The sequence below is a fragment of the Paracoccus sp. R86501 genome (assembly GCF_042466435.1).
Classification (GTDB): Bacteria; Pseudomonadota; Alphaproteobacteria; order Rhodobacterales; family Rhodobacteraceae; genus Paracoccus.
This window is the reverse complement of the sequence record NZ_JAXHPZ010000001.1, coordinates 2,814,484-2,870,767: the sequence shown is the minus strand read 5'-3', so window position 1 is coordinate 2,870,767 and position 56,284 is coordinate 2,814,484. Positions and strand designations below refer to the sequence as shown.

The following is a 56,284-nucleotide window of genomic DNA, read 5'->3' as shown; positions in this document are numbered from 1 at the left end:
CCATTTCGCCAATGAATTCGTGCGCGGCCTGCTGGACCGCATGTCGGGCCAACCGCCCGAGGCGCTGGCCCGCGTCACCATTCTGGTCAACGCGTCGCAGACCATGGGCGAGATCCGCCGCGCCTTCGACCGCGCAGGGCCGCTGTTGCTGCCCAAATTGCGGACCATCACCTCGGTCGATCCGGGGCCGCTGGTCATGCCGAACCCGCCCGAAGCCCCCTTGGCCCGCCGCCTGCAACTGGCGCAACTGATCGACCGGATGGTCAAGCTGCGTCCCGATCTGGGCGCAGGGCATGCCATCCCGGTTCTGGCGCAATCACTGTCGCAGCTGATGATCGAGATGCAGACCGAGGGTCGCGATATGGCCACCCTTGAAAACATCGACACCGGCGATCACGCGCGCCACTGGCAGAACGCACTGGCCTTCCTGCGCATCGCCGCCGAATTCCATCTGGACGAGGACTGGCGCGACCGCCCAGCCCGCCAGCGTGCCGCAGCCGAAGCCGCTCTGGCGGAATGGTCGCAGGGGGTGAACCTGCCCGAGGGGCCGGTGATCGTGGCAGGCTCGACCGGGTCGCATGGGGCGACGCGGCTCTACATGCAGGCAGTGGCCGCGCTGCCGCAAGGCGCCGTGGTCCTGCCGGGGTTCGATTTCGACCAGCCGCAATCTGTCTGGGACAATCTGGGCGATGCCGCCGACGACCACCCGCAATCGCGCTTTGCCCCGCTGATCCGCGACGCCGGCTATCCCGCGCGCTGGACCGACGCGGAGCCGACATCACCGGCCCGCAACCGCTTGCTGTCGCTGGCCCTGCGCCCAGCGCCGGTCACCGACCAATGGATCGCGGAAGGCCCCGAGCTGCCCGACCTGATCCCCGCCACCGCCGATCTGACCCTGATCGAGGCCGACCAGCCGGGACAAGAGGCCGAGGCCATCGCCCTGGTCATGCGCGACGCCGCCGAACGCGACGAATGCGTCACGCTGATCGCCGCCGACAGCGGGCTGATCCGCCGCGTCACGGCTGCGCTGGACCGCTGGCACATTCTGCCCGACGACAGCGCGGGCCGCCCCCTGCCCCTGACCGCGCCGGGCCTGTTCCTGCGTCAGGTCGCGGCGCTCTTCGGCGAGGCGCTGACCGTGGACCGCCTGCTGATCCTGCTGAAGCATCCGATGACGGCGACCGGATCGCAGGTGGTGGGTCGCAACGACATCCTGCGCCACACCCGCGATCTGGAACTGAAGCTGCGCAAATACGGTCCGGCCTTCCCCGACAGTGATACGCTGACCGATTTCGGCACCAAGGGCGACGACAGCCGCAAGATCTGGGCGGAATGGCTGGCGGGCATGCTGGACCGCATCACGCCGCTGGCCCGCGACCGCGCGCCGCGTCCCCTGCCCGACCGCCTGCGCGACGTGATCGCCCTGGCCGAGGCGCTGGCTGCAGGTCCGGGTGGCACGGCGGATGCCTCCCGCCTGTGGCAGGACAAGGCCGGCACCATGTCGCGTGCGGTGCTGGACCATCTGCTGGAACATGCCCATCACGGGCCGGACGTGGGTCCGAACGATCTTTGCGCCCTGCTGATCACCGAATTGCAGGCCAAGGCCGTGCGCGAAGACGTCGCCGCTTGGCACAGCCTGCGCATCCATGGCCCGCGCGAGGCGCGCCTTTACGCCAATGGCACCGTCATCCTGTCGGGGTTGAACGAGGGCGGCTGGCCGCAGCCCCTGTCCCCCGACCCCTGGCTCTCGCGCCAGATGCGGCTGGCGGCAGGGCTGCCGGTGCCCGAACGCCAGATCGGGCTGGCGGCTCATGACTTCCAGCAGGGCATCGCCGCCGAACGCGTCATCCTGACCCGCGCGCGCCGCGATGCCGAGGCCGAGACCATCCCCTCGCGCTGGCTGAACCGGATGATGAACCTGATGGGCGGACTGCCCGACCGCAACGGCCCGCAGGCGCTGGCTGACATGCGCGACCGCGGCAACCGCTGGCTGGACATGGCCGAAGCCGTAGCGCGACCCTTGGAAACCGTCCCGCCCGCGCGGCGTCCTTCACCCATTCCGCCGGGGCCGCCGTTCAAGGAACTGCCGGTCACGGATATCTCGCTGCTGATCCGCGACCCCTATGCGGTCTATGCCAAACGGGTGCTGAACCTGCGCCCGCTGCCGCCCCTGCGCCCCGAACCCGACGCATCGCTGCGCGGCCAGACCCTGCATGCCATCGTCGAGGCGCTGCTGAAGACACGCCCCGCCCCGGACACCCCACCCGAGGTGCTGAAGGCGCAATTCCTGGCCATCACCCGCGAGACGCTGGACCGCGAGGTTCCCTGGCCCACCGCCCGCGCCTTCTGGGCCGCGCGGATCGAGGGCATTGCCGACCGCATCGTCGCCGACGAACTGGCCCGTCTGGCCGAAGGCACGCCCACTGTCATCGAAAACCGTGGCCGCGTGTCGGTGCCGGGGATGGATTTCACCCTGACCGCCAAGCCTGACCGCATCGACCTGCTGCACGAGGGCCAAGTCGTCGTCTATGACTACAAATCCGGCTCGCCCCCCACCGACGCCCAGATCCGTCATTTCGACAAGCAGTTGATGCTGGAGGCCGCGATGGCCCGCCGCGGCGGCTTTTCCGATCTGGGGCCGGTGGATGTCGGCGCCATCCGCTATATCCAGCTGGGCGGCGAGGGGAAGACCTTCGAACGCGACCACAGCGATGATATCGAAGGCGAAACATGGGACGGCTTCGTTGACCTGATCCAGGCCTATCTGACCGGAGAGGCAGGCTTTACCGCCATGCGCGCGCCAGAACGCACATCCTATGCCGGGGATTACGACCATCTGGCGCGATACGGCGAATGGGCGCTGACCGATACCGCAGAACCGCGAAAGGTGGGCGATGATGGATGAAGCCACGCTGAACCAGATCGCCGCCGCCGATCCGGCCCGCACGACATGGCTGACCGCGAATGCGGGGTCCGGCAAGACCCGCGTGCTGACCGACCGCGTGGCACGCCTGTTGCTGGCGGGGACCGCGCCCGAACGCATCCTGTGTCTGACCTATACCAAGGCCGCCGCGACCGAGATGCAGAACCGCCTGCTGTCGCGGCTTGGCAAATGGGCCATGCTGCCCGAGGACAAGCTGCGTGCCGAACTGACGCAACTGGGTGAAACCGGCGATCCCGACCTGCCGCAGGCGCGGCGTCTGTTCGCCCGCGCCATCGAGACGCCGGGCGGTCTGAAGGTCCAGACCATCCACAGCTTCTGCGCGGCCCTTTTGCGGCGCTTCCCGCTGGAGGCCGGCGTGCCGATGGGCTTTGCCGAACTGGACGACCGCAGCGCCCGCGCCCTGCGCGCCCAGATCCTGGACGACATGGCCGAGGCGGGTGATCCTGCCGTCCGCGACCTGACCCGCCTGCAATCGGGCGACAATCTGGACGGGTTTCTGGCGGGCCTGTCGCAGGTCGATTACCAAGCGCCCCCCGACCCCGCCGTCATCTGGCGCGCCTTGGACCTGCCCGTCGGCCTTGACGCCGACAGCATGCTGGCAACCGTCTTCACCGGCATCGAGGGCGATCTGTTCGACGCGCTGATCCCCATTCTGCGGACAGGGAAAACCACCGACGCCAAGCTGGCTGCCACCCTGTCGCAGGGACGCTGGCGCGATCCGGGAATGGCCGATCTGTGGCGCCTGTGCGGTTGTCTGCTGACCGGCGGTGGCGCCAAGGTCCCTTTCAGCGCCAAGACTGGCAGCATTCCCACCAAGGATCTACGCCTTGGGGCCTGCGCGCCCTTCATGGACGATCTGGAAGACCTGATGGTCCGCGTCGAGCTGGCCCGCCCTCAGGCGCTGGCACTGGCGACGGCCGAAAAGACGCTGGCGCTGCACCGCTTTGGCCATGCCTTCACCAGCCGCATGACGGATGAAAAGGCTGCGCATGGCTGGCTGGACTTCGACGACCTGATCCACCGCACCGCGCAATTGCTGGAAGAATCCAGCATGGCGCAATGGGTGCTATGGCGGCTGGACGGCGGCATCGACCATATTCTGGTCGATGAAGCGCAGGACACCAGCCCCGACCAATGGCGCGTCATCCGCCGCCTGACGGATGAATTCACCGGTGGCGATGGCGCGCACGACCGGCCCCGCACGTTGTTCGTGGTCGGCGATCCGAAACAGTCGATCTATTCCTTCCAAGGCGCCGACATTGCCGTGTTCGAGGACATGCGCGACCGTTTTGGCACCGATTTCGCCGCCGTGCAGCAGCCGATGCAGCAGCGGGGGCTGGCGCACAGCTTCCGGTCCTCGCCCGCCGTTCTGTCGCTGGTCGATGCGGTGTTTCAGGGCGATGCCGCGCAGGGTCTGGGCGATCCGCCGCGCCATGTCGCCTTCCGCAGCACCCTGCCCGGCCGTGTTGACATCTGGCCCGCCCTGCCCGAGCCGGAAACCGCCGAGCGTCCCGACTGGACCCAGCCGGTCGATGCACCCGCCGAAAACGACGCCAATACCGAACTGGCCCGCACCACCGCCCGTCAGATCCGCGACATGCTGGGCACGCCCATCTTGGATGCGAAATCGGGCGATCTGCGTCCCATCGGGCCGGGCGACATCCAGATTCTGGTGCAACGGCGCAGCGATCTGTTCGGGTCGTTGATCGCGGAGCTGAAATCAGCAGGGCTGCCCGTGGCCGGTGCCGACCGTCTGAAGCTGGCCGCTGAACTGGCCGTGCGCGACATCACCGCCACCCTGTCTGTGCTGGCCACCCCTGAAGACGATCTGTCGCTGGCGGCCGCACTGCGGTCGCCTTTATTCGCCATGTCGGAAGACGATCTGTTCCATCTCTCGCAACGCAAGAAGGGCGAATTCTTGTGGGCCAAACTGCGTGAGTCACAACATCTTGTTTCACTGGATATCCTGAATGATCTGGCGGCGCGGGCCGACTATGTTCGCCCCTATGACATCATCGCCCGTCTGCTGACCCGCCACGGCGGTCGCGCCGCTCTGCTGGCCCGCCTCGGCCCCGAGGCCGAGGATGGCATCGACGAACTGCTGTCGCAGGCCTTGGCCTATGAACAGGTCGAGACGCCCTCGCTGACCGGTTTCCTGGTCTGGCTGCAAAGCGACGACGTGCAGGTCAAGCGCCAGCTGCCCAGTGGCGAGGGCGGGTTGATCCGGGTGATGACGGTCCATGGGTCGAAGGGTCTGGAAAGCCCCGTGGTGATCCTGCCCGAAACCCAGAAACGCCGCGCCGACAGTCGCCAGCGCATCGTGCGCGTTGATGACATGCCCGTCTGGAAGGGTGCCGCCACCGACCGCTGCGATGCCGTGGCGCTGGCCGTGGCCGAATGGGACCAGAGGCAGGACGAGGAACGCCGCAGGTTGCTTTATGTGGCGATGACGCGGGCGGAAAGCTGGCTGATCGTGGCGGCAGCGGGCGATACGGGCGACGGTCTGGACAGCTGGTACAGCATGATCGCGGATGGCGCGACCCGCGCCGATCTGACCCGCAGCAAGCTGCCCGTGACGGGTCTGGGCGATGGGCTGCGGCTGTCCTTTGGCGACTGGCCCGAACAGGCGGTGGCTGGTCATGCAGCCTCGGCGATACCGGAAGCCGCCCCCGATTGGGCGCTACGCATGCCGCCGCACCCTGCCGACTACGTCAGCGTTCTGACTGCAACGGGTCTGGGGGGCGCCAAGGTGATCGCAGCGCAGACCCAGGGCGATCGCGACGCGGCGATGCTGCGTGGCACGCGGCTGCATCTGCTGCTGGAACATCTGCCCGGCTATCCGGCGGATGACTGGCCCCGCCTTGCCCGAACGCTGATGGCGGGCGCCGAGGGCGGCTTACCGGACGCCACCGAGCTGGACGACCTGCTCTCCGAAGCCCGCGACCTGATCGCAGCGCCCGCGTTGGATGCCATCCTCCGCCCTGCCCCGGGAACGCAGGTCCTGCCCGAGGTTGCCCTGACTACGCCCATGCCCGACGGCCGCACGCTGAACGGAATTGTCAACCGTCTGGTCATCGCGCCCGATCACGTCATGGCGGTCAACTACAAGACGAACAGCACCGTCCCCGCCACCCCCGAGGCCACCCCCGAGGGGATCCTGCGCCAGATGGCGGCCTATCGTCTGGCGCTGCGGGGCATCTGGCCCGACCGTCCCGTGCGCGTAGCAGTCCTGTGGACGCAGACCGCACAGCTGATGGAACTGCCCGATGACGTGCTGGACCGGGCGCTGGATCAGGTGCTGCGCGCCCCTTGACCAAAGGGGTCGCCGGTCATAGCTGTTGGAGTGAACTGATGCCGGTCCCGTCCGGCCCGAGAGATACAGGAGCTGAACATGGCAACCGTGCATGTGAACGACGCAGAATTCGACGCCGAAGTGCGTCAGGCCGAAACCGCAGTCATCGTCGATTTCTGGGCGGAATGGTGCGGTCCCTGCAAGCAGATTGGCCCCGCACTGGAAGAGCTGTCGGATGAATATGCCGGCAAGATCAAGATCGTGAAGGTCAACGTCAACGAAAACCCCGAACAGGCAGCCCAGCTGGGCGTGCGCGGCATCCCCGCGCTGTTCATGTTCAAGGGCGGCGAGGTCGTTTCGAACCGCATGGGCGCGGCCCCCAAGGCGGCGCTTAAAAGCTGGATCGACGAATCCATCTGATCTGCTGAACAGTTGACAGGAAAGGCGGCGGCCCCTCAGACGGGCCAGCCGCCTTTTTTCATGGCCGCCAGCAGGCGGTCGTCGGCATCAGGGGCCATCATGTCCAGACTGGTCCGGCGCAGGAACCAATCCAGATATTTCGCGAAGGGCGGCTTGTGGTCGGGAGCGCGCTCCAGCGCCTTATCCACACCCATCTGCGCCACGTTCAGCGCGATATGGTGGAAATCGGATTGCGCATAAAGCACCACCGGCTTTTCCAGGATCAGGCCGTCGAAACCCACGCCGCTGTTCTGTGTCACGACGAAGGCGCAATCGCGCAACAGGGCATTGGTGTCGCCTCCGATGGTCAGATTGGGGTGGCGGCTGGCGATATCCTGCAGGGCCTCGCGGTCGTGGTCGTCATAGACCTCTTTCGGGTGCAGGGTGGCGGTGCAGGGGCGGCCGGTTTCGGCCATGTCGCGCACCATCCGCAGCGGGCTTGCGGCCTGAAAGCTGCGCTGGCGGCGGATGTGGCCCTGCAGCGGGATCAGCACGTGATCGCCCGCGACGGGGGCCGGGCCGGGCAACACGCGGTCACGCAGGGCGCGCGCGAATTCACGGGCGGCGGCGTGGTCGATCTGCGCCCCGTCGAAGGGCGCCAGCGCCACGGGCCAGCGCCAACGCTCGGCCAGCGGTTCTAGCCGCCAGAACGGATAATGATAGGCCAGCCGGAAGGTCAGCGCGCGGTCATGCGTGGGCTTTTCCATGTTGAACAGCGCAAAGCCCGGACGGGCAGGGGCCGCGTCCCGCGCCGCCTTGCCGGACCGCCGGATCTCGACCCGCCAGCCGCGCGCGGTCAGCAGCCGCGTCATCCGGTTCAGGAAGCCCAGCTTGCCCGCCTGCGCCATCTGCAGGATCGGCGGATGCAGATAGACGGTCAGCAGCTTTTCGCGGTCCATATCGGCGACGCTAGGGCTCGAAGGCGTGATTATCAACGGGTTGCAAGCTGCGCGGCGGCTTCATATCTGCTGCCCAACGCAAATTTTTTGAAGGTGTCCACATGGCAGATGACAAATTCCCCGGCTGGCACGGCACAACCATCCTGGCGGTCCGGCGCGGCGGCAAGGTCGTCGTGGCAGGTGACGGTCAGGTCAGTGTCGGACCGACGGTGATGAAGGGCACGGCCCGCAAGGTCCGTCGCCTGTCGCCCGGTGGCCGCGATGTGATCGTGGGCTTTGCAGGCTCGACCGCGGATGCCTTTACCCTGCTGGAACGGCTGGAAAAGAAGCTGGAGGCCGTCCCCGGCCAGTTGCAGCGTGCCTGCGTGGATCTGGCCAAGGATTGGCGTACCGATAAATACCTGCGCAATCTGGAAGCCATGCTGATCGTTACCGATGGTGTGGACCTGCTGGTCGTCACCGGTGCGGGCGATGTTCTGGAACCCGAACATGACGTGGCTGCCATCGGCTCGGGCGGGAACTTTGCCTTGGCCGCGGCGCGCGGACTGCTGGAAACCGATCTGGACGCCGAAACCGTCGCCCGCAAGGCCATGGCGATCGCATCCGACATCTGCGTCTATACCAATGGCCGCCTGACCGTCGAAACCGTGGATAGCTAAGGCCCGCTTTCGCCCCAAGGCAACATAAGGATTCCCACCATGAGTGATCTGACCCCGCGCGAGATCGTGTCCGAACTGGACCGCTTCATCATCGGACAACAAGAGGCCAAGCGTGCCGTGGCCGTGGCCATGCGCAACCGCTGGCGTCGCAAGCAACTGGGCGACGACCTGCGCGACGAGGTTTATCCCAAGAACATCCTGATGATCGGACCGACCGGCGTCGGCAAGACCGAAATCAGCCGCCGTCTGGCCAAGCTGGCCAATGCCCCCTTCATCAAGGTCGAGGCCACCAAGTTCACCGAGGTCGGCTATGTCGGGCGCGATGTCGAACAGATCATCCGCGATCTGGTCGATGCTGCCGTCATCGACACTCGCGAACGCATGCGCGACGAGGTCAAGGCAGGCGCCCATCAGGCAGCCGAGGAACGCGTCATCGAAGCACTGGCCGGCAAGGATGCCCGCGACGGCACCCGCCAGATGTTCCGCGACAAGCTGAAGAACGGCCAGCTGGACGACACCGTGATCGAGCTGGAACTGCAGGACAACTCGAACCCGCTTGGCGGGATAGAGATGCCCGGCCAGCCCGGCCAGCAGATGGGCGGCATGATGGACCTGTCGGGCCTGATGAAGGCCTTTGGCGGGCGTCGCGTGCGCCGCAAGGTCACCGTGGCCGAAAGCTATGAGCTGTTGATTGCCGAAGAGGCCGACAAGCTGCTGGACGACGAGGCGATCAAGACCGCCGCGCTGGAAAGCGTGCAGGAAAGCGGCATCGTCTTCATCGACGAGATCGACAAGGTCTGCGCCAAGACCGAGGCCCGTGGCGGCGATGTCAGCCGCGAAGGCGTCCAGCGCGATCTGCTGCCGCTGATCGAGGGCACGACCGTCAGCACCAAGCATGGCGCGGTCCGTACCGACCACATCCTGTTCATCGCCTCGGGCGCGTTCCACGTCGCCAAGCCATCGGACCTGCTGCCCGAACTGCAGGGCCGTCTGCCGATCCGCGTCGAGCTGCGTGCGCTGACCGAAGGCGACTTCGTCCGCATCCTGACCGAAACCGACAATGCCCTGACGCGCCAGTACACCGCGCTGATGGCGACCGAACAGGTGACGGTCACCTTCACCGACGATGGCATCGCGGCCTTGGCCCGCATCGCCGCCGAGGTGAACGGCTCGGTCGAGAACATCGGTGCGCGGCGTCTTTATACCGTGATCGAACGCGTGTTCGAGGAACTGTCCTTCAACGCGCCCGACCGCGGAGGCGAGACGATCAGCGTCGATGATGCCTTCGTCGAAAAGCATCTGGGCGATCTGTCACGCTCGACCGATCTTTCGCGTTACGTTTTGTAAAACCTGAGGAACCAAACCCATGTGACCGTGTTTGATATGCGACTGCAGACAAGGGACGGATCACATGGGTTGGCTATTTAGTGTTATCATCTTCGTTCTAGATGTTTGGGCGATCGCACAGATCATCAACACGAACACCAGCACCAAGGCGAAATTGTTGTGGATCCTGCTGATCATCGTTCTGCCGGTCCTCGGTTTCATCATCTGGTATTTCGCGGGTCCGAAATCGAGCCACAGCTTGTGATTTGAACGGACCATCGCGACGTTAAGAAAAACGCGCCCGCAAGGGCGCGTTTTTTTATGTCCGGATGTGGGGCAGAAAACGTGTCAGCCCATGCGGCGCAAATAGACGTAATAGGCACCCTCGCCACCATGGCGGTAATGGGCGGCGCTGACCTGCTGGACCACCATCGACAGGGGCGGGCTGTGCAGCCAATAGGGCACCTGATGGCGCAATGCGCCCGGCCGCGTGGGCAAAGGCCCGTAATCGCCGCGCCCCTTGCCGGTGATCACCAACACCAGACGCAGCCCCGCCGAATGGCAGGACATGATGAAATGCATCAGCTCGGGTTGGGCGGCGGCAAGGGTCATGCCGTGCAGGTCCAGCCGCGCTTCGGGGCGCAGCTTGCCCTGGCTCATCTTGCGGTGGGTCTTGGCGTCCATGCGCAGTTCGGCACCTGCCAGCCGTTCGGCGGGCGAACTGGACTTGGGCAGGCGCGGCGACGGCGGCATGGCTGCCTGTCCGACGCGAAACCGGGGCAGGGGTTGAACCTTGGGTGGCGTGACCGAGGTCTGGGGTTTGGCCGAGGGGTCCACGTCCGATATCAGCGGCCGCGTGGGCCGCAGGTGCATCGGTGTCGCCGAACGGGCGACAAGCGACCAGACTTCCTTATCCTCGGGCGTCAGCCCCTTGCGACGCCGCATCAGCCTGTCGCGACAAGCTGCCAGTTGGGATCGGATTCACCCATATGTCGGGCGAAAGTCCACAGATCCTTCTGCTTGCGGGCCACTTTGGGATCACCCTCGACGACATTGCCTTCGGCGTCACGGGTCGCGGCGATCAATTCGCCCACGAAACGCACGGTGATTTCCGCCATGCCGGTCGCCTGATCGAATTCGGCCGAGGCAAGCGCCGTATCACGCGTGCCAAGGAACTGGGCCTCGACGGTCTGACCCTGTGCAGTGCGCTGGTCGATGACCGACTGGAAGGCATCGGCGACGGGATCGGACAGGAACGCCCGGACCGACGACAGATCGCCGCGTTCGAAGGCCATCAGGATCATCTCATAGGCCTGACGCGAGCCGTTCAGGAAGTCACGCACGCCGAAGTCGGGCTCGGCGCGTTTCATCTGCGCCAGGGCCTGCGCGGCAGGAGTGCCGGCTTCGGCGTGGTCCTGGATGTCGTGATCGACCTGATCGGCCGATCCTTCGATCACCTCGAACCGCGAAGGGCCGGGGGCGGGCCTGTCAACCTTGGGCGGCTCGAACCCGTCACGGGTCCCCAATACGTTTCGCAGCCGCAGGATCAGGAAGATCGCGATGCCGGCAAGGACAAGCAGCTGAAGCAGGGGGTTGGACATTCAGGCAACCTCAAGATCGAAACGGTTATTTGTAAATGGCGGTCAGGTCATTATGTAGGGACCGCACAGGCGCAAGTCCAGTTTCCGCGCCGAAAGGAAGGGAAAATCCATGCGGCTGTTCTGGCTGTTTCTTGCCGTCCCCATCATCGAGATCGCCCTGTTCGTCCAGGTCGGCGGGCTGATCGGCCTGTGGCCGACGCTGGCCATCGTGGTCCTGACCGCCATCATCGGCACCAGCCTGATGCGCAGCCAAGGGGCGCAGGTATGGCGTGAAATCCAGTCCAGCTTCGGGGAAATGCGCGATCCGACGCGTCCCTTGGCACATGGCGTGATGATCCTGATGGCGGGGATGCTGCTGCTGACGCCGGGGTTTTTCACCGACACACTTGGCATGCTGCTGTTGATCCCCAAGGTCCGCGACGGAGTGATGCACCGCATCGCCAGCCGTGTCACCGTGACGCAGATGGGGGGCCAGATGGGTGGTCAAATGGGCGGGCAGTATCGCCCGCGTCCCGATGACGGCACCATCGACGGAGAGTTCACCGTCGCCGATCCCGACCCGCAGGACGATCCCGACCGATCCCCCGAATTGAACCCGCCCGGCAGTTCGGGCTGGACACGCCATTGAGGGCATGCACCCTGCCTGTTAGACAGAATTCAAGCATTTGAAGACACGGTGAGGAAAGAACATGTCCGACGAGACCACGCAGAACGGCACCGAGGCGAAACCGCAGGCCCAGCAGCAGCCCAGCATGCGCATCCTTGCGCAATTCGTCCGCGATCTGTCGTTCGAAAACATGGTCGCCCAGAAGGGCGCCCCCACGGGTGACGTCCAGCCCGAGATTTCGGTTCAGGTCAGCCTGGACGCCCGCAAGCGCGGTGCCGACAACCAGTTCGAGGTCATCACCAAGTATCGCGTCACCTCGACCAACAAGACCGAAGGCAGCACGCTGTTCCTGGCCGAGCTGGACTATGGCGGGGTCTTCCAGATCGACGGCGTGCCCGAAGACCAGCTGCATGCCTTCCTGATGATCGAATGCCCGCGCATGCTGTTCCCCTTCGTGCGCCGCATCGTGTCGGACCTGACCCGCGACGGCGGCTTCCCTGCCTTCAACATGGACCCGGTCGATTTCGTGGCCCTGTATCGTCAGGAACTGGCGCGCCGCGCCCAGCAGAACCAGCAGGCGCCCGTAGACCAGCGCCTGTCGTAAGACCCGATGGCCACCCGGCCCAAGCGTGCCTGGCAGCGGATGCTGTCAGGCCGCAGGCTTGACCTGCTGGACCCCACGCCCTTCGACATCGAGATCGAGGACATCGCCCACGGCCTTGCCTTCGTCGCGCGCTGGAACGGTCAGACGCGGGGCGACTGGCCCTATTCGGTGGCCGAACATTCGCTGCTGGTCGAACAGATCTTCGCCCATGCCAATCCCAACAGCGAGGCCTGCTGGCGTCTGGCAGCACTGCTGCACGATGCGCCGGAATATGTGATCGGGGATATGATCTCGCCGGTGAAATCGGCTTTGGGGCAGGAATACGGCGTGATGGACGAAAGGCTGGCCTCGGCCATTCATCGTCGTTTCGGATTGCCCGCGACATTGCCTTTGGTCGTGAAAAAACGAATCAAGCTGGCCGACCGCATTTCCGCCCGGCTGGAGGCCACGGCCATCGCGGGTTTCGCCGAGCCCGAGGCACGCCGCCTGTTTCCCGTCCCGGCATCCACATCGCTGACCGGTTGGAATATAGCCCTGCGCCCCCCTGCACAAACAAGGGCGGCCTATCTGGCGCGCTTTACCGAATTGATCGCGCAGATGGATCGCGGGCAATAAAAAAGGGGGCAGATGCCCCCAGAAATATTGACCACTTGCCGATAAATCAGATCAGCAGATCGTCCAGTTCCTTGCCTTCGGCCAGGTTTTCCTGAACCCAACGCGGTTTGCGGCCGCGACCCGTCCAGGTCATGGTCGGATCTTCCGGGTTGGCGTATTTCGGCGCCACGGTGCCGGCGCGACGCGGTTTGCCACCGGTCAGTTCGGCCAAATTGAACCCATGTTCACGGGCCGCTTCCTCGATCGCGCTGAGGGCTTCGCGACGTTTGCGATCCTCATAGGAATTAATGGCGCGATCCAGACGGGTCCGCATTTCGCGCATTTCCTTGAGGGACATCTTATCGAAATCAATGCTCATCGGGCTGCTTTTTCTTTTCTAAGTTGCATTAACTTTTTTAATATAACCCGAATATAATAAATTTCAATATGACCATTTGCATAGGAATGCGCGTTTTTTATCTGGGACCGCGTTTGGCAAGAATCCGCTGCAATGTCCGGCGGTGCATATGTAAACGGCGGGCCGTTTCGCTGACATTGCGATCGCATTGTTCATATACCCGCTGGATATGTTCCCAACGCACGCGATCCGCCGACATCGGATTTTCCGGCGGTGGCGGCAGCAATTCCGCCGATGAAAGCAACGCCGAGGTGACGTCATTGGCATCCGCAGGTTTCGCCAGATAATCCGTCGCGCCCATTTTCACCGCTGCAACGGCCGTCGCGATGGCACCATATCCCGTCAGCACAATGATCCGCGCATCGGGGCGCTTTTCGCGCAGCGCTTCGACCACATCCAGCCCATTGCCGTCCTCGAGTTGCAGATCCACCACGGCGTAAGCAGGGGCTTTCTTGCGGATCTGGTTCAGCGCGCTGGCCACGGTCAGCGAGGTTTCCGTTTGGAATCCACGTTTTTCCATGGCGCGTGCAAGGCGGGTCAGGAAAATCTCGTCATCGTCGACCAGCAGCAGCGACGCGTCGGGGCCGATTTGTGCGTTCATGTTACCCTCCCAAAAGCCATTCGGTTATTGGTGACTTAAATGGCGTGACTTGCAGCCATTTTCAAACATATGTGACAATTTGACTTAGGCCGAAGCGTCGATAAAACAACCTACGCTTTCAGCGACATCTTCAGCCGAGGCATCCCGGTTGAAAAACTCGACCGTCTTGTTTCCGGGCATGACCAGATAGGTATTTGTCATGTGATCGACCAGATAATACTCTGGATCGTCCTCATTCTGCAGCTTGAAATAATTGCGCCAGCCTTTGTTCACGGCGGCAATTTCTTCTTCGGATCCGGTCAGGCCGATCATCTGGTCCGAAAACATTTCGGTATAACCGGCCAGCACCTGCGGCGTATCGCGCGAAGGATCGACGGTGACAAAGACCGTTTGCACATCCTGTCCCTGCTGGCGCAGCAGATCTGCGGCATCGGCATTGCGGGCAGTATCCAACGGGCAAATATCGGGGCAGAAAGTATAACCGAAATACAAAAGCGATGGTTTGGTAAAGACATCGGCTGCCGTGACCCGCTCGCCATCATCGCGGGTCAGGGTGAAATCGGTGCCGAAGCTGTCCATGCCACCCGACACGGCGCTGTTGGTGCATTGCGCGAAATCGTCCCCGGCGCGGGTCTGGGTCAGAAAAACCGTCCCCGCGACCAGCACGGTGATCGTGGCGGCCGAGCCGATCATCAGTATCTTGCGGTTGACCATGCCGGCCTCCTGTTCAATGGGCGTCAAATCCGCGCATTGATCGCCCATTGCGCCGCGTCTATCAAGGCATGCGACGTCGCAGCGGAAGGCCGATCATGACCGACACGACCCAAGCCGATGACCGATCCCCCTTCCAGATGCCGCTGGCGCATGCGCCCAATGCCGAACCCATCCGCATGCGAACGCTTGTTCTGCTGCGCTGGTTCGCCATCGGCGGGCAGATGGCGGCGGTCATCGTGGCGTGGTTCATGGGGGTGGGCTTCGTCAAGGCACCGGTGATCGCGCTGATCGCCACCTCGATCACCATGAACTTCTGGCTGTTCTTCCGGCCCGCCAAGCGGACATCGCCGCGGCATGCGGTGCTGCAGCTCAGCTTCGATCTGGTGCAGATCTCGACGTTGATGTGGCTGACGGGGGGCATGGCCAATCCCTTCGCGCTGCTGGTGCTGGCCCCCGTGACGATTGCGGCGGCATCGCTGAACGGGCGGCAGGTGATGGCGCTTGGGCTGGCGACGGTGGCGCTGATTTCCTTTGCGGCGGTCTTTGGGCTGTCGTTGCGCGAACCCGACGGCGACATCCTGCAGATGGAGCCGATCCTGCAGGTCGGCCATTGGGTCGCGCTGGTCATCGGCGTGGTCTTCTTTGCGGGCTATGCGCATCGCGTCACGGCCGAACTGTCGGATACGGCCAATGCGCTGTTTGCCACGCAGATGGCGCTGTCGCGCGAACAGCGGTTGCAGCATCTGGGAGGCGTCGTCGCGGCGGCGGCGCACGAAATGGGGACCCCTCTGGCCACCATCAAGCTGATCGCAGGCGAACTGGCGGATGAGCTGCAGGACGACCCCGACCTGCATGCCGATGCCATCGCCCTGCGCGAATCCGCCGACCGCTGTGCCCGGATCCTGCGCAGCATGGGACAGGCGGGCAAGGACGACCTGCACATGCGCGCCGCCCCCCTGCGCGCCGTGCTGGAGGACGCCGCCAGCCCCCATGCCGACCGCGGCCCCGTGATCGAGATCCTGGCCGACGGCCCCGTCATCCGCCGCGATCCCGCCATCATCCACGCCCTGCGCAACCTGATCCAGAACGCCGTCGACTTCGCCGAAAGCCGCGTCGTGATCGAAACGCAGGTGACGGCCAACGCCCTGACGGTGACGGTGCGCGACGACGGCCCCGGCTATCCGCCGCATCTGCTGTCGCGGATCGGCGACCCCTATCTCAGCCGCCGGGCCGAAGTGCAGCGCGGCAGCTATGAGGGCATGGGTCTGGGGCTGTTCATTGCCAAGACGCTGCTGGAACGCTCAGGCGCGCGACTGACCTTTTCGAACGGTGGCCCGGGCGCCATCGTGTCGGTGCGCTGGCCGCTGGACCGCATCCGGTCCGAAGATCGTGCACCACTGTCGCAAAATCCCAATATCGCCACGTGATGATCTTAACAGCTTGTTAAGCACGCCCATCCTATGTTCGATCGGACATGAAGGGGATGGTTCTTGTGGATATTCAAGGTGCGCAACTGGTTCTGACGGCGCTGTTCTGCGGCACGGTCTCGGTCTTGCTGGCCGTGGCGCTGATCCGGCTTTGGGATCGACGCGGCCCGAAACCGGGGCAGGGCAGGGGTGGCCGTGCCACGGCGCTTGACGGTCAGGTGCAGCCGGTCGTCTTCCTGTTCCGCGGCAATGCGCTGGTGGATGCCACACCGCCGGCGCGCGCGCTTCTGGACCGCGTGGCCGTGCCGGACGACGACTGGCTGCGGCTGATGCAATGGGTCGGCCCGCGCTTTGGCCATGCTGCCGAACAGCTGTCGCAGCTGTCCCACCTTGGCCAGATCGAACTGTTGGGCCAGCAGGGCCACGGCAGCGCCACCCTGCGCCTGCTGGCCGAGGATCTGGGCGATCACCTGTGGCGCGTCACCATCACCGACCCCCAGTCCCAGCATTGCGGAACCGTCGTCGATTCCATGTCCCTGCAGGCGATGGAAGAAGAACTGCATCTGCTGCGCGGCGCGCTGGACCAGACGCCGATGCTGGTCTGGCGGCTGGATCAGGACGACCGCGTGACATGGGCCAATGCCGCCTATCTGCGCCGTGCCGAGGCACGCAGCGAAGGCGCCTTGGGCTGGCCCCTGCCCAAGCTGCTGGACACGCCGCGTCCCGTTCCCGGTGCAGGCCACGGCACCCGCCGCGCCGCATTGGAGGACAAGGGCATCGTGTCCTGGTACGATTGCCACAGCCACCGCTTGGGCGATCAGCTGATGATGTTCGCCCTGCCCGCAGATGCCGCCGTCCGCGCGGAACGGTCCCTGCGCGAATTCGTCCAGACGCTGACCAAGACCTTCGCCGATCTGCCCATCGGCCTGGCGATTTTCGATCAAAGCCGCAAGCTGCAGCTGTTCAACCCCTCGCTGATCGATCTGACGCGGTTGCCGACGGGTTTTCTGACGGCGCGTCCGACGCTGATCGATTTTCTTGATCAACTGCGCGAACAGCGCATGGTCCCCGAACCCAAGGATTACCGCAGCTGGCGCCAGCACATGGCCAACCTTGAAAGCGCCGCCGCCACCGGCCACCACGTCGAGACATGGTCACTGCCCGGTGGCCAGACCTATCGCGTGACCGGCCGCCCGCATCCCGATGGCGCGGTGGCGTTCCTGTTCGAGAACATCACCTCGGAAATGTCGCTGACACGCAAGTTCCGCGCAGACCTGTTGCTGGGGTCGCATGTGCTGGATGCGCTGGACGACGGGCTGGCGGTCTTTGCGTCCGATGGCAAGCTGTTGCTGGACAATCAGGTCTATCGCGACCTGTGGCAGCGGCCCGCCACCAATCTGTCCGAAGCGATCGCCTCGTGGCACGACGGCGACACGATGGGACCGGGCTTTGTCGCCCTGCGCGACGCGTTGCAGCAGCCCCGCTGCCAGTCCCAAATCAGCGGCGCCATGGCCGGCCCCCACGGCCAGTTGCTGGGCTGGACGGTCAGCCCCCTGACCGGCGGCCGCAAGATGCTGCGCTTTCGTGTCGGTTCCGGGCAGCCGCTGGCATTGGGGCAGGGCGATCTGGACCTGCAGGATGCCATGGGCGCCAGATAACCAGCCGACCCGACAATGGAAAAAGGCCCGCAACGCGATGTTGCGGGCCTTTTTCGTAGGCGGTCGGCGGGATCAGTAATCCCGCTCGAAGAACACCCCAAGCGAGGACGACCCATCGCTGCCCACCGATCCCCGCGCCCGCAGGGACTTGGTGATGTCCAGGTTCAGGTTGATCGAGGTCTTGCCGCCTTCCCCGATCGAGACGTCCGTATAGACGTTTTCCGACAGGTAACGCCCCGCACGCAGCTGGACGTTGCCGTCGTCATCCGTCGTCAGGTCCAGATCGTCCAGCCCTGCGCTTTCACGCAGGTTGGCGATGATCCCGTCGCCACCTTTTCCCGCCAGCACCGCAATGGCATTGGCCAGCTGCGCCGCCTGTAGCGGGCTGATGCTGTCTAGCCCGCGACCGAACAGCAGCTGCGACAGCACCTCCTCCTGCGGCAGTTCAGGCGAGGATTCGAAGGTGATCTCGGGGTCGCGGACCTCTCCGTCGATGATGATGCGGGTGGTGATGCTGTCGCGTTCTGTCTCGGCCACAAGGCGGATCACTGGGATCAGGCTGCCCTGCAGTTCGACCAGGCCCTCGGTCAGGTCGAACCGGTTGCCCAGCAGATCGACCCGGCCCCGGATCAGTTCCAGATTGCCGATGGGGATCACGTTCCGCGTCGTTCCGGTGATCTGGAAACCGCCGCCAAGCTCCGCATCGACCCCGCGCCCGCGGATGAAGACGCGGTTCGGCGCATTGATGACCAGATCCAGCCGCGGCGGATTGGCGGGGGGCGTGGCAGGCGGACCCGCCAGTCCCGCGTCCTTGGCCGCTTGGCTGGGATAGCCCTCGAGCCCTGCCCGTGCCCGCGTTGCGCGAACCGGCGGACGCTGGCTGCCGACGTGGCGGATGTCGGGAATGGCCTTCGCTCCGCCCAGCCCCGTCGAAGGGATGCGGATCTCGGTCAGACCCAGATCGATGCGGCCCGAGACCAGCGGGCCCGCGGCCATTGACCCCGCGATGCGCATATTGCCCGTCAGGCTGGTCTCATAGAGGTTCGGGTCGCGCAGGATCACCTCGTTCAGGCCGATGGCGATATCGACGGTGCGGTTCGACAGATCGACCGGACCACGCAGCGACAGATTGCCCCCCGCCGCCACGTTCGACACGCCATCGACGTTGATGCGGCCTTTGTTGAAATCGGCGGTGACGTTGATCCCGTCCAGCCGCAGACCCAGCCCCGGATCGGCCATCTGGCCGTTCTGCAACCGCACCTGTCCGGCCAGCGCCTGCAACGAGGGCTGGCCGTCGATCCGCAGATCGATCGCCAGCGGGCCCGAGATGCTGCGCGTGCGCAGGCTGCTGTTGGCAAGGGCGGAATTGGCGCTGCCGGTGATGGCGACATCCATGTCGGACCCGTCGCGCGCCGCCGTCCCGACGATCCGCAGATCGGCGTCGCCGGGCGCCGTGGCGCGCAGGTCCATCGAGACGTTCGCCCCCTCTTCGCGCAGGGTGCCCGCGACCGTCACCGGACCGGGGAACTCGGGGACGATCAGGCCCAGATTGGCCAGTCGCGCGTCCAGATTGATGCCCTGCGCGGGCGAGCCGTCGGCATTCACCGCGATCTGCGGGTTCTGGACATCCAGACGCTGCACCGAAAGCCCCTGATCGTCCATGCTGGCGGCCAGATCAAATCGTGTGGTGCCAGCCAGGACCGGATCGACCTTGGCCTGCCCGATGGCCAGACCGTTGGCGGTCCCGCTGGCGGTCACGCGACGCGTGGTGCCGTCATCGGTGATCCGCGCATCGGCGTTCACTGCCCCGCGGATGCCGTTGCCGACAAAGCGCAGGTCGCTGGCGTTCACATTGGCGGTGACATCCGTCGCCCCCGCACCGACCTGGCCTGTGGCCTCGGCGCTGAGGCGGGGGTTTTCGATCTGGGCGTTCTGGATGGTGAAGATGCCATCCTGTTCGGTGCCGGTGACCGCAAGGCGGGTTTCGCCTGCAAGCGCGCCATCGACCTGCGCCTGACCAAAGGACAGATCGCGGCCCGTGCCCGTCAACTCCAGCTGGCGGATGCCGTCGCCCGCCTCGCGGAAGCTGCCGTCGGCCGTCAGCGTCCCGCGCCAGCCCGGCCCGAAGGGTGCCAACGAGGCGACATCGACATTGCCGCTGATATCCGTGACGCCCTGCCCATAGGTGCCCTGCAGGTTCGCGCTCATCTGGTCGTTTTCAAGCGAGCCGTCCTGAATGGTGACCACGCCGTCCTTTTCCGTGGCGTTGACGGCCAGACGCGTGGTGCCGGTCAGCGCGCCATCGACGCCGGACTGTCCAAGCGACAGGTTCTGGCCTGTGCCGGTGATGGCGATCCGGCGCGTGCCGTCCTCCTCACCAAGCGTGGCTTTTGCGGCAAAGTTGCCCGACCATTCGGGCTTGATCGCGGACAGGTCCACCAGATCGAAGCTGGCGACCGCATCCAGCGCGCCTTGGGCAAAGCTGCCCTCGGCCTCGGCGCTCAGCTGGGGGTTGGCCAACTGGAAGGTCTCCAGCTGATAGCCCGCATCGGTTTCCGCGGCGATGGCGGTCAGGTTGGTCTTGCCCGACAGGGCATTGTCCAGCGCCTCGATGCCGATCTGCAGATCCTCGGCCATACCGCTGACGGTCAGGCGGCGTTGACCCTGCGGGCCGTTCAGCTTGGCCTCGGCCTCCAGCGATCCGCCATAGGAGGGGTCCGCATCCGACAGCGAGGGCATCGAGATCTGCGCCGTCAGATCGCTGGACAGGCTGCTGACCAGACCCTGCGCGGTAGCGGTAAGGCGCTTGGCGTTGACGGCGAAATCCTCGACCTCGATCCCGACCTCGTCACGGCGGGCCTTCAGGTCGATGGTTGACCGCCCCTCCAGCAGGCGGTCCGCCTGCGGAACATCGACCGAGATGTCGTTGCCCACGACCTGCGCGTCGATGTCGAAAGCCTTGTTCAGCAGCGTGTAATAGCCAAGGACCGAGGCATCCGCCTGTCCCGACATGGGCCGCCCCGCCAGCGTCGAGAGGCGCGCCAGATCGGCATAGCGGGCATCGGCATCCACCGACAGGGTGATGCCGCTGGACAGGCCCGCGACCAGGAAGTTGCCGTCCAGCCCATAGTCCGACCCGTCGATCCGCACATCCGAGATGTCGATGGCATTGCCGGGGGTAAAGTTGAAATCCGCCGTGCCCTCGATCTGGCGACCGATGGCCTGCGCAAGGCCCGCGTCGTCGAAGCCAAGGTTGCGGGCGGCAAATTCCAGCGCGCCGGTCACCTCGGACAAGGCGCCATCGGCCAGAACCACGGCCCCCTTGCCCGACAGATCGACGGCCCCCAGTTGGACCTGACCGGTATCCAGCGCGCCGACGCGTCCGTCCAGCACCCAGCCCTGACCTTCGGCGGCATCATAATCCAGCGTCAGACGCCCGCTTTCCACCGTTGCATCGGGCCCCGCGAAGGGCATCTGCACGGGGATCTGGTCGGCATCGGCGTCGCGACCCAGCATCACCAGCAGCCGCGCGGTTTCGGGTGCGGATTTGTCATTGGTGGACAGTCCACCCTGAATGCGCAGCGCCTCGGTGCTGATATCCAGATTGGGGATTTCCAGACGCCCGGTCTCGGCACGCCAGCCTTCGGCCAGCACTTGGGTGTTCTTACCGAAGAAGGCGCGGTTTTCGGGCGCCAGCAAGGTGGCCACATCGCCGCCCAGCTGGAAGCGGAAAGCCGTCCCCTCGGCGCCGTTCTTCTGTTCGCCATTGGCGCTGACACGGCCGGTGATGCGCTGCGTGCCATCGGTCGCCAGACGGATGTCGGCGGCGAAATCGCGCAGCTCGCCCTCGCCGCTGATCTGGGCGGTGACGGCGGGATGATCGTGGATGTTGGCAAGGTTGACCAGAATGCCGTCTCGGGCCTCGTCCAGCCCCAGGTTCAGGCTCAGAACCTGGGTTTCGTTGGAATAGCCCGCATCCAGCACGAATTCGCCGCGCGGCCCGTCAAGCCGGTCGATGGTCAGCTGGGCCTTGCCCTCGCCGCCCTCCAGCGACAGGCCACCCGTGACGTTCAGCGCGCCTTCGACGCCGATCACGGGTTCGCCCAATTCGACCCGGTCGGCCTGGATCTTCTCGATGTTCAGCGAAACCGGCAGTTCGGGCAGGGCAAAGACCGGTGCCTCGGCCTGCGCGTCGCTTTCGCCGCCCTTGGGCAGACGCGGCAACAGGATTTCCTCGGCTGACAGCTCGGCGATCTCGACCCGGCGGCGCAGCAACGCCGAGCGGTTCCACTGAATCGCGCCGTTCTTCAACGTCAGCCAGGCGCCGTCGGCATCCAGGATCTGGATCTGCCGGAAGGTGGCACGCGATGACAGTGCGCCTTCGAAGCCGTCGATCAGCACCTGACGCCCATCGCCCGAGAGGTTCTTTTCCAGCAGGTTCGTCAGAAAGCCCTTGTCGTCATCGACGTCCTCGGAAATCTCGGTGACGCTTTGGGCCATCACCGCAAGGGGAAACAGCAGGGCAAAGAGGATGATGAAGAACTTGCGCATCAGAATGCCTGCCCCAGACCAAGATAGAATTGAACGCCATTGTCGGTGTCGCCCCCGACCGGCGCCGCGATGTCAAAGCGCAGCGGCCCGACCGGCGTGTCGTATCGCACGCCGACGCCCGCACCCGAATGGCTGCCGCTGTCGCCGCCAAAGCTGCCGTCGGTCCAGACCTGACCATAGTCCACGAATGTGACCAGCCCGATCTTTTCGCGCACCTGATAGCGGATTTCCGCGGTGGCATTCGCCACGCTCATGCCGCCGGTCTTGATGGTGTCGCCGTCGGGCCCCTCGATCTCGTTGACGCCCAGTTCCTGATAGGGATGGCCGCGAACCGTGCCGCCTCCGCCCGAGAAGAACAGATAGTTGCGCGGGGTCTCCTCGATCTCGCTGCCAAGGATGGTGCCGGCGCGGGCACGTCCGGCCAGCGTGAACTTGTCGTCCTCGCCGAATGACCGGAAGACGCGACCCTCGCCCAGCAGTTGCGCGCCGGATCCGGTGTCGCCAAAGCCCACGAAGGGGGTGATGTCGCCCGACAGATAGAAGCCGCGCTTGGCGTTGTTGGGTTCCTCGCGCATGTCCCAGATGACTTCGCTTGGCAGGGCAAGCACCTTGAAGTCAGTCTGGCCGTTGGCATCGAAGACGCGGGAATACTGGTATTCCAGCTCGGTGTTGGCGGTCAGCTGGTCGCTGAAGATATGTTCCAGACCGACACCGATGCTGGCGGTATCCTCGTCGTAATCCTCCTCGCGCATGCGGGCGGCCTCGATCTCGACGAAGGCAGTTGTGTCGGCAGTCAGCGTGGCGGGGCGGTCAAGGCGGATCGTCACCTCGTCGTCGCGATCGCTGGTCTGCGATCCGATGTCCTTGACCTTGGCGTCCACGCGCAGCCGTTCACCGCCGCCCAGCAGGTTGCGATGCATCCAATAGGCCGACAGCAGCACCCCGTCGGTGTTCGAAATCTCGAAGCCCGCGCCAAAGCGGCGGGGCTTCTGTTCCACCACCGTCAGGTCCACGTCCATGGAATTGTCGGCATTCAGATCGTCGGATTCCTGCAGGGTGATGGCCGAGAACACGCCGCTGCGGCGCAGGCGCTTGCGGACGGTGTCCATTTCTTCGGGGTCGAAGCGTTCGCCCTCGGGGAAGCCCGCGATCTTGCGCAGGCGGCGTTCGTTCAGGCGCTGGTTGCCCGCGACCGTCATCCGGCCAAAGCTGACCGCCGGACCGGGGTTCAGCGCGATGCGGCTGTCGACGCGGCGGGTGTCGTGATCGGCGGTGATCTCCTGCCCGCCGACATCGGCCTTGGCGTGGCCGTAATTGCGCCAACCCTCGACGCCCGCCACCGCGGCGCTGCGCATGGTGCCGGTGCCTGCGACCTTGTCAACGGCATAATCCGACGAAATCTCGCTTTCGGGGGCGATGGGGGCGATCTGCGCGCGCGAAAAGCGGAAGATGCGTCCCGGGTTCACGTTGACGACTACGCGACGCACGACGTCGGGGGCGTCCAGTGGTGCCACCTCGGATGCCTCGATGCCGTCCAGCAGGATGTTCACGCTGCCGTCGTAATAGCCTTCGTCATACAGCAGGCCCAGAATGCGCGCGTAATCGCCCCGCGCGGCGGCCAGCACGTCCTGACCGGTGGTGCGATCCTCTTTCAGCGCACCTGCCACCAACGAGGTCGCGCGGATCTTGTCGTCCAGCCCCTCTTCGTTGCCCGCGACCTGAATATCCAGCGCCACCGGTCCTTCGGTCTGGCTGTCGCCGCCGAACAACCCCGAGAACGGAGAAGAAGATTGCGCCAGCGCCGCCCCCGTACCGACCAGCGCCGTCGAGGCCACCAGAACTGCCCTAATATATGCCCGCATCACGCCTGCCCTGCTTTTTTGCTTGGCACGATTGAAACAGGATCACCCCGTGAAATCCACCAATACTTGGGGAAAAACGGAGCCGGGGCGTTAACCTTTATGTAGGGTGGCGATATTCAGCCAAGCGCGGCAAGGCAGCCGTGTAGGGCGGCCATATCGTCGCGGATCAGCAGCACCGGCGTGTTGCCGGGAATATGGCCCATGTGGCTTTGCGACAGGAAGGCGGGTTCGAAACGCTCCATCCGGTCGGCGATGCTGCGTCCGACGCTGCCCGCAAGGAACAGCCCTTCCAGCGGCATGAAGCGCAGCGACAGTTCGCGGCACAGCAGGCCCACCAGTTCGGTGAAGAAATCATAGGTCGCGATGGCATCCGCATCGCCCGCCTCCATCGCGGCGGCGATCTTTTCGCTGCGCATGGGTTCGGTGCCGGTCATGGCCGCATGCAGGCGCGACAGCCCGCGCCCGGCGAATGTCTCCTCGGTCGAGAAGAAACCGGCGGCGGCATTGGCGCCGACGCGGTCGATCAGGCGGGCCATGATGTTGGCGGGCAGGTGGGTGTGACCTTCTTCCGCCTCAAGCGCGGTGATCGCGCCGCCGGGCAGGACGCGCACGGCGCAGACGTTGAAGCCGGTGCCCAGCCCCACGACCAGCGACTGGCCGTTGCGGGCGCGGTCTTCGGGGGCGGGACGCAGGACGCTGACGCCATCGCCCGACAGGACCGGCGTGGCATAGCCAAGCGCCGTCAGGTCGTTGATCAGGCGCACATGATCGGCATCGGTCAGGCGCGCCAGATTGGTCTCGTCGAACGACCAGTCGCGGTTGGTCAGGCTGGCCCGACCCCCGCTGACCGGACCGGCGACGGCGATGCACATGGACGACACATGCGGCTGATGCTGTTCGGCCATGTATTGCCGGACCACATCATCGAAGCTGGCATAATCGTCGCCCTTGAAGCGGGTGACAGTCGCCGCATCGATGGCCCCGTTGCGGGCGATCGCCAGCCGCGCATTGGTTCCACCCACATCCCCCAGAAGCATCGCCATCGCCGTCACCCTTCCTCAGTTCAGCCTTTCGCCATCCTTAGGCGAGAAATACGACACTTTCGAGAGGTCGAACGCCAAGGGGAAGGGCTGACGCGCCTTGACCGCGCTTTCTGCCCGCAGACGGGCAGTGACTGCCTTGCCGCCCAGCTGCGTCACCGCGAAGGTATCGGCACCGGCCGGCTCGACGATATCGATCATCACGTCGCCGCCCGCACCTTCGGCGGTGCCGGGCAGATGGGCATTGCCTGTCGCCTCGTGGATATCTTCGGGGCGGACGCCCAGAATGATGTCGGCGGGCAGGTTGCGCGCCACCGGATCGGTGATGACCAGCGGCGTGTCACCCGGACGCTCGATCTGGATGCGGGTCTGGCCGTCCTCGGCGCGGACCTTGGCCGGGATCAGGTTCATCGCCGGGCTGCCCATGAAGTCGGCCACGAACATGTTGGCCGGGCGGTTGTAGATCTCTGCCGGCGTGCCGATCTGCTGGATCACGCCGCCTTTCATGACGACGATCTTGGTGGCCAGTGTCATCGCCTCGATCTGGTCGTGGGTGACATAGACAATGGATGCGTTCAGGTCCTGATGCAGCTTCTTGATTTCCGTCCGCATGGACACGCGCAGTTTCGCATCAAGGTTCGACAGCGGTTCGTCGAACAGGAACAGCTTGGGATCGCGCACCAAGGCACGGCCCATGGCAACACGCTGACGCTGGCCGCCCGACAGCTGACCGGGCTTGCGGTGCAGCAGCGGTTCGATCTGCAACTGGCCCGCAACCTGCGCCAGCTTCTGTTCCTGCGTGGCCTTGTCAACGCCGCGCACCTTCATGCCAAAGGTGATGTTCTTGGCGACCGACATCGTCGGGTAAAGCGCATAGGACTGGAACACCATCGCGATGTCGCGGTCCTTGGGGGAAACGCCCGTCACGTTACGACCCGCGATGCTGACGTTGCCGCCGCTGATCGGTTCCAGCCCCGCGATGCAGTTCAGCAGCGTGGATTTGCCGCAGCCCGAAGGCCCGACCAGCACCAGGAAATCACCCTCTTCGATGCTGATGTTGATGTCGTGCAGAATATGGGTCTCGCCATAGGATTTCTGCAGGTGGTCGATTTCTAGGATCGGCATGGGATCACCCTTTCACGGAACCGGCGGTCAGGCCGCGAATGAAGTATTTTCCGGCGACGACATAGACCAGCAGCGTGGGCAGGGCGGCGATGATCGCCGCGGCCATGTCCACGTTGTAGGCTTTGACGCCGGTGGTGGAGTTGACGATGTTGTTCAGCGCGACCGTGACAGGCTGGCTGCCCGCCCCGCTGAAGCTGACGCCGAACAGGAAGTCGTTCCAGATCTGCGTGAACTGCCAGATGACCGACACGGTGATGATCGGCAGCGAGATCGGCAGGAAGATCGACCAGAAGATGCGGAAGAAGCCCGCACCATCGACCTTGGCCGCCCGCACCAGTTCCTGCGGAATGGTGACGTAATAGTTGCGGAAGAACAGCGTGGTGAAGCCAAGCCCATAGATGACATGGACGAAGATCAGCCCCGGGATCGACCCCGCCAGCCCCATCAGGCCCAGCATCTGCGCCATCGGCAGCAGAACGACCTGGAAGGGAATGAAGCAACCGAACAGGATCATCGCAAAGAACAGGTTCGCGCCCTTGAAGCGCCATTGCGCAAAGACGTAACCGTTCAGCGCGCCCACCACGGTCGAGATCATCACCGCAGGCACGGCCATCAGCACGCTGTTCCAGAAGAACGGGCGCAGACCTTCGCACTGGGTGCCGGCGCAGGCGGTGGACCAAGCCTCGGACCAGGCGGCGAAGGTGAAGTCGCGGGGCAGGGCCAAGAGGCTGCCGGTGCGGATTTCCTCCAGCGATTTCAGCGATGTCGTCAGCATGACGAACAGCGGCATCAGATAGAACAGGGCGAACAGGATCAGGATCAGGTACAGCCCCGCACGCAGCATGGTCTTACTTGTCATGGCGCGGCCTCAATTCGCTGTAGAGATAGGGAACGACGATGGCGAAGATGACCATCATCATGATCATGGCGCTTGACGCCGCCTGACCCAGATCACCGCGCGAGAACGCCATGGCATACATGTAGGTCGCGGGCAGATCGGTCGCATAGCCCGGACCGCCGCCGGTCAGCGCGATCACCAGGTCGAAGGCCTTGATGGCCAGATGCGCCAGCACGATGAAGGCCGACAGGAAGATCGGGGCCATCGTCGGGATGATGATGGCGGAATAGATGCGATGCGTCGGGATGCCGTCAACCTGTGCGGCGCGGATGATTTCGCCATCGACCGACCGAAGGCCCGCAAGGAACAGCGCCATGACAAAGCCCGATGCCTGCCAGACGGCGGCCAGAACGATGACATAGATCGCCATTTCGGGGCGGATGATCCAATCGAAGGTGAAGCTTTCGAAACCCCAGCCGCGCACAGTTTCCTGAATGCCCAGACCGGGGTTCAGGATCCACTTCCACGCGGTGCCGGTCACGATCAGCGACAGCGCCATCGGATAGAGATAGATGGTGCGCAAGACACCCTCGGCCCGGATCTTCTGGTCCAGAAAGATCGCCAGCGCCAAACCGATCAGCATCGAGATGACGATGAACAGCCCGCCGAAGATGAACAGGTTGTTCATCGCCACATCCCACCGCGGGGCTGCGAACAGGCGTTCGTATTGACCGATGCCTTCAAGGTCGTATTTCGGCATCAGGCGCGATTTCGTGAAACTGATCCATGCCGTCCAAGCGATGAAGCCATAGACGAAGATCATGATCGCCACGAATGACGGCGCCAGGACCATCTTGGGTACGTTGCGTTCAAGCCATTCCATTTTTCGGACTACTCCCAAAGAAAAACCCCGCGCCTTGGCATCCGGCCAAGGCGCGGGGCCGTCATGTGGTGATCACATCGCGTTGGCGACGGCATCCACCAGCTGCTGCACGGCATCGTCCGAGGACATGTCGCTGTTGAAATGCGCCGTCACCACGTCGGTGATCGCACCGGCGGGCGCGCCACGCAGCGCCATGCCATGGGCATAGGACGGCAGAAGCGAGCCATCCTCGGCACCGGCATTCATGGCCTTGTTGGATTCGACGGCACAGCTGTCGAAATCGTCCAGCGCGACGTCGGTGCGTGCCGGGATCGAGCCCTTGTTCAGGTTGAAGGTCTTCTGGAATTCCGGACCCATGATCAGCTTGGCCAGAAGCGCCTGCCCCTGCTGCTTGTCCTCGCCGTCCAGCTCGAAGAAGGCGAAGCTGTTGACGTTGTACAGGAAGCCTTCGCCCGGCGTCTGTGCGCAGACGAAATCTGTGCCCGGTTCCTTGCCAGCAGCCAGGAATTCGCCCTTGGCCCAGTCGCCCATGATCTGGAAGGCGGCCTCGCCGTTCATGACCATCGCAGTGGCAAGGTTCCAGTCACGACCCGAGAAGTTGTCGTCGACATAGCCGCGGATGATCCGCATCTCGTCGAAGACCTGCTTCATGGTGTCCGATTGCAGCGCCTCGGGGTCCAGATCGACCAGCGCCTTCTGGAAGAATTCGGGGCCGCCCAGACCCAGAACGACGGTCTCGAAGATGGTCGCGTCCTGCCAGTTCTGGCCACCATGGGCCAGCGGCGTGATGCCCGCAGCCTGCAGCTTTTCGGCGGCGGCGTTGAATTCGTCCCAGGTCGTCGGCATCTCGATGCCGTTGTCGTCCAGGATCTGCTTGTTGCCCCACAGCCAGTTCACCCGGTGAACGTTGACCGGTGCGGCGCACCATTTGCCTTCGCATTTCATGTGCTCGGCGATCTGGGCGGGAAGAACCTCGGCCCAGTTGTTTTCTTCGGCCACGGCGCTGATGTCGGCCAGGCTGGTCTCTTCGTACCATTCCTGAATGGCGGGGCCCTTCAGCTGGACGGCGGTCGGCGCGTTGCCCGACAGGACGCGTGCACGCAGCGCGGTCATCGCGGCGTCGCCGCCACCGCCGGCAACCGGCATGTCGGTCCAGGTGCCGCCCTCGGCCTTGAACTGTTCCTGCAGGACGGCGACGGATTTCGCCTCGCCGCCCGAGGTCCACCAGTGCAGGACTTCGGCGGTCGGTTCGGCCATCACGGGGCCGGCCAGCATCATGGCGGTCGAGGCCGCCAGAACGGATTTGATATACATGGATCCTCCCAGATCTTGTTCAGGCGGATTCTGTCCTCTGCCTGCTGGGGTAATCATTGCAGATGACCAGCCATGCCCGCAACGCATCCCAGCCATGCGTCCAGAAGAAATCCCCGCGTGACGTTACAAACTGTTACCGAAGCCCCGCCCCGCGATGTTAAGGCGGCATCAGGGGGACCACGAACATGAGCCTGCATCGCCTGCTGCTGGTGGAAGACGATATCGACATGGCCGCAATGCTGGCCGCCTATCTGCAGCGGCAGGGCTTTCACGTCACCACCGCCAATGACCGCAAGGGCGCGCTGGCGGCGCTGAAGGTGGGGCGGGTGGACCTGATGCTGCTGGACGTATCCCTGGGCGATGACGACGGCGTGGCGCTTTGTGCGGAAATCAGGGCGGCGCAGGATGTGCCGATCATCATGGTCAGCGCGCTGTCGGCAGATCATCAGCGGATGGCGGGGTATCAGGTCGGAGCCGACGATTACATCGCCAAGCCCTTCAACCCCGACCTGCTGCTGGCCCGCATCCGCGCCGTCCTGCGCCGCGCCGGACGCGCCCCCAGCCTGACCCACCGCCGCCGCGAGGGCGTGCTGGTCTTCCAGGGCTGGCGCTATGACGCCACCCGCAACGAGGTGACGGCCCCGGGCGGCTGGCAGGTGTCCCTGTCATCGCGTGAAACCGCCCTGCTGCGGATCTTCCTGGCCAATCCGCTGATCCCCCTGACGCGCGAAGAAATTGCCGCCGCGCTGGATGACGACGAGGCCGCAGAGGGCCGCGCCATCGACGTGCTGGTGGGCCGCTTGCGCAACAAGACCGACCCCGCCCTGATCCGGACCGAGCGCGGCACCGGCTATGTCCTGTCAACCAAGGTCACCGCCGATGACCCGGCTTAGCCTGCGCAGGCTGGCCAGCCTCTGGGTGGTGCTGGCGATGCTGTTCGGGGGCGGGGCCGTCTGGATGTGGATGGCCAGCAATGCCGCCTGGCGGACGCATCTGACGCAGGCCTATGTCGCAGGGCTGGCGCTGCACGACAGTCTGGACAACGGCAGCGCCCTGCCGCCCGGTGTCAGCCTGACGCAGCTGCGCGACGCACCCGCCCTGCCTGCGGGCTGGCGACAGACGGTGATCACCCTGACCGGCGGTGGGCGGCCCGATCTGGCACGCGGGGCGCGGCTGTCGCTGCGCATCCAGTCGCCGGACATCCAGTATCCGGCCTCCAGCGTGGAAAGCGTCGGCGGGGGAACGCAGGCGGCGGGGCTTGCCTCCGTTACGCGGACCTTGGCGCGCTTCTGCAGCGATCCGCGGCTGTTCGTGCAAATGGACACCGGCCCCTGGCTGCGGGTGGACGGGGAAGATGTCTGGGGGTGCGCCGCAGCCCCCGTTGACCGCCGGTTGATGGCGGCGGCCATCGCCATCGCGGGTCTGGGCCTGCTGCTGGGCTGGGTGGCCGAGGTCTCGGGCGCCTTCGCGGCCTTTGCGCAGGCCCTGGGCGATCACCGCGCCCGCAACGCCGCCCTGCCTGTCGGCGGGGTCGAGGAATTGCGCCAGACCGCCCATGCCGTGAACCTTTTCGTCGCTCAGGACCGGGCGGCGCTGGAAAACCGGGCGATGGTGCTGTCGGGGGTCAGCCACGATCTGGGCACCCCCGCCACCCGCCTGCGCCTGCGCACCGCCCTGATCGAGGATGCCGCCCTGCGCGACAAGCTGGAACGCGACATCGACGAAATGACCACGATGATCGACGGCGTACTGACCTATACCCGCGCCGAGATCGGGGCCGAGCCCTTCCGCCGCCTGTCCCTGACCTCGCTGGCCGAGGCGGTCGTTGCCGATTATCAGGACGTGGGTCTGGCCGTCAGCATCGTCGATCCCGCGCCGCGTCCGACCCGCGCAGGCACCATCTTTGCCCGCGCCGTCACCCGCCCCATCGTCGAAAGCCATACCGTGGTGATGCGCGGCCAGCCGACGTCATTGCGCCGCGCTCTGTCGAACCTGATCGACAATGCGCTGAAATACGGCCGCGAGGCCGTCGTCAGCGTCGATGCCACCCCCGATGAGGCATGGATCAGCGTCACCGATCGCGGCTCGGTGCTGACGGAAACGGACATGGTCCGGCTGACCGGGGCCTTCCAGCGTGGCGAGAATGCAGGCGGGCATTCGGGGGTCGGATTGGGGCTGGCGATCGTCTCGACCATCGCCGCGCAGCATGGTGGCCGGTTGGAATTCCTGCACCAGTCCGAGGGGCTTCAGGCACGTCTGCGACTGGCCCGCCAATGGGCCTGACGATTTGGACAGGGGAACTTTGCACGAAAAGCCCGCGTTTTACCGACATGACGACGCACGGAACGCAAAGAGAGGCTGAACCCATGACCCGCACCGCAAACCGCATCGCCCGCCTTGCAATGGTCGGCAGCGTGACGCTGTTGACGGCCATGCCTGCCTTGGCCGCAACCGCCAGCAACCCCATTCAGGGCTGGAGCGCGATGAAGGGGACCGACACCGCCACCCTGCTGCGCGACGTCCAGACCATGCCCGTTTCCGAGCAGGCGACCGAGGATCAGCCCTATTGCGCCGCCGATGCCGAAATCGCCGCGACGCTGGAACATGACTTCAACGAACTTCCCATCGATACTGCCAACGCCGATGGCACCATGCTGTGGGGTTCGGAACAGATGGGGACATGGACGCTGGTGGCGACGCGCAGTGACCAGACCAGCTGCATTATCGCATCGGGCATCGGCTTTGACGATCAGGCCGATACCCAAGCCTATTACGAAGTCGCCGGTCTCTGATCAGCCGACACGACGCAGGAACGCCCGCGTCCGGTCATCTTGGGCATTGCCAAAGATCTGATCGGGCGGGCCCTGCTCGACGATACGTCCCCCTTCCATGAAGACGATCCTGTCCGCGATTTCGCGGGCGAACTGCATTTCATGTGTTACGATCAGCATGGTCTGGCGTCCGTCGGCAATGCGGCGGATCAGGTCCAGAACCTCGCCCACCCATTCGGGGTCCAAGGCACTGGTCGGTTCGTCGAACAGCAGCAGATCCGCGTCCAGCGCCATGGCGCGACCGATGCCGACGCGCTGTTGCTGTCCCCCCGACATGGCGGCAGGATAGCTGTCGCCGCGATCGGCCAGCCCGATCTGGGACAGGATCTCATCTGCGCGGGACTGCGCTTTGGGCTTGGGCCAACCACGCACGGTGGTCAGGCCCTCCATGATGTTGTCGCGGGCAGTCTTGTTAGCGAACAGCGCATAGTTTTGGAACACGAAACCCGTCCGGCGACGCAGCGCCAGAATGTCGGATTTCTGCGCGTTGGCGGCATCGACGGTCAGGTCGCCGATGGTGATGCGGCCTTCTTCGGGGCGATCCAAATAGTTCAGGCAGCGCAGTAGCGTCGATTTGCCCGTCCCCGACGGCCCGATGATTGCCACGCGCTCACCCGGTTGCAGGCAAAGGTCGATGCCATTCAGCACGGTGTTGTCGCCAAAGCGTTTGACCAGCCGGTTGATGTCGATCTGACAGCTCATCGTGACACCGCCTTTCCAAGCCTTGTTTCCAACCGGCGCTGACCGGCCGACAGGGTTTCGACGATGACCCAGTAGAAGACCGCCACCACCAAAAACGCCTCGGGATAAAGAAAGGTACTGGAGGCTTCTTTCTGCGCGGCCCCCATCATTTCGGTCACGCCAAGCGTGAATGCCAGCGAGGTGCTTTTGATCATGTCGATGAAGTAATTCATCAGCGTCGGCGCGGCGGTCCGCGCCGCCTGTGGCAGGATGATCCGGGTCAGCACCTGTTTCTGGGTCATGCCGATGGATTGCGCGGCCTCCCACTGGCTGCGATCGACGCCAAGGATCGCACCACGAATGCTTTCGGCCATATAAGCCGAGAAATGCAGCGTCAGACCGATGATCGCCGCCGTGACCCCGTCAAGGTTGTTCAGGGCAGGGACCAATTGCGGCAGGCCAAAATAGAACAGGAACAGCTGCACCAGCAGCGGCGTCCCACGGAAGAAGCTGATGAACACCGCCACGATGCCATGCAGCCATGGCACGCGGATCACCCTGATGACCGCCATCACGATGGCCAGCGCAAGGCCGGCGATCATCGACATGACGGCCATGAACAGGGTCAGCGGCACATAGCTGGCGATCACCGGGATCAGGTCCAGCATATAGGCGGTGTCCAATCCCCGCATGTTATTCAGCCGCGGCGGCAGGCTGGGCGGGCTGGGTCACATCGGCATCCAGCCATTTTTCCGAAATCTCGGCCAGCTTGCCGTTATCCTTCAGCGTGGTGATGGCGGTATCGACGCGGTCGCGCAGAGCCTTGCCTTCGTCGTCGTTGCGGAAGGGCAGCGCGTTGCGGATTTCCGAGAAAGGCTGACCGGCCAGTGCCAGCGGCAGCGGGCTTTCCGCGATCACCTGCGACGATGACACGCGGTCCATCACGAAAGCATCAATCCGGCCCAGCGCGGTGTCCTGGGTGATGTTGCTTTCATAGGTGCGGATGTCGATTTCATCGGCATAGGGCAGTTCGTTCAGCAGGGTCTCGAAGTTCGATCCCAAATTCACGGCCACCGATTTGCCCTTCAGGCTTTCCGGTCCAGTGATTGTGTCTTCGTTGCCCGCCTTAACAACGACTTGTGCGCCATCATAGACATAGGGCTGGGTGAAGGCGAAAGTCGCCTCACGTTCGGGGGTGATGGTGATCTGGTTGGCGGCGGTGTCGATGCGACCCGAACCCAGCGCGCCGATCAGGCCCGAAAACGACATGGTCACAAATTCCACCTCATCGCCGGTTTCCTCAGCGATGGCGCGCAGGAAGTCGACTTCGAAGCCCTGCAGTTCATCCGCGCGGGTGAAGGTGAACGGGAAGTAGCCCCCCGACATGCCGACGCGGATCGTATCGGCGGCGGCGGGCAGGGCGGTTCCTGCGGCGGTGGTCAGGGCCAAAACGGCGGCGACAGCGAGGTTGCGCATCGGAAATCTCCTTGTGTTCTTGGCCCTTAGATGCGGGCTTGCCCGCGACTGCACAAGCGGCGGCAGCCAAATAAGGACATCTTTTGACATGGTCGCGCCGCGACCGAAACAGGGCATCGTGACAGAACCGCACCACCGGAACATCGTTCCACGCCCGGACCGAAACGCTTGATAAATGATGTTGCCACGGCCAAGCTGACCCTTCGTGTCTAAGACGACGTGTTCCTTATGACCGGGAGGTGCCCATGGGCAAACGTGACGAGCTGATCGCCAAATACGCACAAGACATCGAAACCAAGCTGGGCCAGACGCCCGACATGGACCTGCTGCGAAAGGTCACCATCGGCTGCGGCCCGTCCATCTATAGCGCGGATTCCGAAACCATCGCCGGCAGTGACAAATCCGAGGTCGCCCGCGTGCGCGACAGCTATCTGAAGAAGAAGCTGGGCCTGTCCGACGGCGACCAGCTGGACAGCGCCATCGATACCGTCATGGAGCAATACGGCAGCAGTAACCGCAGCAAATACCGCGCCGTGGTCTATTACATGCTGTGCCGGCATTTCGGCAAGGAAGCGGTTTACGCCTGACGGCACATCGCCTTGATCGCCGCGACATGCGCAGGCGCGGCGGTCAGGCAATCGGCGGCCAGATCGCGTGCGGTGGACATCAGGTCCTGCGGGTCGCAGATGCGGTCGATCAGCCCCCATGACAGCGCCTCGGGGGCGGCCAACTTGGCGCCTGCCATCAGGATGACCTTGGCCCGCGCAGGTCCCACCAGCGCCACCAACCGCCCCGGGTCCGAGGGTTGGGGCAGAAAGCCAAGCCGCATCACCGGATAGAAGATCCGCGCCTCGGGTACCGCCAGACGGATGTCGCGGGCCAGCGCCATCCCGAAGGCGCCCCCCGCCAAGGTGCCGTTCAGTGCTGCGATGGTCAGACAGGGCATCGCAGCCACCTGCGCCGACAGCCGTTCCCATTCGGGCGATGTCGCAAGCCCCTGCCGCGCCTGATCTATATCGGCACCCGCCGAAAAGACCCGCCCCCGGCCCGTCAGGATCACCGCCCGCGCACCGGCATCGGCGGCGTCCCGACAGGCAAGGGTCAGATCGGCCAGCATTGCGCCCGTCAGCGCGTTCGCCTTGTCGGGCCGGTCGATCGTCAGCAGGCACAGGCCCTGCGTCATCTGGCTGCGGATCACGAACAGTTCCCTTCAACTTCGAAGGTCACTGTGGCAAGAATTCTGCAGACATCAAGCGTCCGAAAGGTTTTTGCCATGTATCGCCCGATTGCCACCTCAGTCATCGCCCTGGTCGTCGGGGCCGGGCCCGTTCTGGCGGATGTGACCCCGTCCCAGGTCTGGGACAGCCTGCAGCAGACCTATGGCCAGATGGGCTATGACATGCAGATCGGTGCGACCGATGATGCAGGCCAGACGCTGACGGTGACCGATCTGGTGCTGACGCCCAAGGATGCGCAGAACGACATGTCGCTGACCATTCCCAAGATCACCATGCAGCAGACCGGCGGCGGCGACGTGCGCTCGGTCATCGGCGGCCAGATGGCCCTGCAGATGACAGGCGAGACCGAAGATGACGCGCCGGTCGGCTTTACCATGTCCATCGACGCCCCCGGCAACGAGACCCTGACCACCGGCACGCCCGACGCGATGGAACATGCCTTCACCGTCCCGAAGATGATCGTGAACGGCCGCAGCCTGGACAAGGTGAACGAAACCCCGGTCACCATCACCCTGACCGACATGACCGCCAGCCAGTCGACCGCCAAGGATGACGACGGCACCCGCAGCCAAAGCTTCGAGGGGTCGATCGCCACCACCGTGATGGCGGTCAAGGCCTCGGGTCCGGCGCAGTTCGATCCGGCCCTGCTGCCCGAAGGTGCGCCGCAGCCCGACCCTGAAAACCCGCCGATGGACAATTTCGCCTCGAACATCACCGTCGACGACCTGACGTTCAAGGGCAATGGCACCCTGCCTGCGGGTGATTTCGACATGGCCTCGGACCCGTCGGGTGCGCTGAAGGCCGGGTATTCGGGTGATGTGACCTTTGCCTTGGGCAAGATCCAGGGCGACTTCAACGCCCAGTCTCATGACTTCGTCGAAGATCGCACCAATGATGCCAAGGGCACCTTCGGCGCGCAGAACGGCACCATCTCGATGGCGATGGACAAGGAAAGCCTGCGCTATGACGGCAAGGCCGAACAGATCGCGGTCAAGATGACCTCGGATGATCTGCCTTTCCCGATCGAATATACGGCGGCGGAAAACACCATGCGTCTGGCGATGCCGATGATCGCATCCGAACAGGAACAGCCCTTCGCGCTGGCTTACGGTCTGAAGGACATGGCCCTGAACGACCAGATCTGGCAGGCGATCGATCCGCAATCGACACTGCCCCATGACCCCGCCAGCCTGAACATCGATCTTGAGGGGACGGCCGTTTTGGTCACCGACTTCATGGACCCCGGTTTCGCCGATCCCGAATCCGACAAGGCCCCCTTCCTGCCGCGCCAACTGTCCATCAAGGACATCTCGCTGGATGCCATCGGGGCGACGGCGGACGTCACGGGCGATCTGACCTTCGGCGACGATCCCAGCCAGCCGGTCGGCAAGGTTCAGGGCAGCTTTACCGGCATCAACGCGCTGCTGGACAATGCCGTCGCCATGGGCATCGCCCCCGAACAGCAGATGATGGGCGTGCGCATGATGCTGGCGATGTTCGCCCGTCCGTCGCAGGATGACCCCGAGACCCTGACCACCGAACTGGAATTCCGCGAGGGCGGCTCCATCTTTGCAAACGGTCAGCAGGTCAAGTAACCATATCCAAGTGACGAGCCTCGATCCCCGCGATCCCGGCCCGTCATCCCCATTCATGAACACGAGCATTGCATGACCGCCTCTTCCGCCGATCCCGACCGTCTGAAACATCTGGCCGAGGCGCTGATCGGCGCCGCCCGCCGTGCGGGGGCGGACCAGGCGGATGCCTTGGCGATCGACGGCAGGTCGGTCGGGATCGATGTGCGGGGCGGGACGCTGGAACAGGCCGAACGCGCCGAAAGCATCGACATCGGGTTGCGGGTGCTGATCGGCGGGCGTCAGGCGGCGGTCTCATCCTCGGATCATTCGGACGATGCCATCGCTCAGATGGCGGCCCGCGCCGTCGCCATGGCGCGCGAAGCGCCGGTGGACGACAATCTGGGGCTGGCCGATCCCGACCAGCTGGCGACGGTCCGCAATGCCGACAGCCTGCGCATCTGCGACGACCTGCCCGAACCTGATCCCGCCCACCTGCAGGACATGGCCCTGCGCGCCGAGGCCGCGGCCCTGTCGGTCGAGGGCATCAGCCAGATCGAAAGCGCCAATGCCAGCTATAGCCACCGTCGGATGTGGATGGCGGCCTCGAACGGGTTTTCGGGGGGCTATGCGCGGACCGGCCATGTGATCTCGACCGTCGCCATCACCGGCGAGGGCACGGGGATGGAGCGTGACTATGCCGGCGAATCCCGCGTCTTCGCCGCCGACCTGCCCACCCCCGAGGAGATCGGCCTGCTGGCCGCCGAACGCACGCTGGCCCGCGCCGGGGCCCGCAAGCCCCCCACCGGGGCCTTCCCGATCCTGTTCGACCGGCGCGTGTCGTCATCGCTGATCGCGCATCTGCTGTCGGCGGTGAACGGATCGGCGGTGGCACGGGGCGCCAGCTGGCTGCGCCGCGACATGGGCGAACAGGTGCTGCCCGCCCATATGACCCTGTCCGAGGATCCGCACCGCCCCGGCTATCCATCGTCGCGCCCCTTCGATGCCGAGGGTCTGGCCACGCGCCCCCGCGACATCGTGGCGGGCGGCATCCTGCAGGGCTGGACGCTGGATCTGGCGACGGCACGCAAGCTGGGGATGGAAAGCACGGCCTCGGCGGCCCGCGGGCTGGCATCGGCGCCGTCCCCCGCCAATGGCAATGTCATCCTGACGCCGGGCGATGTCACTCAGGAACAGCTGATCGCGCAGATGGGGCGCGGTCTGGTCGTCACCTCGATGCTGGGGGCCTCGATCAACGGAACGACGGGGGATTATTCGCGCGGTGCCGCGGGCTTCTGGGTCGAAAACGGCCAGATCGTCCATGCCGTCAACGAATGCACCATCGCGGGCAACCTGCGCGACATGCTGATGACGCTGGTGGCGGCAGACGACGCGCTGCCGTGGCGCGGCGTGCAGGTGCCCAGCCTGCTGGTGCAGGGGATGACCGTTGCGGGCGCATGACGACGATCTTGACCTGCTGACCCGCGCCGCCCGTCAGGCGGGCCGGATCGCCATGGGTTTCTGGCGGCGCGATCCGGTGGCATGGGACAAGGGCGGCGGCGCGGGGCCCGTGACCGAGGCCGATCTGGCCGTCAACGAAGCCATGCTGTCGCTGCTGACGGGGGAACGCCCCGATTACGGCTGGCTATCCGAGGAGAGCGAGGCCGACCCCGCCCGTCTGGACGCGCAGCGTTGCTTCATCGTCGATCCCATCGACGGCACGCGCGCCTTTATCGACGGTCAGGACGGGTTTTCCCATTCGCTGGCCATCGCGGACGGCAGCCGGATCATCGCCGCCGTGGTGCATCTGCCGGTGCTGGACTTGACCTATACCGCCACAGCCGACGGTCCGGCGCTGCTGAACGGCCAACCCATCGCCCCGACCGATCCCGACATCGACGGCGCGGGTGTGCTGACCTATCGCGCCATATCCGAGGCACAATACTGGCGCAGCGGTGTCATGCCGCCGTTCAAACGCGAATTCCGGTCGTCCTTGGCATGGCGGCTGTCGCTGGCCGCCGAGGGGCGCTTCGATGCCGCCCTGTCACTGCGGGCGGCATGGGAATGGGACATCGCGGCCGGCAGCCTGATTGCCGAACGCGCAGGCGCCCGCGTCACCGACCGACGCGGCAAGCCGATGCAATTCAACAGCCCGCGCGCGCAGGTTGACGGGCTGATCGTGGCAGGCCCCAATCTGCACGGTCAGCTGCTGGCGGCGCTGGCCTAGAGCAGCCGCGACTTGGCGACCTGCAGCAGGCCCAGACGCCGCAGGGTGTTGACCGGATAGCCATCGCTGCCCATCAGATCCAGACTGAAGTCCGGTTCCAGCCGCTGCAAGGCCTGCAGGGCCTCACGGGCGCCCTCCTGATCCTTGGCCGCATAGCGCAGCGCCGCCAGAAAGCGCAGGGCGGGGCGGTTGTCGGGGGCGAAACGATGCACGGCTTCCAGATGATGGATGGCGGCGGGCAGATCGCCCGCCCGCATCTTGGCGACGCCGATCCCCAGATGCCAGTTGGCGGGGTTCAGGCTGGACAGCGCCTGTCCCAGACCGGCCTGTGCCTCGGTCGCGGATTGCTCCAAATGGCCGATCCCCGCCAGCGCGCGGGACAGCGACAGCCGCGCCAGCGGGTTCTGGCCATCGGCCATCACCGCCTGCCGCGACAAGTCATAGGCGATCTGGTCGCGGTCCAGATAGGCCTCGATGACCGAATTCACCGCAAGTGCAGTGGCGTGGAAAGGTGCGGCCTCGCGCGCGCGGGCGGCCAGTTCGGCAGCCTCGGAGATGGCGCGACCGGGGTCGTCGGTCAGACGTTCGAAGGCATAGGTGGTGCGGATCCAGGCCCGCAGCGACAGGGTGACGGCGGGGGTGATGCTGTCGCCCAACTGCTCCAGCACCCTGTCGGCGCGAGCCAGCCGGTCGGCGGAAAAGCTGAAGACATCTCCGAACGAGATTCCCGCAGCCGCCCCCAGCGCCCGCCCCTGATCCACCACCTGCACCATCGCCAGACAGCAGCGCGCGGTGAAATCCCCCATCTGCGCGCCCAAATCGCCCAGCGGGCAGGTCATCCGCTGCGACCACAGCACGCGGCCAGTGGGACGGTGGGTCAGCATCGCCGACATGTTGAAAATCTGCCCCTGCAGGCTGGCCAACGAGGTGATCTGGATATGCGGCCCCGCAGGCGCGGCGTCGGCATCATGGATCGCCACGGGCAGCAGGTCGGCGGTGCGTCCCGCCGCCTCGGACAGGATCATCGTGGCCAGCACCATGGCATCCTGACTGGTCGACACGGGCGTCCCCAGCACCAGATCCGGCAGCGCCGATTCCGCCACCGCGGGCGTGCGGACCTGCGCGGCCTGACGGGCATCGCGCAACCAATCCTCGAATTCGGGGTCGGGGATGTCCAGATCTGCGCCGAACTCGGGGATCTGGCCGTCGGCGGCGGGGCGGGCCGTCATGTCCAGCCGGATCATCGCCGGGTCCAGCCCCACCCAGCCCGGACCGGTCAGCAAAGCGTCGCGATGCGTGCCAAGACCGATGCGAATCTCGCGCAGGACCTGACGTAGGCTGGCGTTGCCCTGTTCGGGGTCGCGTTCGCTGAACAACAGGTCCTGCAACCGCGCCCGCGTGATGCGCATGGACCGCGCCGTGCCGATGGCGGCCAATGCGCCACGCGCCCGCATCCCGCGCGGGGTCAGGCGCAGGTCGGCAGGGCCGGTCACCTCGACCGGGCCCATCAGGCGAAGGGTCAGTATCGGCATCTTGGCAGGCGTCCCGGCAAGGCATCTGCCAACAGGCTTAGCCGTTCACGTGTTTGTGTGATAGGTTAATGATGTGATGTCGTCCCTTTGTCGCGAGTAGCCATGTCCCTGTTCCACGCCAAACACGCAAAACATGCCAAGATGTCGGATGCTGCCGACGGGGCCTCGCTGGAACTGGCGCTGGCACTGATGCGCAGCCGTGATGCCATTGCGGGCACCGAACAGGTCACCGGCGACATGGCGGCGCCCGTCACGCTGACGCCCGGCGAACGCCTTTTCCGCCTGCAGGCCGATCACCGCAGCGCCGTGCTGCTGTCCGAACTGTCCGAGGGCCTGTCGGTCAGCCATTCCACCCCCGACGATCCGATCAGTGGCACCCCCACAACCGCCAGCGTGGCCCATTCGGGCGGAATGCTGGTGCAGATCGACCGGCCCAGCTTGTCGCAGTTCCGCGCCGCCGTCCCCCTTGTCGGGAATTACGCCGAATTGCGTGCCGACCGCGCCGCCGAGATCGACGTCCAGACCCGCAGCCTGCTGCCCTTCTTCGGGTCCGTCGTCATGCTGCAACCCGACCGTTGCGACCGGATCACCGAGATGTTGCAGATCGCGCTGGATCTGACCACGCAGGTGGTGATGCGCGTCAAGCTAGCGCTGGCCTGTCCACGTCCGACCCAGTTCAGCGACCGGATGCAGCCGATCATCGCCTGTCCCAGCCACCCGACCCTGCCAAGCGGCCATGCCACGCAGGCCTTTTGCGTGGCGACCCTGCTGACGGGGCTGCAGACGCCGGGCGCACCGGTGGCGGCTGGCGACCAGCTGTTCCGTCTGGCCTGCCGGATCGCGGTGAACAGGACCGTGGCGGGGGTGCATTTCCCCGCCGACAGTGCTGCGGGGGCCGTGCTGGGCATCCAGCTGGCGCGGCTGCTGCTGGCGCGGGCGACGCCGGTGGGGGCGGTGGCGTCGGCCAGCTTCGACGGGCGCAGGTTCGTCGATGATCAGGATCAGCCGCGCGATTTCCACTATGGCGTGCTGGACCGGATGGTGACGGGGCGCGACGGCTCGACCCGCTTTGACACCAAGGCCGATTTCGTGACGCCTGCGCCGCTGTGGTCCGTTCTGGTCGCGGCGGCCCAACGCGAATGGGACAGCAGATGGAGCTGAAATCCCCCCCGAACTGGAGCGTTCCCATACCGCGCCGGACCACCTTTACCGGCTGCACCGAGGATTGGTTCGCCCGACACGCGGACAACCCCGGCCCGGACCTCGACCAATCCCCCGAGATTCTGCTGCGCGATCTGATCGACCGCGCCTTCAGGTCATGATCGCGCCGGGGCAGGACCCGCTGCTGGTCGCCGCACTGGGTCCGCCGGGGTTGGTGCTGCCACCCGATGCCGTGAACCCCGATCCGCATGCCTTGGACGGGTCGGATCTGACTGACCCGGAACAGGCCTATCTGGACGATGCCGCACTGCCCGATCCGCAGCATGGATGCATCATCGGCGTGATAGACGATGCCATCCCTTTCGTGCATGAACGCCTGCGTCTGTCACCGACCCTCAGCCGCGTGGCCGCGCTGTGGGTGCAGGATGCCGCCTTCGATCCGCAAGGCCCCGGCCACGACCTGCCTGTGGGGCGCGAACTGCGTGGCGCGCAGATCGGCAGATGGCTGACGCAGCTGCAATCGGGGGCCGTCCCGACCGAGGACAGCATCTATCGCCTGTCGGGCGTTGTCGACATGGCCCGCGAAACCACCCATGCGGCCGCCTTTGCCGCGGGTCACGGGGCGGCGGTCTCGCTGTTGGCGGCGGGGCATGCGATGGGCGACCCTGATGCCCGCAATCGCCCGCTGATCGGGGTGAACCTTGCGCCGCGCGTCATCGCCGACAGTTCGGGCGGGTTGGCGCCGCGGGTGCTGGCGGCCTCGGTCCTGTTCATCATATCGCGCGCGCGTCGCCTGTGCCGCCTGATCGAGGCGCGCCGCGACCTGCCCCCGAACAGCGTGCGCCTGCCGGTGGTGCTGAACATCAGCCTTGGCCTGACCGCAGGCCCGCGCGACGGCTGCAGCGTGATCGAGCGGCTGCTGGATCAGGTGGCCGAATACCCGTCGGACGACCTTGGGCCGGTGAATGTCGTCCTGCCCAGTGGCAATCACCGTATGGCACGCCTGCGCGGGGTCCTGCAGGCGGGCGGCACGCTTGGTTGGCAGTTGCCCCCCGACGACCGCACCGTCACCCCGTTGGAGGTCTGGGGGCCCGTTCACCCTGAACGCCCCGAACGCCCGATGCAGATCGGACTGTCGGGGCCGGGGCTGGACAGGGCCTGGACCGCCTTTACCGATGGCGAACAGGTTACCCATCTGTGCGATGACGACGGCCATGACATCGCCCGCGCCTATCACGGCACCGTGGCCCTGCCGCAGGGGGGCTATCGACAGACGGTGACGCTGGTTCTGGAACCCACATGCCCCGACAGGCTGGGGCAGGGCTGGATCGCGCCGGGGATGTGGCATCTGTCACTGCCCGCCGATGCCGCGCCGGGCGATCACGCCATATCCTTGCAGCGCGACGAAGTGCTGCGCGGCTTTCCCCGCGAAGCCCGTCAGAGCCGCCTTCACGACCCCGCCTATCGCGACCGCGACGATACCGACCGTGCCATCCTGCTTGATCCCGAAGGTCAGGCCAGCAACCGCGTGCAGCGCGGCGATACCGTCAATGCCTATGCCACAGGCCGCAGGACCTTGCGCGCAGGCGTCGTCACCCGGCGTGAAGGCAGCGTGGCCAACTACAATTCACTGATCGGCGCGGACCATGCGGGCGATCTGCTGGTCGCGGTGGATCGTGGGGTCTGTCACGCGGGCATGTCGATCTGCGGGCGCGGCAGCGGCAGCTTTTCGGTGATGTCGGGCAGCTCGCTGGCCGCACCGCAGGTGACGCGGTGGCTGGCCGAACAGCTGGCGCAGGGTGCCAGACCCGCCGATCGCGCCGCCGTGCAGGCCCTTGCGGGCGGACAAACGGACGGTCCGACGCCCATCCTGCCGTCATTTGCGGACCAAATTCCGGGCTGAACCGGCTAAAATCCGCAATTTTCAACCCAAAGCTGTGCGTTTCGCAGGTTCCGGCGTGATTCCTTTCACGCCCGTTTCACGGCATGGGTCCAGAACACCCCTGACAGCGATGACACGCCAGACAGGAGCAAGCACCATGAAGGATCAGAGGATTTCCGAATATCGGGCCATGTTCGCGGCCTTGCAGATGCTGGGTGCCAAACCCGATACGGTCGCGCAGGACGACCTGTTCCAGACGCTGGCGCAGCTGCGCGACAAACCCGCGCCGCGCGATCGGGACGGCGATGCCGGTCAATTGCGCCGGTTGCAGCGGGAAAACGCGCTGCTGATCGATCACGCCGAGATGCTGGCCTGCGCCCTTGGTGCCTGTCCGAACTGCTGGGGCACCATCCCCGACTGCGAGGATTGCGGCGGCATCGGCACGCCGGGGGCCTTCAACCCCGACAGGTCGTGCTTCGACCACTTCGTCCTGCCCGTCATCACCCGCGTTCTGGGTCGTGACGAGGATGACGACATCAGGATTTCCGGCGACGCTTTGCGCCGGGCAGGATTCCCCGCGGGCAAGGTCGTGTAACCAGTACCCTCAGTTTTTCACGCCCGTGGGGAAGGGGGTCGGCAGGACAACTGCCGGCCCTTTGTTCATGTCTCAGAACAGCGGCGGCAGGTCGAAGGCGTTGACCGGCGCGGGCTGGCGGGTGGCGATGGTGGTGCCCGGACCCGACAGCGTCGCGATCTGCTGCGCCAGCTGGGCGATGGCCTGGCTGGCGGCAACGGCCGTGCCTGCGGGCGTCGGCTCGGTCATTGGAACGCGGATGTCAAAGCTGCGCGCCTGATTGGCGCCGTTGCCCTTCAACCCGTCGTCGGCCACGAAATACCGTCCCGACAGGCGATAGATGTTGTCGGTCTGGGCCAAGGCACGCTCGACCCGCACCTCGAGCACGCGGGCCGGGGGTTCGGCCAGGGGCCAGGGCTCGCCGATGACGGTGGCGCCGGACACGTCGCTGATGGCGCGGGCCAGCGTCGTCGTGAAGGCGCGGGCCGGCGTATCCGCCCAGAGGCTGTCGGGGTTCGACCGCACGGCACCGTCCTGGGTCTGGAAGGCGACCTCCTGATTGGCGGCGTATTCGGGCAGCGACACGTCCTTCAGCTCGGCGGTGCCAAGGCGGTTGGCCACGCGCACGTTCTGGGTCGGTGGGTCCAAAAGGAAGCGCCCGGTCTTTTCAGGGTCCGAACAGGCCCCCAGCAGGACAAGTCCCGACAGGGCGATCAGCGGCAGGCGAAGGAAGGGTGTCGTCATGTCTATCGTCCCAGGATGAAGGCGCGGGGGTTGCGTTCGATCAGCCGGGCCAGCGACCCGAAGGATTCCGTGGCGCGACGCACTTCGCGGAGGGCGCCGATCAGTTCGTTGTTGAAGGCCGACCGGTTGCCATAGCTGGCAAAGAGCGAATTGGCGCGCGCGGCGGTGGTCTGCAGGCTCTTGACCAGCTGCGGCAGCTGCTGGACCGAACGTGCGATTTCATCGGCGGCTGTGCTGGCCGAATTCAGCGCGTTGTTCAGGCTGCCCGCGGCATTGCCGTCGCGCAGGTCGTTCAACAGGCCGCTGGCGGCCTCCAGCGTGTTGGACAGGTTGCGCGGCAGGCGTTCGGCGTCTTCGCTGCCCAGCATGGCGCGCAAATCGGCAAGGATACCTTCGACCTGCAGGCTGACCTCGGCAAAACCGAACTCCTCGACCGAGGCGGCGGCGATGCTGATCTGATCGACCATTTCCGGCACGTCCACGGCAGCGTCGTTGATCGACTTGAAGGCAGCAGAGGCATCATCCAGCATTTTCGCGATGGTTTCGCCGCTGTTGGCATCGCGCAGATCGGTGGTGATGCTGCTGATGTCCGACAGCGCGACATTGCCATCCTCGATCGCCTTGCGCAGGGCCGCGGGGATCGCACGGGTGTCTTGGGAACTGGCGATCGCCGTCACGCTGTCCAGCGCGTCGCGGGCCGAGTTCAGCAATTCCTCGATCGGCAGGTTGCCGATGCGGTTGACCAACCCTTGGGCGCTGGCGGTGAAATCATCCAGATCACCCTCGACCGAGGGGATCAGCGGCACCGGTTCGGCGTCGGCATCGACGGTGGCGGGTTCAGCACCGGGGATCCGGACCAGTTCGACCATCAGGCTGGTGCCTAGGAAACCGGCACTGGCAACGCGGGCGCGCAGGCCCGATCCACTGACCTCATCCTCCAGCAGGGCCATCGCGTCTTCGGCGGTGGCACCTTCGGGCAGGCCCATGCGGCGCGGAGAGATGGCCATGGTGACCAGCTGCTTGACCTCGGCGTCGTCAGCCTCGCCGGTGGTGACGTTCACCGCCAGATCGGTGACCTGACCGACCCGCAGTCCCTGGAACTGGACGTCGGCGCCCTTTTCCAGACCCTGCAGGGAATCGTCAATCAACATGCCGATGCGCAGGCGATCGGTGTCGTCACTGGCAAACAGCGTGCTGCGCGCCATGGCTTCGTCATCCTGCACGGGGAATTCATGCCCTGCATCGATCGGGTTGCCGCCGCTGGTGATCGTGTCGAAGGCCACGCCCCCCTGCAACACCGAGGACAGCGAATTGACGTTGAAGCTGATCCCCTGCGCCCCAAGCGACAGCGAGAACCCCGAGGTGTCCCAGAACACGCTGGCCGTGGTCAGGCGGGCGTCCTGTGGCGCTTCGATGAAGGCGTCGGCCAGAACGCGGTCGTCCTGATCGGACAGGCGGATGTTTTCGACGCGTCCGACCTCGACCCCGCGGAACAGGACCGGGGCGCCCTCGCTCATGCCATCGGCGCTTTTCATCGACAGTTTGACCCAGGTGCCGGGCTGATCGCCGCGCACCAGGGGCGGGCGTTCCAATCCCTTGAAGTCGGTCGTCACCTCGGTGACCTGCGAGTCCCAATAGCCTTCGATGAAGGCGCCCGACAGCACCGTATCAAGGCGCGTCACGCCCTGTGCGCTGACCTGCGGGCGCACGATCCAGAAGCTGGCATCGGTGTCGATATATTGCGCGACATCGCTGTCCACCCGGATCGAGACGATGACCTTGGACAGATCGCCGCTGAAGGACACGCTTTCGACCTGCCCCACGATGATCTCGCGGAAGCGCAGGGTCGTGTCGCCGGGGGTGATGCCGGTGGCATCGGCAAATTCGACCTCGATCAGGCTGCCGCGGTCGCGAAAGGAATTCCATGCGATGCCAAGCGTCACGATCAGCGCGACGATGGGCACGATCCAGATGACGTTGACGCCGGCCTGCGCCGCGCGGGCAGCAGTCTTGCGTACCGGACTTGCCGGCTTGAGGGGCTGGGGCGTGTCAGTCATCTTGGTTTCTGTCCTTGGCCGTCTTGGTCTGTTTAAGGGCGGATCATTCGCTTTTCGACCGCAAGGGCAGGCCGCGCCAGATCAATCGCGCATCAAAGCTTTGCGCGGAAAGCATGGTGAAGGCAACCGACAGGGCAAATGAGGCGGCTGCCGGACCGGGGTGGACCGACGCCATGAAGCCCAATTGCACAAGTGCCGACAGGATGGCCACCACGAAGACGTCGATCATCGACCAGCGGCCGATGAATTCGACGACCTCATAGATCTTCAGACGGGTATGGGCCTGATCAACCGTGGCGGGGCGGCCCGCGACAATGGCCAGCCAGCCGATGGCCACGAATTTGCCCATCGGCACGATGATCGAGGCCACGAAGACGATAGTGGCGATGTCATAGCTGCCGTGGTGCATCAATTCGACCACGCCTTCAATGATGGTGGATTCCGAATTGCCCGCCAGACCCGCGAAGGTCTGCGTGCTCATCATCGGGAACAGGTTGGCGGGAATATACATGATCAGGCCCGCGAACCACCACGCCCAGACCTTTTGCAGACTGCGGCGGTCCGGTGGCACCAGATGGGCGCCGCAGCGCAGGCATTGATCGTGGTCCTGCGACCAGACGCGGCCACAGCTGTGGCAGCCGATCAGGCCCGCGCGGTGGGCGGTCATCACCGGGCCGTTGCTGTCCGAAGGCGCGCTCATGCCTTGGCCTTGCGCGGTTTGCCGTGGAATTCGACGGTTTGTCCGGCGTCCTCGATCGCGTCCCAGATCGAGGTCTGGCACATGAAGGCCTTGGACGCGATGTTGACGAAGATCAGCGCGCAGAACGCCCAGAAGGCCGGACCCAGGTGGACCGAGGCCAGACCCGCCACCTTGACCAGCGCGACCGCGGTGCCGATGACGAATATCTCGGCCATGGACCAGGGGCGCATCATCTCGGACCAGCGGAAGGCCCGCGCGGCATGGCGGTGGGGCGCGCGGCCCTGAACCAGCGGCGCCAGCACATAGACCAGCAGGAAGGCGCGCGTGATCGGCAGGCCGATGATCATCGCCAGCACCGCAATGACCAGCGGCAGCAGGACCCCGTCGGCAAAGGCCAGGGCAACGTCGAACAGCGAACTGGCGTTGCCGAAGCCCATCGCCGACACTTCGAGGAAGGGGAAGAACACCGCACCCACCAGCAGCACCATCGAGGTGAAGGACAGCGCGATCAGCTGCACGAAGGCCCCGTCGCGTGGTTTGGCCATGACCGTGCCGCATCGGGTGCAGCGGGCGGTCTCGCCCAGCTCCAGATCTTCCTCGATGTGCAGGGCGTCGCATTTGGGGCAGGCCATCAGCCCGCGTCCGGTCGCCAGATCATAGCTTGGTTCATGTTCCATGCTGGTCAAAATAGGCCGCATGCATCCCGACGCAAGCGCCCAGCCCATTGGGGGCGCAAGAAATGCTGCGTCAGTGGCGCGAACCGGCCTTGGCAGCCGAGGTCAGCACGACATTGCGCACGTCGCCCGCAGGCCCGTGATGGCCCTGTGTCAACTTGAAGATCATGGTCAGGACATAGCTGTCGGGCTCAGACCGGGTCTCGACCTCGCCTTCCAGCTGCATCGAGAACGCCTCGATCAGCTGGGTGCCAAGCCCCGTGCCACCCTCGGTGGGGTCGGGGCCGACCGAATTGGCCACCTGCAGCTTGCCCAGACCCGGTTCGGGCGAGGTCAACGACACACTGACCCAGGGGCGACCGCTTCCCTGTGGCTTGCCCGCGTATTTCAGGGCGTTGGTAAAGGCTTCGGTCGCCAGAAGCGTCAGGGGGACGGCCTGATCGGGCATCATCGTCAGCTGCTGGATGTCGGATTGCACCTTCAACCGCGTGCCCGCGCCTTGGGTGACATTGGTCAGCTGGCCGATGATGTCGGTGATCAGCAGATCAGCATCGACCGCATCCAGCTGTTCCGCCTGATAGAGATTGCGATAGATCGTCGCCAGCGCCGCCACGCGGTCCTGCACCGACCGCAGCACCTGCTTGGCATCGGGATCGTCGATCAGCCGGCTTTGCATGTTGATGATCGAGGCGATCAGCTGAAGGTTGTTCTTGACCCGGTGATGGACCTCTTTCAGCAGGACGGTCTTTTCGGCAACGGCCTTTTCCATCGCTTCTTCGTCGCGGATCAGGATGCGGGCCATGTTGTGGAAGGTCTGGCTGACGTCGGTGATCTCGGTCGGTGCATCCTGCAGCACCGGCGGCGCGCTGACACGGTTGCCGATGGCAAAACGGCGCATCTGGCCGCGCAGCACGGTGATATGGCGCAGCACCAGCCGGAAGACCGCGAAATAGGCGACGGCCAGCGACACGACCCACAAGGCGGCAGGCAGCAGAACCGCCCCAAAGCGCGACAACTGGAAGACGCCGACACCGGCGGTCTGGGGGCTCCAGCTGCCAAGGGCATACACAAGGCCCGGAATGACGGGGACCACGGTAAAGACACGGGTTTCGTCGTTGTTCGCGGTCGCGCGGAAGGTGGTTTCGCCCTGACCCAGCAGACCGACCAGATCGCGGTCGCGCGGCAGCAGGTCATCGGTCGTTCCGCCGACCAAATCGTCGCCGTTCAGAACCCGGCCGCGGCTGTTGAAGGTCATGATGCGGGTGCCTTCGTTGCCGAAGTCCATCGCATGGGTGGATCGCAGCAGGTCCTGCGACAGCGACAGCCCTACATAGCCCAGCAATTCGCGATCACGGTACAGCGGCTGCTGGACGACGACGACCGCCTTGCCGGTGACAGCGCCGCGACGCACCGAGGTGACGGTGGTGACCGGATTTTTCAAGAAGTTCTGCAGAAGGTCGTTCTGGGACAGATCAAAGCCTTCCAGCGCGTCGGGATCCGAGCTGCACTGCATGAAACCATCGACCGGGACGAAGCCTGCATGGCTGTAGGTCCCGCTGCGCTGAACGAAATTGCGCAAAAGTTCGGCGCATTGTTCGGGGCGGTTCATGGTTTCAAGCACCGCAGGCCCCAAGGCATCGGCCGAACCAAGCGCGCTTTGCAGCAGCGCCCGTTCCCCCGATGCTGCGGATGCGGTGCGGCCCAACAGGGCGATTTCTGCGCTGCGTTCGGCCTCTTGCGACAGATGCAGGTTCTGGACCAGAGAGATCAGCCCGATGGGCAGGATCGCGACCGACAGCAGCGCGCCAAGCCGAAAGCCAAGCCGGCGCGTGAATTCCAGTTGACCTGATATGCGCCGCAACATCGTGCCAGCTCAGCGAGAGCTTGAATTGTTCTGAGCCATCACCGCCAGCGTCGCCTGATCGGTCATGTTCAGATCTTCACCCTGTTCCAGGTGCAGCAATTCGGCCAGCTTGCGGCGACCGCGGTTGGCGCGGGATTTCACCGTGCCCACGGCCACGCCGGTCATATCGGCGGCCTCTTCATAGGAAAAGCCGGATGCACCAACCAAGATCAGAGCCTCGCGCTGTTCGTCGGGCAGGCGGTCGAAGGCAAAGCGGAAATCGCGCAGCGCAAGACGACCGTCATGGTCGGGGCGGGTCGATTGACGCGCGGCGTGGATGCCGTCGCTGTCGCTGACCTCGCGCTTGGTCTTGCGGCGGGCGGAATAGAACGTGTTGCGAAGGATGGTGAACAGCCATGCGCGCAGATTGGTGCCCGCCTGGAACTTGTCCATGTTGGTCCATGCCTTGACGATGGTGTCCTGCACCAGATCGTCGGCCGCAGCGCCTTCACGCGTCAGCGACAGGGCAAAGGCCCGTAGCGCCGGAAGGTGGTTGACCAGCTGGTCGCGCGGATCAGGCAGGGCTGTATTCGTCATGAGGGGATGGCACCGTGGAACGAGGGATCGGAAGGGAAAATGGTCCGGGAAATGGTCATCCCTGTTCCTTGAGCTTTTGAAGAAGCTCGAGGAAGCGATCAGGAACCTCGTTCGTGGCGTCCTGTTCGTAAACCCGTTTCAGGTTCTCATCGATTTGTTTTTCCACGGCCGCTTTCCTACGGTCATCTCGCTTTGGCGTCATAATAATGTTAGTCCCGACAAACTTGTGCGCACAACCATGCAACCGATAGGGGGGCAAGATGGTTCCTTGCAATAGACGAATTAAAAGGACTGTGTGATGACTGCTGCAGATCTGGCCCAATCGATCGGCCAACAGCTTCCGTTCCTGCGCCGCTATGCGCGTGCTCTGACCGGAAGCCAGAGTGCCGGTGACAACTATGCGGCCGCTACGCTTGAGGCGATCCTGTCGGATCGGAGCGTGCTTGATGGCGAAGACGATCTGCGTATCGCGTTGTTCAAGACGTTCCACGCGATCTGGCAAAGCTCGGGTCAGCCGGTGGAAGACACCGACATGACCGCCCGCGAACGCCGTGCGCAAGATCACCTGCGCGGCCTGACCCCGAATTCCCGCGAAGCCCTGCTGCTGCGCACGATCGAGGAGCTGCGCGCCGATCAGATCGCCCGCGTCATGCAGATCGACACTGCCGAGGCAGAGGAACTGGTCCAGATCGCGCTGAGCGAGATGGGCAACACCCTGCGTGGCAAGGTGATGGTCATCGAGGACGAGATGATCATCGCGATGGACCTGAAGGGCATCGTGCAGGCCATGGGCCACGAAGTCACCGGCGTCGCGCGTACCCATACCGCCGCCATCGACCTGGCCGGAAAGCAGCGTCCCGACCTGATCCTGGCCGACATCCAGCTGGCGGACGGATCCTCGGGCGTCGATGCGGTCAACGAACTGCTGGGCAGCATGGGCGATATTCCGGTGATCTTCATCACCGCCTTCCCCGAGCGTCTGCTGACGGGCGACCGCCCCGAGCCGGCCTTCCTGATTTCCAAGCCCTATAGCGAGGAACAGGTCCGTTCAGCGGTCAGTCAGGCGATGTTCTTTGCATCGACCGAAGGCTTGGAAGTCTGAGACAACGAAAGGGCGCCCATCGCGGCGCCCTTTTCACTGGTTCTTTTCGGCCAGCAGCTCATCGAACCCGCGGCGTGCCTCGCGCGCGGCTCTCAGACGGCGGCGGCGGGCCAGTTCGACATTGATTAACGCACCCAGCAGCACCGAGAACCCGGCCAGATACAGCCACATCAACAATGCCACGACCGTCCCGATGGACCCATAGATGCGATTGTAGCTGTTGAAGCTGCCTAGATAGGCCGAAAACGCGATAGACCCTGCGGCCCACAGCATGGCCGCGAACATCGCCCCCCAGGTAAAGATCGGCGTGCGCGGCGTCTTCACGTTCGGGCCATAGCGGTAGAGGATGCCGATGGTCAGGATGACCAGCAGGAACATCCCCGCCCAAGGCAGCGCCGTGATCATCAGCGACCGCACCGGTGCGATGACAAAGAAGTTCAGCACCACCGGCACGATCACGATGGTCGCAAGACCCGCAAGCGAGATCCCCACGATCACCAGCGTCAGCGCATAGGCCAGCACGAAGCCGAAGATCGTCGAATGCGCGCGGACCCCATAGGCCGCGTTCAACCCCCGGATCAGCGCATCGACACCCGCGCGCGCCGCGATGGTCGCGATCATGAACGACAGGAACGACGTCCATCCGACCGAGGTCTGCCCGTTCGATGTCAGCGAAGTGACCTGATCGTCCACGATCGTCGAGGCGCCATCGGGCAGGAATTCATGCGCGACATCCAGATAGGTCAGGACGACGTCGGGGTCGAACCACAGGCTCCACAGCGCGATGATGGCGCCGATGCCGGGAAAGACCGCGAACATGCCATAGAAGGCGACGCCGGCCGCGATCAGGGTCATGTGGGTCTGATCCATGCGTTCGAAGATCGAACCCCAGAAGCTGCCGATATCCCTTAGCCAGTCGATCATGCCGCCCCATTTCCCGTTTTCGCCAGCATGATGCGGGGAAGCGATCCGCGCAAGGCTGGCGTCAGCTGGCCTGATACCGCGACCACAGGGAATCCTCGCCCAGTTTGGCCACGAATTCGGTATGGGCCTGCGCCTCGGCGTCGGTCAGGCGGGGCGGCAGGGGGGTCGGACGCTGCGCGCGGGGACGCATCTGGCCGTCGATGCCGGGTTCGTCATCCTCGTTCCGGGCCTGCGCCAGAACAAGGTCGGGCTGACGGCCGCCGATCAGTTCCAGATAGACCTCGGCCAGCAATTCGCTGTCCAGCAGCGCCCCGTGCAGTTCCCGGTTCGAGTTGTTGACCCCGAAGCGGCGGCACAAAGCGTCCAGCGTGGCAGGCGACCCCGGAAAGCGTTCGCGCGCGATCATCAGCGTGTCCAGCGCCCGGTCGAAGGGGATCGGTGCATGGCCTGCGCGCTTCAGTTCGGCGTTCAGGAATTTCATGTCGAAGCTGGCGTTATGGATCACCAGCTTGGCGTCATCGGCGATGAAATCGATGAAACCCTGCGCGACCTCGGCGAACTTGGGCTTGTCGGCCAGGAATTCGTCGCCCAAGCCATGCACCTCGAAGGCGCCCTGGGGCATGCTGCGTTCGGGGTTGATGTAGACGTGGAAGGTCTTGCCGGTCGGCAGGTGGTTGAACAGCTCCAACGCGCCGATTTCAACGATGCGGTCGCCGTTTTCGGCGTCGAAACCGGTGGTTTCGGTATCAAGGACGATCTCACGCATGGGGGGTGACCTCGGAAACGATGTGCTGCACGGCGGCGCGGGCGTTCTGCAGCGTGTCGGTGGGGATGATCCAATCCGCGCGCGCCCGCTTATCAGCGTCAGGCATCTGTCGCGCAAGGATCATCGCGAAGGTGTCATCGGTCATGCTGGGTCGCGCCATGACGCGGTCGCGCTGCGTTTTCGCATCGGTCGAGACGACCGCCACGCCGTCCAGATCGGGCGGGCTGGCGCTTTCGAACAGCAGCGGGATGTCCAGAACCACCAGCGGCGCATCCGCGTGCATGGCGGTGAAATCGGCACGATCACGTGCCACCAGCGGATGCACGATGGCTTCCAGTCGCGCCAAGGCCTGATCGTCACTGGCCAATACCTGACGCAGGGCCGCACGGTCGATCATGCCCCCCGAAAGTGCGGTCGGAAACATGGCCGAGACCGGCGCCACCGCTGCCCCCTGTTCGGCATAGAGCCTGTGGACGGCCTCATCCGCGTCCCAGACCGGGTGGCCAAGGTCGCGAAACATCTGCGCCGTAGTCGATTTGCCCATGCCGATGCTGCCGGTCAGGCCCAGCACATAGGTCATTCCAGAACGACTCGGCGAATCTCGTCGTTGACCTCGGGGCGGTGGCCGAACCAGCGTTCAAAGCCGGGGGCGGCCTGATGCAGCAGCATCCCCAGACCGTTGACGACCCGACATCCGCGGGCCTGCGCCTCGGTCAGCAGGGGGGTCATCAGCGGCGTATAGACCAGATCGGTGACCAGCGCGTCCGGCGACAGCGCATCCAGCGGCACCCGAAGCGGCTGCTTGCCCTCCATCCCAAGCGAGGTGGCGTTGACCACCGTCGTCGCCCCTTCCAGCATGTTGCCGACCTGCGCCCAGTCATAGACGACCAGTCTTGCGCCGAATTCCGCCTTGATCTGTTCCGCCCGCAGTCGGGTGCGATTGGTGATCCGCAGTTCCTTGACGCCGCTGTCCAGCAGGGATGCCACGACCGCCCGTGCCGCCCCGCCCGCACCGATCACGGCGGCAGGGCCTGCCTCGGGCTGCCAGTCGGGGGCGGATTGGCGAAGATTTGCGATGAAGCCATATCCATCGGTGTTGTCGGCATGGATCTTGCCGTCTGCGCGAAAGATCAGCGTATTCGCAGCCCCGATCAGCGCAGCGCGATCGGTGACCGTATCGGCCAGTGTCAGCACGGCCTCTTTGTGGGGGATGGTGACATTGGCACCGACAAAGCCCGCGCGGGGTAGAACGCGAAGAACCTCGGCCAGATGTTCGGGCATCACCGGGATCGGTACGTAATGTCCGGCCAGCCCATAGCGTTTCAGCCAATGCCCATGCAGGCGCGGCGACCGGGAATGGGCGATGGGCATGCCGATCACCCCGGCCAGGGGGGCATGGCTGATCTGGCTGGCGGGAATCTCGTCCGTCATGGGGACCTTGTCGCTGGCAGGTTGGTGTCACCCCCAGAGTAAGTCCCAAAATCCGGCGAAAAAAGACCAAAGAATGCACAAGGTCGGGCCTGTGGCGCGGAAGGCGCGCCCGAAAGACCGCCGCGCGCCACCTGAGCCCTGTGGACAAGAAACGGGGGGAATTGGTCGGGCGCTTGGTGACAAGTCGGTCAAGGCCCAATCGGTGTTGAATTTCACCCTGGAACGAAGGGCGAACCCGGTGCGGTGATCCACAGGTGCACAACTTGATTTCGCCAGGACGACCGATTGTGGACGAATTGTTCGCCAAATCATTATCCGCAAAATTATCCACACAAGATCATTTTGTTTACAAAAGATTTTCTTCCCGTGATCCAAATTTTCAACACATTTATCCACAGGCTGTGATTTTGGGGATCGGGCAGTGAAAAACACAGTAATCCCGCTATCCACAGCCCCTACTTCAACAACATTCCTTTTCTCTTTTCTTTCATTTAAGTGAGAGGAAGAGAGGTGCGCATGTTCGATTGGCTGTTCGTGATCTATCCATGGGTGAAGGCATTTCACGTCATGGCCGTCATTTCCTGGATGGCAGGACTGTTCTATCTGCCCAGATTGTTCGTCTATCACGCCGAACGCGGCGAAAATCAGGCCGAACCCCGGTCCAGTTTCGTCATCATGGAAGACAAGCTGCTGCGTTTGATCATGAACCCGGCGATGATCGCGACCTGGATCAGCGGTCTGACGATGGTGATGACCCCGGGAATCGTCGACTGGTCGATGACCTGGCCCTGGGTGAAGGCCGCAGGCGTCGTCGGGATGAGCGGATTTCACATGTGGTGCGCCCGCGAACGCCGCAA

The 56,284-nt window shown here is 64.8% G+C and carries 53 protein-coding genes (2 of these 53 running past the window's edge); 24 read left to right on the top strand and 29 right to left on the bottom strand.

Annotation, left to right across the window (positions count from 1 at the left end; genetic code table 11):
* The 3 genes from addB to trxA all read left to right on the top strand — a co-directional run.
* Positions 1-2,905: the 3' portion of a double-strand break repair protein AddB gene (gene addB / locus SJY40_RS14035; RefSeq protein WP_378947719.1), read on the top strand. Its footprint begins 44 nt before the window's first position; 2,905 of the gene's 2,949 nt are visible here — the last part of the coding sequence; the start codon falls outside the window, past its left edge; it ends in the stop codon at positions 2,903-2,905.
* A complete protein-coding gene (addA, locus tag SJY40_RS14030; protein WP_378947717.1) occupies positions 2,895-6,257 on the top strand; it encodes a double-strand break repair helicase AddA in 3,363 nt (1,120 codons plus the stop codon). The genes addB and addA overlap by 11 nt, the downstream gene beginning before the upstream one ends.
* A 78-nt stretch (positions 6,258-6,335) precedes the next feature.
* Positions 6,336-6,656, top strand: a complete 321-nt coding sequence (trxA, locus tag SJY40_RS14025; protein ID WP_378947714.1) for a thioredoxin — start codon at positions 6,336-6,338, stop codon at positions 6,654-6,656.
* Between the two features lie 35 nt (positions 6,657-6,691).
* Here trxA and SJY40_RS14020 read toward each other — a convergent pair whose 3' ends face one another.
* Positions 6,692-7,594, bottom strand: coding sequence for a hypothetical protein (locus tag SJY40_RS14020; RefSeq protein ID WP_378947711.1), 903 nt, complete (start codon positions 7,592-7,594; stop codon positions 6,692-6,694).
* A gap of 101 nt (positions 7,595-7,695) precedes the next feature.
* Between SJY40_RS14020 and hslV the strand changes: the two genes are divergently transcribed.
* From hslV to SJY40_RS14005, 3 genes are all read left to right on the top strand, one after another.
* Positions 7,696-8,253 carry an ATP-dependent protease subunit HslV gene (gene hslV / locus SJY40_RS14015; protein WP_378947709.1) on the top strand — a complete coding sequence of 186 codons (558 nt, stop codon included), beginning with the start codon at positions 7,696-7,698 and terminating at the stop codon, positions 8,251-8,253.
* Between the two features lie 39 nt (positions 8,254-8,292).
* Complete coding sequence (gene hslU / locus SJY40_RS14010; protein ID WP_378947706.1) at positions 8,293-9,600, top strand: ATP-dependent protease ATPase subunit HslU; 1,308 nt, start codon at positions 8,293-8,295, stop codon at positions 9,598-9,600.
* A 64-nt stretch (positions 9,601-9,664) separates the two neighbouring features.
* Positions 9,665-9,844: a PLDc N-terminal domain-containing protein gene (locus tag SJY40_RS14005; protein ID WP_378947703.1), complete on the top strand. Its 180-nt coding sequence runs from the start codon at positions 9,665-9,667 to the stop codon at positions 9,842-9,844.
* An 83-nt stretch (positions 9,845-9,927) separates the two neighbouring features.
* Here SJY40_RS14005 and SJY40_RS14000 read toward each other — a convergent pair whose 3' ends face one another.
* Positions 9,928-10,524 carry a Smr/MutS family protein gene (locus SJY40_RS14000; protein WP_378947700.1) on the bottom strand — a complete coding sequence of 199 codons (597 nt, stop codon included), beginning with the start codon at positions 10,522-10,524 and terminating at the stop codon, positions 9,928-9,930.
* Complete coding sequence (locus SJY40_RS13995; protein WP_378947698.1) at positions 10,524-11,180, bottom strand: Tim44/TimA family putative adaptor protein; 657 nt, start codon at positions 11,178-11,180, stop codon at positions 10,524-10,526. The genes SJY40_RS14000 and SJY40_RS13995 overlap by 1 nt, the downstream gene beginning before the upstream one ends.
* 109 nt (positions 11,181-11,289) lie before the next feature.
* On the opposite strand from SJY40_RS13995, the gene SJY40_RS13990 reads away from it, so the two are divergent.
* From SJY40_RS13990 to SJY40_RS13980, 3 genes are all read left to right on the top strand, one after another.
* A complete protein-coding gene (locus tag SJY40_RS13990; RefSeq protein WP_378947695.1) occupies positions 11,290-11,808 on the top strand; it encodes an FxsA family protein in 519 nt (172 codons plus the stop codon).
* A 61-nt stretch (positions 11,809-11,869) separates the two neighbouring features.
* The gene (gene secB / locus SJY40_RS13985) at positions 11,870-12,391 is read left to right on the top strand and encodes a protein-export chaperone SecB (protein WP_378947692.1); all 522 of its coding nucleotides are present in this window, start codon (positions 11,870-11,872) and stop codon (positions 12,389-12,391) included.
* Positions 12,392-12,397: 6 nt separating this feature from the next.
* A complete protein-coding gene (locus tag SJY40_RS13980; protein WP_378947689.1) occupies positions 12,398-13,006 on the top strand; it encodes an HD domain-containing protein in 609 nt (202 codons plus the stop codon).
* A gap of 46 nt (positions 13,007-13,052) precedes the next feature.
* Here the strand turns inward: SJY40_RS13980 and SJY40_RS13975 are convergent, their stop codons facing one another.
* The 3 genes from SJY40_RS13975 to SJY40_RS13965 all read right to left on the bottom strand — a co-directional run bounded on the left by SJY40_RS13975 (position 13,053) and on the right by SJY40_RS13965 (position 14,718).
* The gene (locus SJY40_RS13975; RefSeq protein WP_378947686.1) at positions 13,053-13,364 is read right to left on the bottom strand and encodes an H-NS family nucleoid-associated regulatory protein; all 312 of its coding nucleotides are present in this window, start codon (positions 13,362-13,364) and stop codon (positions 13,053-13,055) included.
* 97 nt (positions 13,365-13,461) lie between these two features.
* A complete protein-coding gene (locus tag SJY40_RS13970; RefSeq protein WP_378947683.1) occupies positions 13,462-14,004 on the bottom strand; it encodes an ActR/PrrA/RegA family redox response regulator transcription factor in 543 nt (180 codons plus the stop codon).
* 84 nt (positions 14,005-14,088) lie between these two features.
* Entirely contained in the window at positions 14,089-14,718 is a 630-nt protein-coding gene (locus tag SJY40_RS13965) for an SCO family protein (RefSeq protein WP_378947680.1), read from the bottom strand.
* A gap of 95 nt (positions 14,719-14,813) precedes the next feature.
* Here SJY40_RS13965 and SJY40_RS13960 point away from each other — a divergent pair, with 95 nt between their 5' ends.
* Both SJY40_RS13960 and SJY40_RS13955 read left to right on the top strand, forming a co-directional pair.
* Positions 14,814-16,145 carry an ActS/PrrB/RegB family redox-sensitive histidine kinase gene (locus SJY40_RS13960; RefSeq protein WP_378947678.1) on the top strand — a complete coding sequence of 444 codons (1,332 nt, stop codon included), beginning with the start codon at positions 14,814-14,816 and terminating at the stop codon, positions 16,143-16,145.
* A gap of 56 nt (positions 16,146-16,201) precedes the next feature.
* Entirely contained in the window at positions 16,202-17,803 is a 1,602-nt protein-coding gene (locus tag SJY40_RS13955; RefSeq protein WP_378947675.1) for a PAS-domain containing protein, read from the top strand.
* Positions 17,804-17,875: 72 nt separating this feature from the next.
* Here the strand turns inward: SJY40_RS13955 and SJY40_RS13950 are convergent, their stop codons facing one another.
* The 7 genes from SJY40_RS13950 to SJY40_RS13920 form a co-directional block, all read right to left on the bottom strand.
* Entirely contained in the window at positions 17,876-22,354 is a 4,479-nt protein-coding gene (locus tag SJY40_RS13950) for a translocation/assembly module TamB domain-containing protein (RefSeq protein ID WP_378947672.1), read from the bottom strand.
* Positions 22,354-24,216 (bottom strand): autotransporter assembly complex family protein, encoded by a 1,863-nt coding sequence (locus SJY40_RS13945; RefSeq protein ID WP_378947670.1) that lies wholly within the window; start codon positions 24,214-24,216, stop codon positions 22,354-22,356. The genes SJY40_RS13950 and SJY40_RS13945 overlap by 1 nt, the downstream gene beginning before the upstream one ends.
* A gap of 116 nt (positions 24,217-24,332) precedes the next feature.
* Entirely contained in the window at positions 24,333-25,259 is a 927-nt protein-coding gene (locus SJY40_RS13940; RefSeq protein WP_378947667.1) for a glucokinase, read from the bottom strand.
* Positions 25,260-25,274: 15 nt separating this feature from the next.
* Complete coding sequence (locus SJY40_RS13935; RefSeq protein ID WP_378947665.1) at positions 25,275-26,381, bottom strand: ABC transporter ATP-binding protein; 1,107 nt, start codon at positions 26,379-26,381, stop codon at positions 25,275-25,277.
* A 4-nt stretch (positions 26,382-26,385) separates the two neighbouring features.
* Positions 26,386-27,240: a carbohydrate ABC transporter permease gene (locus SJY40_RS13930; RefSeq protein WP_378947662.1), complete on the bottom strand. Its 855-nt coding sequence runs from the start codon at positions 27,238-27,240 to the stop codon at positions 26,386-26,388.
* On the bottom strand, positions 27,230-28,102 hold the full coding sequence (locus SJY40_RS13925) for a carbohydrate ABC transporter permease (RefSeq protein WP_378947660.1): 873 nt from the start codon (positions 28,100-28,102) through the stop codon (positions 27,230-27,232). Before SJY40_RS13925 ends, SJY40_RS13930 begins: the two co-directional genes overlap by 11 nt.
* Before the next feature lie 72 nt (positions 28,103-28,174).
* Positions 28,175-29,416 carry an ABC transporter substrate-binding protein gene (locus tag SJY40_RS13920; RefSeq protein WP_378947657.1) on the bottom strand — a complete coding sequence of 414 codons (1,242 nt, stop codon included), beginning with the start codon at positions 29,414-29,416 and terminating at the stop codon, positions 28,175-28,177.
* Between the two features lie 185 nt (positions 29,417-29,601).
* Here SJY40_RS13920 and SJY40_RS13915 point away from each other — a divergent pair, with 185 nt between their 5' ends.
* The 3 genes from SJY40_RS13915 to SJY40_RS13905 all read left to right on the top strand — a co-directional run bounded on the left by SJY40_RS13915 (position 29,602) and on the right by SJY40_RS13905 (position 32,208).
* Entirely contained in the window at positions 29,602-30,309 is a 708-nt protein-coding gene (locus SJY40_RS13915) for a response regulator transcription factor (RefSeq protein WP_378947654.1), read from the top strand.
* Complete coding sequence (locus SJY40_RS13910) at positions 30,296-31,699, top strand: sensor histidine kinase (protein ID WP_378947651.1); 1,404 nt, start codon at positions 30,296-30,298, stop codon at positions 31,697-31,699. Before SJY40_RS13915 ends, SJY40_RS13910 begins: the two co-directional genes overlap by 14 nt.
* Positions 31,700-31,782: 83 nt before the next feature.
* Positions 31,783-32,208, top strand: a complete 426-nt coding sequence (locus SJY40_RS13905) for a hypothetical protein (RefSeq protein ID WP_378947649.1) — start codon at positions 31,783-31,785, stop codon at positions 32,206-32,208.
* On the opposite strand, the gene SJY40_RS13900 is transcribed toward SJY40_RS13905, so the two are convergent.
* Genes SJY40_RS13900 through SJY40_RS13890 form a run of 3 tightly spaced genes read right to left on the bottom strand, consistent with a single transcriptional unit; the run spans position 32,209 to position 34,404 of the window.
* The gene (locus tag SJY40_RS13900) at positions 32,209-32,949 is read right to left on the bottom strand and encodes an amino acid ABC transporter ATP-binding protein (protein WP_378947647.1); all 741 of its coding nucleotides are present in this window, start codon (positions 32,947-32,949) and stop codon (positions 32,209-32,211) included.
* On the bottom strand, positions 32,946-33,620 hold the full coding sequence (locus SJY40_RS13895) for an amino acid ABC transporter permease (RefSeq protein WP_378947644.1): 675 nt from the start codon (positions 33,618-33,620) through the stop codon (positions 32,946-32,948). Before SJY40_RS13895 ends, SJY40_RS13900 begins: the two co-directional genes overlap by 4 nt.
* A gap of 1 nt (position 33,621) precedes the next feature.
* Positions 33,622-34,404 carry an amino acid ABC transporter substrate-binding protein gene (locus tag SJY40_RS13890; RefSeq protein WP_378947641.1) on the bottom strand — a complete coding sequence of 261 codons (783 nt, stop codon included), beginning with the start codon at positions 34,402-34,404 and terminating at the stop codon, positions 33,622-33,624.
* A gap of 245 nt (positions 34,405-34,649) precedes the next feature.
* Here SJY40_RS13890 and SJY40_RS13885 point away from each other — a divergent pair, with 245 nt between their 5' ends.
* Complete coding sequence (locus tag SJY40_RS13885) at positions 34,650-34,991, top strand: DUF2853 family protein (RefSeq protein ID WP_378947639.1); 342 nt, start codon at positions 34,650-34,652, stop codon at positions 34,989-34,991.
* Here the strand turns inward: SJY40_RS13885 and SJY40_RS13880 are convergent.
* Positions 34,982-35,602 carry an enoyl-CoA hydratase/isomerase family protein gene (locus SJY40_RS13880; RefSeq protein WP_378947636.1) on the bottom strand — a complete coding sequence of 207 codons (621 nt, stop codon included), beginning with the start codon at positions 35,600-35,602 and terminating at the stop codon, positions 34,982-34,984. The genes SJY40_RS13885 and SJY40_RS13880 overlap by 10 nt on opposite strands.
* 75 nt (positions 35,603-35,677) lie before the next feature.
* On the opposite strand from SJY40_RS13880, the gene SJY40_RS13875 reads away from it, so the two are divergent.
* The 3 genes from SJY40_RS13875 (at position 35,678) to SJY40_RS13865 (ending at position 39,440) form a co-directional block, all read left to right on the top strand.
* Positions 35,678-37,237: a DUF2125 domain-containing protein gene (locus tag SJY40_RS13875; RefSeq protein WP_378947633.1), complete on the top strand. Its 1,560-nt coding sequence runs from the start codon at positions 35,678-35,680 to the stop codon at positions 37,235-37,237.
* Between the two features lie 72 nt (positions 37,238-37,309).
* A complete protein-coding gene (locus SJY40_RS13870; RefSeq protein WP_378947630.1) occupies positions 37,310-38,674 on the top strand; it encodes a TldD/PmbA family protein in 1,365 nt (454 codons plus the stop codon).
* On the top strand, positions 38,661-39,440 hold the full coding sequence (locus tag SJY40_RS13865; RefSeq protein ID WP_378947627.1) for an inositol monophosphatase family protein: 780 nt from the start codon (positions 38,661-38,663) through the stop codon (positions 39,438-39,440). Before SJY40_RS13870 ends, SJY40_RS13865 begins: the two co-directional genes overlap by 14 nt.
* Here the strand turns inward: SJY40_RS13865 and SJY40_RS13860 are convergent.
* Positions 39,437-40,972, bottom strand: a complete 1,536-nt coding sequence (locus tag SJY40_RS13860; protein ID WP_378947624.1) for an SARP family transcriptional regulator — start codon at positions 40,970-40,972, stop codon at positions 39,437-39,439. The genes SJY40_RS13865 and SJY40_RS13860 overlap by 4 nt on opposite strands.
* A gap of 141 nt (positions 40,973-41,113) precedes the next feature.
* Here SJY40_RS13860 and SJY40_RS13855 point away from each other — a divergent pair, with 141 nt between their 5' ends.
* From SJY40_RS13855 to SJY40_RS13840, 4 genes are all read left to right on the top strand, one after another.
* Complete coding sequence (locus SJY40_RS13855; protein ID WP_378947621.1) at positions 41,114-42,133, top strand: phosphatase PAP2 family protein; 1,020 nt, start codon at positions 41,114-41,116, stop codon at positions 42,131-42,133.
* The gene (locus SJY40_RS13850) at positions 42,124-42,294 is read left to right on the top strand and encodes a hypothetical protein (RefSeq protein WP_378947618.1); all 171 of its coding nucleotides are present in this window, start codon (positions 42,124-42,126) and stop codon (positions 42,292-42,294) included. Before SJY40_RS13855 ends, SJY40_RS13850 begins: the two co-directional genes overlap by 10 nt.
* The gene (locus SJY40_RS13845) at positions 42,291-44,036 is read left to right on the top strand and encodes a hypothetical protein (protein WP_378947615.1); all 1,746 of its coding nucleotides are present in this window, start codon (positions 42,291-42,293) and stop codon (positions 44,034-44,036) included. Before SJY40_RS13850 ends, SJY40_RS13845 begins: the two co-directional genes overlap by 4 nt.
* 136 nt (positions 44,037-44,172) lie before the next feature.
* A complete protein-coding gene (locus tag SJY40_RS13840; RefSeq protein ID WP_378947613.1) occupies positions 44,173-44,610 on the top strand; it encodes a hypothetical protein in 438 nt (145 codons plus the stop codon).
* A 72-nt stretch (positions 44,611-44,682) separates the two neighbouring features.
* On the opposite strand, the gene SJY40_RS13835 is transcribed toward SJY40_RS13840, so the two are convergent.
* The 7 genes from SJY40_RS13835 to SJY40_RS13805 all read right to left on the bottom strand — a co-directional run bounded on the left by SJY40_RS13835 (position 44,683) and on the right by SJY40_RS13805 (position 51,370).
* Positions 44,683-45,333 (bottom strand): membrane integrity-associated transporter subunit PqiC, encoded by a 651-nt coding sequence (locus SJY40_RS13835; protein WP_378947610.1) that lies wholly within the window; start codon positions 45,331-45,333, stop codon positions 44,683-44,685.
* A 2-nt stretch (positions 45,334-45,335) separates the two neighbouring features.
* Positions 45,336-47,390, bottom strand: a complete 2,055-nt coding sequence (locus SJY40_RS13830; RefSeq protein WP_378947608.1) for an intermembrane transport protein PqiB — start codon at positions 47,388-47,390, stop codon at positions 45,336-45,338.
* Between the two features lie 43 nt (positions 47,391-47,433).
* A complete protein-coding gene (locus SJY40_RS13825; RefSeq protein WP_378947605.1) occupies positions 47,434-48,090 on the bottom strand; it encodes a paraquat-inducible protein A in 657 nt (218 codons plus the stop codon).
* A complete protein-coding gene (locus tag SJY40_RS13820) occupies positions 48,087-48,767 on the bottom strand; it encodes a paraquat-inducible protein A (protein WP_378947602.1) in 681 nt (226 codons plus the stop codon). The genes SJY40_RS13825 and SJY40_RS13820 overlap by 4 nt, the downstream gene beginning before the upstream one ends.
* Positions 48,768-48,837: 70 nt before the next feature.
* Entirely contained in the window at positions 48,838-50,628 is a 1,791-nt protein-coding gene (locus SJY40_RS13815) for a sensor histidine kinase (RefSeq protein WP_378947599.1), read from the bottom strand.
* A 9-nt stretch (positions 50,629-50,637) separates the two neighbouring features.
* Positions 50,638-51,204: an RNA polymerase sigma factor gene (locus tag SJY40_RS13810; RefSeq protein ID WP_378947596.1), complete on the bottom strand. Its 567-nt coding sequence runs from the start codon at positions 51,202-51,204 to the stop codon at positions 50,638-50,640.
* 55 nt (positions 51,205-51,259) lie between these two features.
* Positions 51,260-51,370 carry a NepR family anti-sigma factor gene (locus tag SJY40_RS13805; RefSeq protein WP_378947593.1) on the bottom strand — a complete coding sequence of 37 codons (111 nt, stop codon included), beginning with the start codon at positions 51,368-51,370 and terminating at the stop codon, positions 51,260-51,262.
* 132 nt (positions 51,371-51,502) lie between these two features.
* Between SJY40_RS13805 and SJY40_RS13800 the strand changes: the two genes are divergently transcribed.
* A complete protein-coding gene (locus tag SJY40_RS13800) occupies positions 51,503-52,306 on the top strand; it encodes a response regulator (protein ID WP_378947590.1) in 804 nt (267 codons plus the stop codon).
* Positions 52,307-52,339: 33 nt separating this feature from the next.
* Here the strand turns inward: SJY40_RS13800 and SJY40_RS13795 are convergent, their stop codons facing one another.
* The 4 genes from SJY40_RS13795 to SJY40_RS13780 form a co-directional block, all read right to left on the bottom strand.
* Positions 52,340-53,230, bottom strand: a complete 891-nt coding sequence (locus tag SJY40_RS13795) for a YihY/virulence factor BrkB family protein (RefSeq protein ID WP_378947587.1) — start codon at positions 53,228-53,230, stop codon at positions 52,340-52,342.
* A 61-nt stretch (positions 53,231-53,291) separates the two neighbouring features.
* Positions 53,292-53,996 (bottom strand): DNA polymerase III subunit epsilon, encoded by a 705-nt coding sequence (dnaQ, locus tag SJY40_RS13790; protein WP_378947584.1) that lies wholly within the window; start codon positions 53,994-53,996, stop codon positions 53,292-53,294.
* Positions 53,989-54,576 carry a dephospho-CoA kinase gene (gene coaE, locus SJY40_RS13785; RefSeq protein WP_378947582.1) on the bottom strand — a complete coding sequence of 196 codons (588 nt, stop codon included), beginning with the start codon at positions 54,574-54,576 and terminating at the stop codon, positions 53,989-53,991. Before coaE ends, dnaQ begins: the two co-directional genes overlap by 8 nt.
* Complete coding sequence (locus SJY40_RS13780; RefSeq protein WP_378947579.1) at positions 54,573-55,427, bottom strand: shikimate dehydrogenase; 855 nt, start codon at positions 55,425-55,427, stop codon at positions 54,573-54,575. Before SJY40_RS13780 ends, coaE begins: the two co-directional genes overlap by 4 nt.
* A gap of 516 nt (positions 55,428-55,943) precedes the next feature.
* Here SJY40_RS13780 and hemJ point away from each other — a divergent pair.
* Positions 55,944-56,284, top strand: the 5' portion of a protein-coding gene (gene hemJ, locus SJY40_RS13775) for a protoporphyrinogen oxidase HemJ (RefSeq protein ID WP_378947576.1). 106 nt of this gene lie beyond the right edge of the window; only the first 341 of its 447 coding nucleotides appear in the window; the start codon lies at positions 55,944-55,946; the stop codon falls past the right edge of the window.

What these genes read in the sequence shown, in the direction of transcription:
- addA (WP_378947717.1), top strand. Translation starts at nt 2,895, where the DNA reads ATGATGGATGAAGCCACGCTGAACCAGATCGCCGCCGCCGATCCGGCC.
- trxA (WP_378947714.1), top strand. Translation starts at nt 6,336, where the DNA reads ATGGCAACCGTGCATGTGAACGACGCAGAATTCGACGCCGAAGTGCGT.
- SJY40_RS14020 (WP_378947711.1), bottom strand. Translation starts at nt 7,594, where the DNA reads ATGGACCGCGAAAAGCTGCTGACCGTCTATCTGCATCCGCCGATCCTG.
- hslV (WP_378947709.1), top strand. Translation starts at nt 7,696, where the DNA reads ATGGCAGATGACAAATTCCCCGGCTGGCACGGCACAACCATCCTGGCG.
- hslU (WP_378947706.1), top strand. Translation starts at nt 8,293, where the DNA reads ATGAGTGATCTGACCCCGCGCGAGATCGTGTCCGAACTGGACCGCTTC.
- SJY40_RS14005 (WP_378947703.1), top strand. Translation starts at nt 9,665, where the DNA reads ATGGGTTGGCTATTTAGTGTTATCATCTTCGTTCTAGATGTTTGGGCG.
- SJY40_RS14000 (WP_378947700.1), bottom strand. Translation starts at nt 10,524, where the DNA reads ATGCGGCGTCGCAAGGGGCTGACGCCCGAGGATAAGGAAGTCTGGTCG.
- SJY40_RS13995 (WP_378947698.1), bottom strand. Translation starts at nt 11,180, where the DNA reads ATGTCCAACCCCCTGCTTCAGCTGCTTGTCCTTGCCGGCATCGCGATC.
- SJY40_RS13990 (WP_378947695.1), top strand. Translation starts at nt 11,290, where the DNA reads ATGCGGCTGTTCTGGCTGTTTCTTGCCGTCCCCATCATCGAGATCGCC.
- secB (WP_378947692.1), top strand. Translation starts at nt 11,870, where the DNA reads ATGTCCGACGAGACCACGCAGAACGGCACCGAGGCGAAACCGCAGGCC.
- SJY40_RS13980 (WP_378947689.1), top strand. Translation starts at nt 12,398, where the DNA reads ATGGCCACCCGGCCCAAGCGTGCCTGGCAGCGGATGCTGTCAGGCCGC.
- SJY40_RS13975 (WP_378947686.1), bottom strand. Translation starts at nt 13,364, where the DNA reads ATGAGCATTGATTTCGATAAGATGTCCCTCAAGGAAATGCGCGAAATG.
- SJY40_RS13970 (WP_378947683.1), bottom strand. Translation starts at nt 14,004, where the DNA reads ATGAACGCACAAATCGGCCCCGACGCGTCGCTGCTGCTGGTCGACGAT.
- SJY40_RS13965 (WP_378947680.1), bottom strand. Translation starts at nt 14,718, where the DNA reads ATGGTCAACCGCAAGATACTGATGATCGGCTCGGCCGCCACGATCACC.
- SJY40_RS13960 (WP_378947678.1), top strand. Translation starts at nt 14,814, where the DNA reads ATGACCGACACGACCCAAGCCGATGACCGATCCCCCTTCCAGATGCCG.
- SJY40_RS13955 (WP_378947675.1), top strand. Translation starts at nt 16,202, where the DNA reads ATGGTTCTTGTGGATATTCAAGGTGCGCAACTGGTTCTGACGGCGCTG.
- SJY40_RS13950 (WP_378947672.1), bottom strand. Translation starts at nt 22,354, where the DNA reads ATGCGCAAGTTCTTCATCATCCTCTTTGCCCTGCTGTTTCCCCTTGCG.
- SJY40_RS13945 (WP_378947670.1), bottom strand. Translation starts at nt 24,216, where the DNA reads ATGCGGGCATATATTAGGGCAGTTCTGGTGGCCTCGACGGCGCTGGTC.
- SJY40_RS13940 (WP_378947667.1), bottom strand. Translation starts at nt 25,259, where the DNA reads ATGGCGATGCTTCTGGGGGATGTGGGTGGAACCAATGCGCGGCTGGCG.
- SJY40_RS13935 (WP_378947665.1), bottom strand. Translation starts at nt 26,381, where the DNA reads ATGCCGATCCTAGAAATCGACCACCTGCAGAAATCCTATGGCGAGACC.
- SJY40_RS13930 (WP_378947662.1), bottom strand. Translation starts at nt 27,240, where the DNA reads ATGACAAGTAAGACCATGCTGCGTGCGGGGCTGTACCTGATCCTGATC.
- SJY40_RS13925 (WP_378947660.1), bottom strand. Translation starts at nt 28,102, where the DNA reads ATGGAATGGCTTGAACGCAACGTACCCAAGATGGTCCTGGCGCCGTCA.
- SJY40_RS13920 (WP_378947657.1), bottom strand. Translation starts at nt 29,416, where the DNA reads ATGTATATCAAATCCGTTCTGGCGGCCTCGACCGCCATGATGCTGGCC.
- SJY40_RS13915 (WP_378947654.1), top strand. Translation starts at nt 29,602, where the DNA reads ATGAGCCTGCATCGCCTGCTGCTGGTGGAAGACGATATCGACATGGCC.
- SJY40_RS13910 (WP_378947651.1), top strand. Translation starts at nt 30,296, where the DNA reads ATGACCCGGCTTAGCCTGCGCAGGCTGGCCAGCCTCTGGGTGGTGCTG.
- SJY40_RS13905 (WP_378947649.1), top strand. Translation starts at nt 31,783, where the DNA reads ATGACCCGCACCGCAAACCGCATCGCCCGCCTTGCAATGGTCGGCAGC.
- SJY40_RS13900 (WP_378947647.1), bottom strand. Translation starts at nt 32,949, where the DNA reads ATGAGCTGTCAGATCGACATCAACCGGCTGGTCAAACGCTTTGGCGAC.
- SJY40_RS13895 (WP_378947644.1), bottom strand. Translation starts at nt 33,620, where the DNA reads ATGCGGGGATTGGACACCGCCTATATGCTGGACCTGATCCCGGTGATC.
- SJY40_RS13890 (WP_378947641.1), bottom strand. Translation starts at nt 34,404, where the DNA reads ATGCGCAACCTCGCTGTCGCCGCCGTTTTGGCCCTGACCACCGCCGCA.
- SJY40_RS13885 (WP_378947639.1), top strand. Translation starts at nt 34,650, where the DNA reads ATGGGCAAACGTGACGAGCTGATCGCCAAATACGCACAAGACATCGAA.
- SJY40_RS13875 (WP_378947633.1), top strand. Translation starts at nt 35,678, where the DNA reads ATGTATCGCCCGATTGCCACCTCAGTCATCGCCCTGGTCGTCGGGGCC.
- SJY40_RS13870 (WP_378947630.1), top strand. Translation starts at nt 37,310, where the DNA reads ATGACCGCCTCTTCCGCCGATCCCGACCGTCTGAAACATCTGGCCGAG.
- SJY40_RS13860 (WP_378947624.1), bottom strand. Translation starts at nt 40,972, where the DNA reads ATGCCGATACTGACCCTTCGCCTGATGGGCCCGGTCGAGGTGACCGGC.
- SJY40_RS13855 (WP_378947621.1), top strand. Translation starts at nt 41,114, where the DNA reads ATGTCGGATGCTGCCGACGGGGCCTCGCTGGAACTGGCGCTGGCACTG.
- SJY40_RS13850 (WP_378947618.1), top strand. Translation starts at nt 42,124, where the DNA reads ATGGAGCTGAAATCCCCCCCGAACTGGAGCGTTCCCATACCGCGCCGG.
- SJY40_RS13845 (WP_378947615.1), top strand. Translation starts at nt 42,291, where the DNA reads ATGATCGCGCCGGGGCAGGACCCGCTGCTGGTCGCCGCACTGGGTCCG.
- SJY40_RS13840 (WP_378947613.1), top strand. Translation starts at nt 44,173, where the DNA reads ATGAAGGATCAGAGGATTTCCGAATATCGGGCCATGTTCGCGGCCTTG.
- SJY40_RS13835 (WP_378947610.1), bottom strand. Translation starts at nt 45,333, where the DNA reads ATGACGACACCCTTCCTTCGCCTGCCGCTGATCGCCCTGTCGGGACTT.
- SJY40_RS13830 (WP_378947608.1), bottom strand. Translation starts at nt 47,390, where the DNA reads ATGACTGACACGCCCCAGCCCCTCAAGCCGGCAAGTCCGGTACGCAAG.
- SJY40_RS13825 (WP_378947605.1), bottom strand. Translation starts at nt 48,090, where the DNA reads ATGAGCGCGCCTTCGGACAGCAACGGCCCGGTGATGACCGCCCACCGC.
- SJY40_RS13820 (WP_378947602.1), bottom strand. Translation starts at nt 48,767, where the DNA reads ATGGAACATGAACCAAGCTATGATCTGGCGACCGGACGCGGGCTGATG.
- SJY40_RS13815 (WP_378947599.1), bottom strand. Translation starts at nt 50,628, where the DNA reads ATGTTGCGGCGCATATCAGGTCAACTGGAATTCACGCGCCGGCTTGGC.
- SJY40_RS13810 (WP_378947596.1), bottom strand. Translation starts at nt 51,204, where the DNA reads ATGACGAATACAGCCCTGCCTGATCCGCGCGACCAGCTGGTCAACCAC.
- SJY40_RS13800 (WP_378947590.1), top strand. Translation starts at nt 51,503, where the DNA reads ATGACTGCTGCAGATCTGGCCCAATCGATCGGCCAACAGCTTCCGTTC.
- SJY40_RS13795 (WP_378947587.1), bottom strand. Translation starts at nt 53,230, where the DNA reads ATGATCGACTGGCTAAGGGATATCGGCAGCTTCTGGGGTTCGATCTTC.
- dnaQ (WP_378947584.1), bottom strand. Translation starts at nt 53,996, where the DNA reads ATGCGTGAGATCGTCCTTGATACCGAAACCACCGGTTTCGACGCCGAA.
- coaE (WP_378947582.1), bottom strand. Translation starts at nt 54,576, where the DNA reads ATGACCTATGTGCTGGGCCTGACCGGCAGCATCGGCATGGGCAAATCG.
- SJY40_RS13780 (WP_378947579.1), bottom strand. Translation starts at nt 55,427, where the DNA reads ATGACGGACGAGATTCCCGCCAGCCAGATCAGCCATGCCCCCCTGGCC.